This window comes from Clostridium sp. CTA-5, assembly GCF_054768135.1.
In genome coordinates, this window is sequence record NZ_BAAAAT010000001.1 from 865,073 (window position 1) to 922,743 (window position 57,671).

Consider the following 57,671-nt stretch of genomic DNA (forward strand, 5'->3'; position numbering starts at 1 on the left):
TAATAGATATATTTATGGACAAGTTATTGATGGTAACATAGCTTCAAAAAACCTTCAAAAAAAACTAGGTTTTATATTTTCAAAAGATAAGATTTATTGGTTATTTAGATAAAAAATAAAAGGTGATATTATTTTTATCTCACCTTTTATTCTCACAATTATTATTTTAAATAAACTTTCATATAATATGTAAAGATTCTTTTTAATTTTAATTATTATGTATATGAATTATGTTTTATTTTTTATATCTATTAGTTTATAGAACTGTTATAATCTGATATCATACGATCTAAGTAATAACTTAAATCATCAACTGGTGAAGGTTCTGATTCAGCATATACAATTCCCGGTGTATGAACAATTCCTGCACTTAAATCTTGTTTATCTACTACTTCAAGTATTCTGTTGGCACTTCTAACAAAAGAATCAGAATCTTTCTGTAAAGCTTCTAAATGAATAGAATTCTTTTTATCCTTTGAGTAAACTTTATATTTATCATAAGTTTCATTTAAAGTATTTAATAAATTTTTATATTGTGTTAAATCACTTGAGAGTACGTTTGTATCATCAATTTTATTGTCTTTCATATAATTCTTAAGCGCTTCACTATCAATTAATAGTTTTAATGTATAATATTCAAAATCTTGTCCATTTTTTTTATATGTATTTAAATCTTTACTCATTATTTTAATAGCCATAGGCCCTAATTTTTCTGAAAACTGCATATATTTATAATACCATACTTCTATTTGGTCCATATATCTATCATGAAGTTCCTGTGCTCTTGATAGATTATCATTTTTATATTCTTTATCATTATAATATTTACAAACTTCATTAATAATATCATATGTCTTTTTTGTTTCATCAGCTAATGCTATAGCATTTTCATCAACATCTGTTTTAGGCTTTTTAGTCGCTGTCTTTTTTACTTTATCTAAATCACTAAAAAATCCTTCGACTACTGGTGTAATTCCTGAAATTTCATTTTTAGGAATTATAATCTTATCATCATTCCCAAATTGCTCTACATAAGGAGTAACTGAAGCATCAAATCTCCATAATATATCATTATTTAACTTTACATATTCTTGATATTTTTCTTCTTCTCCAGCTGGGTTTGTACCTTCCTTATTTCCAATAAATATAATAACAGGGATTGATATTATAAAAAGTACTGCTAAAAATAGTGCATATCTTTTTTTTGCAGTTTTAGTTTTTTGAGTTTCAGTTTCTACAAAGTTTTGTATATTAAATCCTCTTGATTGCATGTATTCATTATATTCTGAATTTAATTGCATATATAATTCTACATTCTCAGGATTTTGCTTTCCCATAGATATTGCAAACTTCAAATCTTTTTTAATTTTTTTTTCAAAATCAATTGTTCCTAATTGTTCAGCTTTTTTACTTAAAAATAATCCTAAAATAAAACATACAATAGTAACAACTATAAATATTATTTTATCTGAAAATTCCATATTACTTGAAGCACTATCTATAAAAAATACTCCAATACTTCCTATAAAAAATGTTAAAGCTATTGCTTTAAAAATCCCACTTAATACCGAGAGTACAGTAGCACGTGTACTTCCACTATAAATTTTGTAACTTATTCGCATAATTGTTCCCCTTTCATTTTTCAATGCAAATTTAGCTAGTATTAATCTTACAATTGATCTAAACTATGTAAAAATATAATTCAATAAGTAAAATTAATCTAATAAATAAAAAATAATCCATATTATTATCGGTAAATATGGATTATTCTTTACTTATTACTAAATATCTTTAAATTTGTATAATAATTTATTAGTAGCATTCTCAATAATAATTGCTACTTTTTCTCCCTCTATGCCTAATTTTTTAAGTTTAAAAATTATATTATCTTGATAGTTCTTAATTTTTAATAATGTATTTTCTAAGTTTTCTTTAGAATTGCTTTCCTCTATTTTGATAAAATCATTCCAAAATATAAGTGGGAATGTAATACTTAAAAGTAAATTATACGCTATAGAAAATTCATTTTTTAATTCATAATGTTTTGTATAATCAAATAATAATAATGTTCCTTTTACTATTTCTAGTATATTTTTATTTATGCTATTTCCACATAAAAATAACTCTACTATTACAGTTAAACTATTTATAACAAAGCTTTTATGTGGTTCTGGTAATTCTGAAATTACATAAGTTGAAAAATCATTTATAATATTTGAAAAAAAACATTGCCCTGTCTCTTCTCTTAAATTTCCATTACCATCTAGCATTATACCTGCTTTGTGATAGTAAAATGGATTTTTTTGAAATTCTGTATCTATATATAACTTTCTTTCACTAACTGGATTAAGAAGGCAATTAACATAATCATATTTTGCACTAATGGATGTTATTTTATTTTTGTTCTTTTCTATTTTATTTTCATATTTATTAATAAATTCATTAGAAAAGCCTTGACCATCAAAGGAAATACACTTACTAACTTTATCAGATAAAAGTGTTACATATTTAGCTTTATTTCCACCTTTTGAATGCCCTGTAACTACTATATTCTTATATGGAATATTATTTATATAATTTAATGCTCTAATTTGTTCAGAGGTATCTATTTTATAAGCTCCCTGTCCATTATCTCCCCATTCATATAAAGTTTTTGTACCTCTAAAGACTACAGTTATACTATCTTTATAAATAAAAGTAGCAGTCTTTACTCCATTAGTATCTGTTTCTATATATTCAATTTTTAGTTTCATTAAATTAGAATTGCTATGAATTTGTTTTATAATTGATATCCATTCACTTTTTTTTACTACCTCTTTACATTCACCATTTGTTAATATAGCTTGATTAAGTTTACCTTTATATAAGATATCATTTATTATTTTTTTTACACTTTTTTCTTTAAAAGTATCCAAATTTAAATATATAAAATTTGATAATAATAATAGTTCACTATCACTTAAAATAAGCATAAAATACTCCTTAAAATAAAATACTTCATTAATATAAATGTATTTATATTTTAAGGAGTTGTTCATATTAGATTAATGTAAATTTATCTATATTATCTTTTAATTGATTAGCTATATCTTGTAGAACATTAGCGTACTCCGTTAATTCATCCATTGTTCTAGTAACTTCTTCTGATGAAGCTGTAACTTCTTCTGATATTGAAGCTGTTTCTTCTGAAACCGCAGATATACTTTCAACTTGATCTTTAACCTTTTCCTTATCAGTCTTCATTTCTTCGTTTAAATTTTTTATATGTTTAATACCTGCTGTTAAATTTGTTATAGAGTCTACTATATTATTAAATATTTGTTTAGTTTCTTCTACAGATTCGTCTTGCTCTTTAAGCATTTTAGTACTTTCCATCATAGCATCACTAGCAGCAACTGCTTTATTATTTATTTGATTAATAATAGATTTTATTTGATCAGTAGAATTTTTAGATTCTTCAGCTAATTTTCTAATCTCTTCAGCAACTACTGCAAAGCCTTTTCCAGCCTCTCCAGCCCTAGCAGCTTCTATACTTGCATTTAATGCTAAAAGATTTGTCTGTTCAGTTATGCCTGCTATAACATTTGAAATATAATTAATACTTTCAATACTTTCTGTCACTTCATTTACAATTCCTGTAGACTTAAGAGAATTTTCAGTTGTTTTTTTAGATTTAGTTACTAATTCATTTAATATTTTTAATCCTTCGCAACTTAAATTTTCAGCTTTGTTAGATAAAACACTTATAGTATTAGTACGACTATCCACTTCGTCTATTTTTATATCTAATTTATCAACACTTTCAGAAACTGTTTGAGCTGCTTGTGCTTGACTAGTAGCGCCTGCAGAAACTTCTTCTATTGCACTTGAAACTTCTGAAACTGAAGAGGTTGTTTCTTCAGACATATTAAATATGTTAGAAGAGGCACTTAATAGATTAGATGATGTACTTTCAACATCTTTCATAAGATCACATACTGTATTTAACATGAAATTGAAGTTATCTCCGAGTTCTCCAAGTTCATTATTCATAGTAACATTTATTCTTTCTGTAAAATCTCCTTTTGCCACTTTTCCTATAGATGTATTTAATTTTTTAATTTCATTAAGTAAAATGTTTATAAGAAAAATTGATGATATACTTCCTAAAACTATACACAGTAACACTGTAATAAATATTGTTGTTTTTATTATCCTTGTATGTTGTAGTATTTCTTCATTATCTATCAATCCAACAAGTTTCCATCCAGTATTTTCATTGCTTTGATGCGTAATATAAACAGTTTTTCCACCATTTTTATATTCATAATTTCCTTTTTCTTCTGAAGATATACTATTCCAAATTGTTAATTCACTAAGTTTTTCTTTAATAACATTATTCTTATCATTATTTACTATTATATTTCCATCTTGATCAACCAATATAACATATCCGGTTTTTAATAGTCCTATATCTTTAACATATTCTTCCAAATTGTCTACTGTTATATCAAAAGCGACTACCCCTATAAATTCGCCGTTATATCCTTTAGCTGCTTGAGCTATTGTAAAAACTAATTTTCCTGTTACACTATCTTTAAATGGTTCTAAATAAACAGTTTTACCATCAGCCTCCTTAGCCTTTGTATACCACTCTTTTGACTTATAATCTAAGTCATTTATATTAACTACAGCTCTATCTGAAACTAATTCACCGTATTCTCCTGCAAAATATGCATTTAAAACTTCTGGAGCTGTTGTTTTTACTGAGTTTAATAAAGCTTGTACATATTCAGCTATATCTTCATGAGTATCTCCCTCACGTGCATTTTCTAAAGAACTTAGATCTTTTATGTCATCATTATATGTAATCATAACTAACTGGTTAGTAAGTACATTCATATATTTAGAGAATCCTTTATCTACTTCATTAAGAGTTTGAGAACTCGTTATATTTAAGTTTTGCTTTAATATGTTTTGTGATTTTTGAATAGAAATTATTCCAACAATACACACAGGTATCATAATCATTAGTATAATAATTGGTATAAGTTTTTTTGAAAGTTTACTATTTTTCTTGTTTTTCATTTAATTATCCCCCCAATGTAAATCAATCTATATTTTAATATGAAAATTATAGTGTAATATATATGCACTAAACCTTTTATAGGTTATTAAAAGTACAAAATTTAAAAATAAAAAATACTTGTTAAGTAGAATAATCGCTCAACAAGTATAATCATTATAGTTCATTAAAAAATTTTATAATCTTATAATTATATGCTTATAATTTTAAAATTGATTTATTAGCAACATCTGTAACTCTTAACATTATACAAATAAGTATAATAATAAGAGTTATAGACAGAAAACTTTTATAAATTAATTAAAATTTACTTTACAATTTATAAACTTACTTAAATTAAATGATAGCTATTATATTACACCTTGTTCTTTTAAATATACTGCATATTCTCTATCAGATATCATAATATGAGTACTAATCCATTGAGATAAAAAGTCTATGATTTCTAGTATAACTTTTCTTTGATTATCATCTATATCTTCTCTAGAAGCCACTTGATCTATTTTATATACATAGAATGCATGTTCCTCTTCTTGACTATGAATATGTTTATAATCATATTTTTTTAACATTTTTTCTTCATATTCAAAATGATATTTTGTATATTCTAAAAGTTCATCAATTATTGTTAATATTTCGTCATATCTATCATAACCATCGTCTATTACAGCAATTTCATAAGCTTTTTTCCCTATATCCATAAGCTTTCTATGTTGCTTATCAATTTCATCGATATTTAGTTTATATCTTTCTTTCCATTCAAATGCCATTTTAAAATCCCCCTTTAATTAAAATTATAATTTTTGCAAATTAAAATACAGTCCTAGTTTAGTAATGTTTTCTATATATTTATCGTATATATTATAAAAATATTAACAACTTTTTAAATAAATATTAACAAAAAAGTCTTATAAAAACAAGTTAACTTATTTATTCTAATTTAAAATTTAAAAATTATTCTATAATATCTCATTGATATTATTAACTTTGATTAGATTATTATATTAATTTTTCATAAAAAAAGGACTAAGTTTTTTCTTAATCCTTCATTTTAATAAAACTTTATTAAATTTTTCAGAATTTAGTTAGAATTTTTGAAGTTTGAATTCTTAAGACAATTCATCTAAAAAATTCTTTAATATTCCTGCTGTGATTCCCCAGATAACATAGTCTTTATATTTATAAAACAAATACCTATATTGTCCTTCTTTAAATTTATAATTTTCTCCATTTACAATTAAATCATAAGGGAAATCATCTCCCCTTTCAACAATTAGCTTTCCAATAGTCTCCAATGGCTTATTATTAAAGAAATAATCAACTGGAATATAAAAAACATGATCAACTTCATATTTATTTATATTTATACTTTGTATATCTTTAACTATTGATAAAAAAGGATGAATTATCATACCATCATATCTAACTACTGTGTCTAATTCTTTTATTATTTCAACACATTTTAATCCTAACTCTTCATAAATTTCTCTTAGTGCTGCCTGTTTTGGAGTTTCTCCCAAATCTATCTTTCCACCTGGAAAGCATATATCACCAGGCTGACTATTTAATTTTTTTGCTCTTACTTCAAATAAAACATAGACTTCATCATTTATTTCTATTAAAGGTACTATTACTGAAGCACGCTTTGCTTTTTTCCATCCATTTATATAAGGCTTTGTTTCTTTTATTTTATTTTTAACATTACTCAAATTCATATGCTTTTATCTCACTTTAATTAAATTAATCTTTTTATAGATAGTTATATATTTAGTTTACTTATGTTATTAAAAATATATGCAAGCTGATTATCAAATCGTATTATATATATCTAGTATTTCTAAATGTATGAGATGGAAATCTAATAAGAAAATATCCTTAAATTAAATTGTAATTTAATTTATTTGCAATTAAACTAAACTCTATCTTAGTACATTATACTATAAAAATAGAGTTTAGTTTTTTAACTTATTATAACCTTAGTATCTCTAGGAATATTATCCCATATCCATTTAGCATTTATTTTTGCTAACCTTACACATCCATCAGATAATGCCATCCCAAGCCTTCCATCCCTAACAGAACCATCTAGATTATATATTATTGAATGGAATAAATAGTTTCCTTTAAATTGTGTATAATACCAACATCTATATCCTTTATTTTCTCCAAATGACAATCCTTTTATTCCAATTGTAAAGTTTCCTTTAGGAGTAGGTGTAGATTTTTTCCCAATTGTACACAGATAACTTTTTAATAGTTTCCAATTACTATTACTTCCATTAAAAATATTAACCTTGAAATTTTTAAGATCAACCCATATAAGATATTCAGTTTTACTCGAAAAATTATTAGAATTTACATAATTTTTAGCATTAGTATTATAATCACCTTTATTTTGTCGTACATTATTAAACTTATTTCTAAATAACTTTTTAAAAAATTCCATGCATATACAACCTTAAAATAATTAATATCACAATTAATATATGAAATTTTTTTAATATTTGACTCTGCTTAACTAAAAACTAAAAATCTTATTTAAACTAAATATTTATATTTCAAACAAAATTTAATTATTTTTATTTGCTTCTCTTTCTTCTTTTTTCTTTCTTTTTATATAATTTTTAGTTATTTTAGATGTATATACTTTTAACTTAAGACACTTTGATATTTTTATTTCATAAGCTTTATTTTTAATATTTTCTTTTAAATCTTTTATTGTATAAAACTCATTTTTAAAGCAAGTTTTTACAGTTCCAAGTTGAACTGGATAATGGCTATCACTTCCTGTTACATATGGTATATTAAGAGTTTTAGATAATTCATTTACTTCTCTTTCAACTATATCCAAACCTCTTTTATATATGTCTTTTGTATTCAGATCTAAAGCATCTAGTCTTTTTAGTAGTTTCTCTGGTTGAAGATATAATTTATGATTTTCTCTATAAGGGTGGCTACCAATCATTAAACATTTATGCTTCTCTCCTAAATCCAACAATCTTTCAAAAAAAATAAAATTATCTTTTTTGGTATGAGATTCTAATTCTTCTCTAATTTTTAATATAGCTTCTCTATTTCCACTTACAATAACGTGTCCACCATATCGTATATCTACTTCCATTCCTATAAATATTGAAAAACCATTTACTATATATCTATCTCCTTCATAAATATAATTATCTTTCAGATAGGAATAAACAGATTTTAAGTCAATTGCATTAAAATGTTCACATAAAATGAGTCCATCTAATCCATTTTCTTTTGCATATTCTATACCTTGCAAAAACAACTTCGGATCAAACTCTAATTTTTTACTTAGTATTCCATGTACATGAAAATCAATATTCATATTTCCTCCTAAATTATTATCTAATTAATCCGTTTAATTTATACTATTCTCATGTACTTATAAAATTCCGATAAATTAACAATATATTTTTTAAGATTCGTTTATAGTTTTAATTATTTTCCATTGTTCTAGTTTTTTTTCAAAAGAAATTGCATGTGCAGGACTTGTAGAACATAATTTATGAAAACTTACTCTTTCAAAATGAAATCCTACTTTCTTTTTAAAGCTATCATAAGCTTTAAAACCATTAAAGAACACATGTTCTATACTTGGGAATTTTTCAAATAAAGTATTAAAATCATTTATTTCTTCAAATTTAATATCTGAATCTAAACTTCCTTCCCTCTCACAAGTATGTAGCACATCCCATAAGCCTATATTATGTCTTTTTAAAAATGATTTTTTATGTTCATAATCTTCATTATATTCTTCATTATATAAAGTATATAATATTCTCCAAAACGCATTTCTAGGATGAGCATAATATTGCTGCCTATTAAGTGATTCAACGCCTGGCATAGAACCTAAAATTAGTATCTTACTATTATTATCTATTAAATAAGGAAATGATTTTATCATATTTTTACCCCTTCTTTCTAAAAAATAATATATTTTATAAATATCTAAGTGTGTATAATCCATTAATCTATTTAATTTTCTCTATTCTATGACCTATTTCTTTATTAGCTAATCTATAGCCCTCTTTTATCATTTCTTGTTCATTAATATCATTGCTAAGTAAACTGTCTATAGTAATTTGTGCTCTATCATAAAAATACTTATTTAAAAGGTTTTCTTCTATATCATCTTGATTTGCAATAGAATAATCATCTAATATATGTTTTACATTAAATCCATTATCTCTTAATGCTTTTCCTACAAGTATGCTCCTATGGCATCTTATAGGATCTTGCATTGCTCCTAGCAACGCTATTTTGTATCCTTTTTCACAGCCCCTTTTTAATCTTTCAATCCCTTTTAAAAAATCAGATTCTCTTATAACTTTCTTAAAGTCAGCATATCCTTCTTCATTATAAGATGTTTTGATGCTTCTGTTTGCTGCAAACTCTTTAGCCATATAGATATATATATAACCTTTATCGGTTAAAGTTTTCTGTAATACCTCTTTATTAAATTGAACATTATATTTAGAATAGGGAATCCCTCTTATATCAACAACACAATTAATATTATAATGTCTTAACATATCAATCAACTTCTCTGTAGAATAATTAGAATGTCCTATCGTGTATATTTCCATATAACTCCTCCTAGTCGTTTAGTTATATAAAGATTTATATATTTTTTAACCTAGGTTTCTAATATTTGATTTTTTTAAAATTGTAATTTAAATTTTTATATAAAATGATGTTTTATATGTGATTTTACTTTAACATTTTTATATTATTTATTATGTGCAATAAATAATGTATTTACTTTATTTAAATTTAAATCAGAGTTTTAATATAATAAATAAAAAATAAAGTAGTTAGTAAGATTTTTACTACTACTTTATTTTTAAAGCAAATGTTTTTACAAAAATACTCTAATATCCTTTATTTTTAAGTTCTGATACAATTTCTATGTATTTTTCTATAACATCAAATCCTTTATAATCATCTCTTCTTAAATCTATAATATCTCCATGAGAGATTCCTCGTCTATACTTATTTTTCAATATACCTTTAAATTCTCCCCATTTAGCAGAATCAACTGCTACTAATCCGTCATTAGCGCCTTCTGTTAATTTTACTAAAATGTAAGGAATTGCTACAACATAATCACTAAATATATTTCTTACTACAGTTGCATAACTTTGATAATAAACTTTTGGTACATCTTTTACTTCATCATTAAATATTCTACTATGACTAGTTGAAAATTGTCTGCTTGCTGCATAAAAATCAGGGTTTTTATCTCCTAACATTCTATAATATCTATCAAATAATTTTGCAATAACCTTATAAATTTTATCAGGTATCTTACAAGCAATATCAACAAATTTACATCCTCTATGTGGTGATGAAATCATTGTTAATGATGCAACATAATCACCCATTTCTAATTTACTAATCATATAACGTGCATCTAGTCCACCCTTTGAGTGTGCAATAATATTTACTTTTTCAGCTCCTGTTTCTTTTAAGACATCAAAAATTTTACTTTTAATATCTTGTGCATTATAAGCAACTGTCCCCCACGCTTCTTGATTGCCATAATAAACTGTTGCACCATTATGAATTAATTCTTTAGGTATTCTTCCCCAATAATTAATATATTTTAAATCTCTAAATCCAACACCGTGTACTAACACAATAGGATATTTTGTTTTACATATTTGTGAATCAATACGAGTATCATTTCTAATTACTTTATAACATTCATGATCATATTCTATTTTTGCAATATGACATATATAAATCATTATAAAGACATTTATAATTGGAACAAAAACCCAAAAAGCTATTATAAATCTTTTTAATATCTTTAATCTTCTTGAAGTACATAAAACTCTCAATATTCCATTTATAAGTAACGTAACAACATTTAATCCTGTAATAATACTATCTATTATAAAAATATTATTAGGAATATTTATGTCTTTTATTGCCTTAAAAAGAATTGTGTATATTATAGTTTGAATAAACCCTACATATAACCCATAAAAAACAAGACTTCTTCCATTTAACATTATTCTTAGTCTAATATTTATGTCTTTTCTTTTATCATTAGTAATTATGTTTAGTTTTAGCCAAATATAAAAAATAAAAAAAATTATTTCAATTAAAATAATCCATTTACATATAAATTTATCTTGTCCAAATTTAGTATGTTCACTAAAAAGATATCCTAAAAAAACAATATGTGGTGCAAAAATTAAATATATTGTTATTAAAGCTTTATGTAATAAACATATTTTTTTGATAAGATCTAAGAATACGATGCTAAGTATTATTATCGTTACAATAAGGGTTATTATAAATCCTGTCATTATTTCAATCAATCCTTTTATTCTTTAGTTATTAAAAAATACAAATTTAAATAAACATATTATTTAAATTATTATTATATTCTATACAAACATATCCTATTATAGCATATTATTCTACATTAAATAATTCTCTTTATATATGATAGATGATTTATATTAATAGTAAAATTAATAGTAAATCTAATTCTATTTGTGATAAACATATCAATTTCAATAATAATTACAAATAATATTAACGCATATGAAACATATATGTAAATAAATTTAGACTGTTACAAAATGTAACAGTCTTTTAATATATATTAGAATTTATAAATGCTTTTAACTATTATAAAGTGTGAATCTTATATTCTTTTGATTACTCACAGCTATTATTGTTCCATTCAAATCTGTTCTAAATATTTTAACTTCTCTTTTATTTAATTTATCTAAAGTTTCCTTATGTGGATGTCCATAATCATTATCTTTGCCACAGCTTACTATTGCATATTTAGGATTAACTTTATCTAAAAATGCCTGACTTGTAGATGAACGACTTCCATGATGTCCTAATTTAAGCACATCCCCACTTATATCTAATTGTTTAGCTAATATTTCACCTTCTGACAAGCTTTCTGCATCACCCATAAATATAAAAGAAGTATTACCATATTTTAATTTACATGCTATAGAATAATTATTTAAATTATTATATTTAATATTATTAGGAGCCAAAAACTGTAATGTTGCATTACCTAACTTTAAACTATCTCCTGAAGTAGGAGTTTTAATTTTTATTTTTTTATTTTGAAGAGCTCTTACCATATTTTCAAAAGTTTTAGTTGTATGAGTTATATTGGGCGCATAAAATTCTCCAATAGTAAAGTTATTTATTATAGTCGTCATTCCGCCTATATGATCCTCATGTGGATGTGTAGCTATTATATAATCTAATCTAGTAATTCCAATCGATTTTAAATAATTTAAGGCTTTGTTATCGTTACATCCAGCATCAATTAAAATGTTTTTTCCATCAACTTGTATAAGTTCAGAATCCCCTTGCCCTACATCAAGATAATGTACGTTCATGTCTGTTAAAGACTTTTGAGTTTTTACATTACTATTTCCAATAGCTTTTATAGGATTTCTATAGGATATTAAAAAAATAGATATCATGAGAATTAATAGTAAATTAATTATTTTTTTTATTGAATTCATTATCTATCCCTTGTTTTATTACTTACAATTTTATAGTATTTATAAAATTGTAAAATGTTCTATAAACAATGAATTTTACAAAAAAAGAACCTATTAAAATAGTCTTTTTTAATGTCTATTTTATAGGTTCAATTTTAATTATTTTTTTATTCTATTATTAATTATTCCAGCTCCAGTTATAATTTCCACCATCTTCTGGAACAGTATATGAATGATTATCTCCACTCTCCCAAGTTACATTTCCACTTTTATCTTTCTTTATTGCTTTAAATTCATAATTTTGTCCTTCTCCAAGATATACAGTTATTGTAGCTTTTCCATCTTTACAAGTGAATTCTGAAGGATATAATCCTGTAGTCCAGTTAGCCATTTCCCAATTACTACCTGTTAAATATAATTTTTCTCCATTATTTAAATTAACATTGTCTATTGTAAAAGTTACTGGTACTGGTTTTCTTACTAAAGTATCTATAAAAGGTTTAAAATCTGAAGTAAATTCTCCATTACTTGATAAAAGATTATTTATTCTTAAAAGTGTAAATCCTGAAAGGTCATAATTAAATAATGCTTCAGCTGAATTTTGATATCCTTGATTATTATTTACAATAGCTAATGCATTTTCACCACACATTGTTATACCTTTCGATTTTGCAAGATTTGCAATCTCTATAACAAGACTTTTTGGTGCTGAATAATAATTATCCTTATAAGCATCTGAATCATTCATTTCAAGACATGTAAAAGTTAAATCTAAGTCTGATTTTTTAAATTGATCAAGTAAATCACTATAGTTATAAAGACCTGCACAATACTCTGCAGCATGTGGCATTGTAGGACTATTCATTAACCAGTGTATACCTGCTACTTTTGCACCAATTCTAACATTAAAAACTGAATCAAAATTTTCATGTGCTTTAGATGCCATTTTAGCTAAATGTTTTTCAAGCGTTTCTTGATACCAAGTCAAAAAATCGTTTCCATAAGTTGTTTTATAACCATTTATAAAGAAATTATCACCATCAGTTGGAGGTTGTATTTGTGTAAAATCCGCTAAATTTGTTTCCCATTTATCATTAACTTCAGAAATAGTACCATATTTATCTTTCATAGCATCTTGGAAATCTTTTACAGCACCTTCACTATAACAATATAATTGTCCACGTTCAGGATAAGTCCAACCCGCTATATTTGTATTATAAGAAGGATATCTTAATTCTCCTGATGGACCAGCTGAAAGATATATTTTAGCTATAATATCTTTATATTCACTAAAATTTTCTGCAAATGAAGCATAAAGTTCATCATATTGTTGTTCAATACCTGACCACCAAGGGCTAAGATATTCATCAATATATTGTCCTTCTTCATTTTTAAATTGCATATTTTCTTTACTATCCTTTGTCCATAACCAGCTTGGTAATGGAACTGTTGTTTCTCCATTTCCAACATTTCCGCCGCATTGATGAGTTGATAAAATAGGAACCCATTTTAATCCAGAAGAACGAACAACATCAGCATACTTTTTATAATAACTCCAATCAAACTGATTATCTCCATTTTCTTCTACATAACCCCACCAAATATCTGTTGTAATTGCATATACACCATTATTTTTAAGTGTTATTAATTTTTCTTTAAATACATCCCAGTTATTATCTTTTATTTTTTCAAGTGGAGCCATAACATAAGTTTTGTAATCCTTTTTTATAGTTGACGCAAAAGTTGTAATGCTAGAAGATAGCATTATAGCAAAAGTTAATATCAACGATAATGCAACTTTTGCATATTTCTTAAATAAATTATTATATTTCATAATTTTTATCCCCCTTAAATTTCTATTGTTTAGTTAAAACATCCCTTGATAATATTGGCTTTAATAAAATCCCCCCTTTTATAGATTTAATTGTATTAATTATCTTTATAATTTATCTTTTAGTAAATTGTTTATCTAAATTTGAATATAAATCTTTATTTTTCAGAAACCATTTACAATCAAACGCAATCGTTTGCATTAAATTGTAAAAAAATAATATTTTATTATTTTTCTTGAAATTTAATAAATACGTATATAAAAAACGATTACAAATAAGCTAAAAAGATAAATTAAGTTAAAATAATCTTATAATCCATAAATATAATTTCATATAAAAATATAACTTGGACATTCATACCATTATTTAACTTTAAATTAATAATATATTAAAATTTAACATTTTTCAATATAAAATATAAAATTTAATTTTAAAAATAATAAATTTCTTAACTAAATATTCTCGCAAAAGTAATATCTAGTTAAGAATATCAATATAGTTTTAAAGGATAATATAAGCTTAAAATTAAATTTTTATAAATATACTCTTTTTATTTTTCTAGGATATCCTCAAATACTTTATTATGCTCTATATCTTTACCTAATGCTTGAATAACTCTTATAATTTGTTTATCTGTTATGTTTTTATTAGAGTTTACAGAAATCCCAATAACATATGCTTTAATTAATCTATAAATATTAATTAATAAATTAATACTTTTAATTAAACTTTCTCCTTTATTAAAAGGAATTAAATCCTTAAAAATTTGATTTACTATATAATTTTCAAATATATAATCATATTCTTTTATATTATTAAAGTATTTAGAATTCTCATTTAAATATTTACATATGTCTTTCTTATTTAGAATACCTTCTCTATATTCATTAACACATTGTTTTAATCTTAAGCTTCTTATATTTTTTACAAGTTTCTCATCACAAATCTTTATGTAAAATTCGTTATTTTCATTAAATTCTAGTCCTTTAAATAAATCATAATCTATTAATTCATCATTAAAATTTTCTAAAATTTCTTCTATATCATCAAATTTATATTTATTGTATGATTTTTCAATTTGCTCATAAAAGTTTTTAAGAATAGATAATCTCTCTTCTATAGAGAACCTTCTTAATTGCATAATATTTATAGAAATTACTCTTATATCCCAGAAATATTGAAGAAGACTTTCAGTACCTTCAAATGCTTCACTGTCAATAATTCTTCTTATTTCAATATTATTTTCTTCTAAATCCTCTTCAATTTCAATAAATTCCATTTTATCTTTATTTAAAAATGCTCTCAAACATATTTCTTCGCATGAAGATAAACCGCTTTTTTCATATATATTATCCACAAGGTTAAATACTCTAGGATAGCTTTTGCAAGTTATACAAAGATGTTCTTCTCCTATTTCTCCATGTATATCACAAAGCATATTACAATTTAAAAATGGACATCTACTTTCATCTTTAAGTATCATAAACCCCTGATTAAATGATTCATGTTCATCAGTATTTTTAATAAATTTTCCATCTACTAAAGCTTTAAGTTTTCCATTGCTATTAATGTACTTATTATATGTAGCTTCATCTATGTTAATATCCCACCCTGCACAACATGTATCAGTACATTTTGAGCTTATACATTTAAAATCTACCATATACTTAGGAATAAAAATATTTACTTTCATAATTAACTCCAATCTATTTTACCAAACAAAAAAGTAGAAGCTGTATAATTAAAGCTTCTACTTCTTTTCAATATATTAATCAAACCATTACTATCTTCACATTAAGCTTATTTATTATCTTTCCAAGAACTTATTATACTTTTAATTTTTTCTAAAGTCCAATTAAATTTTATATATTTATTAAAGTATTGTTTATATTTTATATAAGGTTAAAGTATAATTTAAATTGCTTTTAAGTATTAAAAACTAATTTTAATCTAATTCACAGCATATATTTTAACTTTTAACTTATAAAAACTCTTTAAGTTCATTAATATCATTTACTGGAGTTAGGCATGATTTACCCTCACATAAGTAATAACTTGATTTATTGTTTATTAAATTATAATCTTCTATAAATGGCATTATCTCTTCTAATTCTTTTTTATTTTGCTCAGTTTTAACTACTATAGTTAAATTAAAATCATATTTTTTCTTCAAAAAATTCGTCAAATTATCTATTTCAGATTCATCTTTAATAATACATATTAATTCTTTTGATGAATTTAATGCAAAAGAAGCTGCTATTAAATAAAATGAATGATTTATTTCTCCACTAAATAAAGCCCCTGTTATAAAATTAAGTTGTTTTTCTGACATATCTTCTAACTTTGGATCCCCAGTTATTCTAGCAAGTCTTATTAGATTATATGCAGCAACAGAATTTCCAGATGGTATTGCTCCATCAAATAATTCTTTAGGTCTAGCTATTAAATTTTCTCCATCTTCTCCATAAAGAAAAAATCCATTTTGTTCTTTATCATAAAAAAGATCAATCATCTCATTAGTAAGTTTAATAGCTTTTTTTAGATAATCAGTATCAAAAGTACTTTGATAAAGTTCTATTAGACCAAAGCATAAAAAAGCATAATCATCTAAATATGCCTTATGTAATGCTTCACCTTCTCTATATCTTGCAAGTAATCTTCCATCATTATCAATTAAATTATTAAATATAAATTCTTCTGATTTTTTAGCATAAGCTAAATATTTTTCATCTTCAAATACCATATATGCTTTTCCGAGTGCTGCTAGCATAAGCCCATTCCATGAAGTTAAAATTTTATCATCTTTATGAAGCTTCATTCTAGAAGATCTATAACTTAATAGTTTTTTATTTAAATCATTAATTCTAATATTTTCATAGTTAAAATTATTGTTTTTTAATAAATTAGGAATGCTGTTACCTTCAAAATTACCACTAGGTGTTATATTAAAATATTCATTAAAATACTTTCCATCCTCTTTTCCTAAAACTTCAATAATTTCTGATGGATTAAATACATAAAACTTACCTTCTTCACCTTCACTGTCCGCATCTTCTGCACAATAAAACCCACCATGTTCATTAGTTAATTCTCTAAACACATAATCTAAAGATTTTTTAGCTACATCTTTATATAATTCTTTCTTTGTAACTTGATAAGCTTCTAAATATGTAATTATAAGAAGTGCATTATCATAAAGCATTTTTTCAAAATGTGGAACTAACCATTTATTATCTGTAGAATATCTTGAAAAACCATATCCTATATGATCAAATATTCCTCCTCTATACATACAATCTAATGTTTTTTCCACCATATATAAAGCTTCTTTATCATTTTTTAATTTATGATATCTAAGTAAAAACATTATTTTATGTGGTGTTGGAAACTTAGGTGCTGACCCAAATCCACCATAAAGTTCATCAAAACTATTTAAAAGTTGATCATATCCACTATCTAAATTCTTAAAACTTACTTTAGAAGCATCAGTTTTACTAACGAAATATCTATCGAGTTCAGAGAGTATGCTTTCACTTGAAGATACTATTTTTTCTCTATTTTTTTCCCATTCAGTAGATACAGCTGTTAAAATATCCATAAGTCCGGGCATATTATATCTCGAATGTTTAGGAAAGTAAGTTCCTGCATAAAATGGTTTCTGATCTGGAGTCATTAAAATAGTTAAAGGCCATCCACCACTACCATTAAGTGCTTGACATACAGTCATATAAACACTATCAACATCTGGTCTTTCTTCTCTATCTACTTTAATTGCTATAAAATTTTCATTCATATATTTTGCAACTTCGGTATCCTCAAAAGACTCTTTTTCCATTACATGACACCAATGGCAAGTGCTATATCCTATACTTAAAAAAATAGGTTTATTTTCTTTTTTAGCTTTATAAAAAGCCTCTTCATTCCATGCATACCAATTAATTGGATTGTAAGCATGTTGAAGAAGATATGGACTTTTCTCTTTTATCAAATTATTTGATTTTCTATTATTGATAAAATCACCTCATTAATTTTATTTTCTTATTATATAGTTTTATCTTAAATTTAATTTATTATGTAAAAGATAACCTTACAAAAGTTAATTAGAGTTATTTAAATATAATATATAGTTTTTTCTTAACTCACATAAGTTCTCTTTACGAATAAATAACATATTTATAACCAATCATAATGATTATTATAAATATGTTATTTGAGGTGTTTACTTATGAAAAAATTAATTAAAGTTTATCTATCTATATTTTTAATAATAATTTTCTTTTTTGAAAACAATTATTGTATCTTCTTAAATGCTCTTTATAATAATTATAATGACTATTCTTGTTTTAAAAATGATATATATAATACTGATTCATATATCAAAAACCCTATTGTACCAAAACATTTATATGTAATTTCAGAAAGTGACATGAATAAAGAAGAACAAACTATGATTTCTACTCTTCAAGGAATAATATCTACTAAATCCGATATTCAAATTTATATACTAACATTAAATGAACCCGATTATAATATTTGGCTTAATGATTTAAATAAAAATTATCATGTCAAATATAAAAGAATTAGGAGTCCTTGGAAATTATTAAATAAGTTTAAATCATATATAAAAGGTTACATATTATATAATAATTCAAAAAGTTCATCTATAAATAATGCTTGTTCATTAGCTGCATTAAAAGATTCAATAGTCATTGATGAATCTTTAGAATATAAGATTAAAAGTTATGGAATAACAAAGTTAATTCAAGATTGTAGAGATACTGATAAATATTGGGCCTATAATAATCTTTGGAATCTAGGATTAAACCACTCTACTGTAATAGAATTATCACCTGATAAATCTATGGCCTTAAGAGATTATGCAATAATGTCAAATTCATTAATATTTTATGAAGATGATGTAAATGATACTTCTTTAAGAGAAAGCATATTTAAATCTATGGATAATACTGCACATTGCTTGGGATGGGGACCTGATGAACATATTAATGTAAGTATAGCTTCTAAATTTGGTGTAGATATTATCGCTGCTGATTGGTCTTATAATTTATCTACGTTAAGTGCCTATCCTTGTCGTGTTGAAAATCAAATATTTGAAAATGAATTCAAGGAAGAGGATGATGTTCATTATATAACTTTCATTGCCTCTGATGGCGATAATCAACAATGGTTTCTTGGAAATAATTACAGTTCAAAAGAATGGTATGGTTCACAATATAGAGGAGATTTTAACTTAGGTTGGTCTATAAGCCCTGCTCTTTATTATTTAGCACCTACAGTTTTTAATCAATATTATCAAAGTGCTAGCTCTTTAAAATATAATGATTACTTTTTAGTGCCACCATCTGGAAATGGATATATGTATCCAAGTAAATTTCCTATAAACAAACTAGATAGTTATACTAAAAGATTAAGTAATTATATGAAAAAAGTTGATCAAAGTTATGTACTAATACTCGATGATGATGCATTTTATAAAAAAGATTTATGGAATAAGTATACATGTCATGATAATGTAAATGGACTTTTTTATCTAAATTATAAAAAACATGATGATTATAATGGAAAACTAATTTGGTCAAACAGTAAACCAGTTGTATCTTGTCGCGATTTACTTTGGAATGATCTTGAAGATGAAGATAAATTAGTTGAAAACATTAATAATAGAATTGATTTAGGTTACACAAATATAAAAAACCCCAATGCTTATACTTTTGTTTATGTTCATGTCTGGAGTAAAACTATGAGTGATCTTGAAGATGTAATTACTAAATTAAATAAAAATCCTAGAGTAAGAATTGTTACTCCTGATATATTTATAAAATTAATTAAAACTAATATACTTCCGATCAATTAATATGAATAAAATAGATGTATTTTAATTTTTTAACTACATCTATTTTAATTATCTTTTATTTGTTTCATCAAAAATTAATATTTAAGTGCCACAACAACTAGTTAACTCTTTCTCCACAATTGGGACAATATTTAAAATTATATTGTAATTTTGTACCACAATTAGAGCATATTTGGGGTTCATAATAAGCATTATCATAATATTTATTGTTTATTTTATTAATGTCCCAATAAGTTAATTCTATATTTTCTCCATTTTCAATAGCTTTACCTTTATCTTTTGGAATGCTATATATAGAATTACATCTAGTACATACTACATAATAACTCTCATTCCATTTAAAAAGAGGAAGAAAAAAGAAATGAAAATAATCAAAATTTTTTATTAATCTACCCATAACATTTGTATTGCACTTTTCACAACTTATATTATTTAAAACTTTTATTTCATTTTCTTTATTTTCTATTCCAAATATCCCTATGAAAAACATATTATCACTATCCTTATTTGTATGTTGTATTTATAACTTTCCACTTCTTCAAGTTGAATTTTATTGTATACGATTTATATTATAACATATGGAGTATTTATGCATATACTATTTTATAATTAATTATTTAGGAGATAAATATAAATGTTAAACGAAAATTATAATACTTATGAGGATAATGATGAACCTTTAAACTACGAATTTTCTTCTATTCCATATGAATATTTTAGTAATCAAAGATCTCCATTTCCACCTCCAGGCGGTAAATCTCCAGGAGGTGGAAATATGCCCCCGGGAATGCCACAATCACCACCTCCAAATTATATTCCTACTAAAAAGGATTCAGGGGTTCAACAACTAAGTAAAACTCAAGGAGGACCACAGACTAAAGCTGTTAGTCAAAATTCAATAAGATTTTGCCTTTTTAAATACACTTATATTTGGGAAACAAACGGTAGAAGCTATTGGAGCTTTTTATTGAATGTTGATAAACGCTCTGTATCTGGATTTAGATGGCTAGGTAGACATTGGGTTTATTTTGGATTGGACTTAAGAAGAATTGATTCATTTATATGCTACAGATCTGATTTAATATCTAATTGTGAAAATTGCAGAAATTCGATAAATAATGATATGAAATTTAAAAATAATAAACAAGAATATTCTTTAAATGGAATTAGAGAGATATATACTAATACTTTAGCTTCTATCGATGTTCCTGAAGTTAAAGAAGATTTTACAACCCAAACTATAGGTTATATAGATGATAACCCAGTTACTACAGAAGTACCATGTGTAAAATTTAGAAACATTAGTTATAGAATTAGCTTAGAGTTATCATACCCTAGTAATTATGATAAAGATTTAAAAAGTAAAATAAATTTATTAGCTAATGAAGCAAGTAATGATGCTTATAAAGCAATTACTTCAATTAGATACAATGATGAAAGTTCTAATCCACTTGAAATATTCAATTCATCTTTAGGACTAATTCCTGATGCTCTTAAAGCTTTTTCTGATTCATTTGATTATAAATTTAGAGAATTAAATGAATCTAAAGGTGATTATAAAGAAATCTCCTATTCTATTAGAGAAGAAAAAATTAGTGACACTTGGAAACCTTATTATTATAAAAATCCCTTATTTTAATAAAATTTATTAAAAACTAAAATCGAAAATCTCATGTTGATTTAAACAGAATATCACGTGAGATTTTTGATTTAAGTACACTTTAAAGAGTACTTTTCTAAAAATTATATCAATAAAAATAATTAAAATAATATACCTAAGTAAATTTTTAACTTTATTAAACTAAATTATAATTTAGAGTTGTTAAAAGTAATGTTTAAAATAACAAATTACTTTAATTATGTATTTTATATCATTAAGTACAGAGTATTAAAATATAATAATATAACTATATTTTAAAATAAATATGGATATTACATATTAAAATAAGACTTTTTTATGGTTAAATATCAACATTATTTTAAACTATTATAAATAATTTTTAGGAGTTAAATATGAATAATATGCGTGATTGTAATTTATACTATGATCCGACTCCAGCTAACTACTTAATTGAATATAGAGGGAATTTTAAAGAAAAAATAGATAAAATTCCTTATGCTTGTGGAGATATAATTAATCAAAATATGGCAGTTATAGCGGTAAATCCTATTGATTTGTCTAGACTTTTAAAAGATGTACCTGAAATTATATTTGTTGATTTTAGAGGAATGTTTGTACTTCAAGATATTTCTCCAAGTGCTGTTGATAATATAAGTACTATTAAAGTTAACCCTTATTTAAATTTGACAGGTAAAGGTGTATTAGTTGGAATAGTTGATACTGGGATTGATTATTTAAATGAAGAATTTATTAAAGAAGATGGTACTTCAAGAATAGTTGGAATTTGGGATCAAACTATTAGAAATACTTCTAAAAATGTTGTTCCTTTATATATTGGTACAGAATATTCAAATGAACAAATAAACAATGCAATTAATGCCCGTAAAAATAATCAAGATCCGTATCAGATTGTCCCTTCAAAAGATGAAATTGGTCATGGAACCAAAGTTGCAGGAATTATTGGTGCTAGAGGATATAACACTCAATTTCAAGGGATAGCTAATGATTGTGAATTTGTTGTTGTAAAACTATTTGAATCAACAAATTTTAAACAAACTCTAATTGAAAATAGACTTAAACCTATTCCTGTATATAATCCTTCAGAAGTTTTAGCAGGAATAGAATATATAAAAAACTTTGCTATAAAAACTAAAAGGCCACTTGTGATATATTTGGGAGTAGGAAGCACTGAGGGTAGTCATGATGGTATGAATATGATTTCTAGATATGTTTCCTCTATCGCAAGTATAAGAGGAATAGCTTTAATAACTGGTGTAGGAAATGAAGGTGATTCTCAAGGACATGCTACTGGACATATCAAAAATGTAAATGATGTAAAAACAGTTGAATTAAAAATATCTAAAGAACTTAAATATTTCTCATTTAATATTTGGATAAGAAGCCCCAATAGAGCCTCTTTGACTGTAACATCCCCGACTGGAGAATCATCTAAGTTAATTGAATCCAAAATAGATAAAGTTCAAACATTTAATTTCGTTTTTGTAAGTACTAGTATGACTGTTAGATACTATACACCTGAATATTATACAGGGCATGAAGTTGTAAATGTTACTTTTAATAATATAAAACCAGGAATATGGAAATTTGAGTTATTGGGAGATTATATAACCGATGGAAGATTTGACATTTGGCTCCCACCTAAAAACACTTTACCAGAAAATACAGTATTTCTTGAACCAAATGCCTTTAATACATTAACTATACCATCAACAGCTTTTAATACTGTTACTGTCTCCTATTATGGCAATGATAATTCTTTAATTGCTGCTTCTGGAAAAGGATTTAATACTAATGATAATATTACAATTAACCCTGATGTTGCTACTATAGGAATAAATATTTTAACAACTCAAGTTTCAGGAGGGGTTTCATTAATTTCTGGAAGCTCTGCAGCTACTGCAATAGTAGTAGGCTCTTGTGCTCTTTTATTTGAATGGGCAATTGTAAATGGAAATGATCCTTCTATGTATTCAAAAAAAGTTAGAAGTTATTTAATGCATGGAGCTTATAGAAATAAATTATTTACTTTTCCAAATGAAGAAACTGGCTATGGAGATTTTGATTTATTAGGAATATTTGATTTTATTAGTAGGTCGTATAGAGATTACAATAGGTATAGAAGTACATATGATAAATTTATTGAATATTATAAAGGTAAATTATTTATAAGAATTCCAAAAAACATTATGGAGGGGGTTTATGAAAAGAGACGTTAATGTTCCAAGAGATATTTTAAGTAATCCAAATTTTGATAATTACATTGTTCAATATGAAGGTGATATTATTAAAGAAGTTTCAAAAGAACCTAACTATTATGTAGTCGTAGTTAATGATAAATATGCAATAATATCTGTACCTAAAGACGTAGAACCAACTGAAATATTGGTGAAATTTTCTTCTATTGTATATGTAAAAGCTGCTGAAATGTATACTCTTCAAGAAATTTCACCACTTGAAGCTTCTCAAGCTAACTTTTTACAGTTACAATTACCTTTAAATTTAACTGGAAAAGGTGTTAATGTAGGAATTATAGATACTGGAATCGATTATCTATCTGAAGAATTTATGAATTCAAATGGAAAAACAAGGATTGAATATATTTGGGATCAAACCATAAACGATCATGTTGATGATGCTAAAGTACCTTTTGGTAGTGTTTATACAAAAGATAAAATAGATGAAGCAATACAAGCATATAGAAATGGGAAATCACCATATGATATAGTTCCAACAAAAGATGAAATTGGTCATGGAACAAATATGGCTGGAATAATAGGTAGCACTGGGAAAAATCCTAATTTAAAGGGGGTTGTTCCAGAGTGTAATTTTATAGTTATAAAGTTAATACAAGATATTTCATTTAAAAAACAATTTAACGTAGATATACCTGTATTTAATATAACATCTATTTTTGCAGCATTAGAATTCCTATATCGATATTATTTACGTGTTAATAAACCGTTGGTTATATACTTTCCTCTTGGAAGCAATTTAGGAAGTCATACTGGAAATGATATTTTAGAAAAGTATTTAGAAACAATTTCATCTAATAGTGGAATTGTTATTGTAACTGGAGCTGGAAATGAAAGAAATAAAAGAGGTCATGCTTCAGGTATAATTCCTACTAATGATGGATTAAGCATAATGGAAGTAGATGTGGATCCTAAAGAAAAAAATTTGTGGCTTGAAATTTGGATTCCCTCTCCAAATGTAATGTCTGTAGATATAATCTCTCCTTCTGGAGAAAATAGTGGAACAATGACTGCTTTAATTAATTCCACTGAAGTTTATACATTTATATTTGAAAAAACATCAATAAGAGTTAATTATTATTTACCAGAAGAATTTACTGGTGATGAGTTAATACGTATTAGATTTTATAACATACAATCTGGAATATGGAAAATTAGATTAAAAGGAAATTATGTTTTAGATGGGAATTTTAATGCCTGGTTATTTCAAGGAGGTATTAAACAAGAAAATACCGGATTTGGCGGAGCAGATCCTTATAACACAATTACTAATCCTGGTAATTCTGAATATGTACTTACTGCTGCATCTTACAATCAGAATAACAATAATATAGTAAATTATTCTGGTATGGCACCTATAATTAATTTTATAGATAAAATTAATGTCGCTGCTGGTGGCGTAAATGCTTTAACTGTAGCACCAGATAATAAGATTGCAACCGTTAATGGGACAAGTGTATCTGCTGCAATATTGGCTGGAGCTTGTGCTATGTTATTTGAATGGGGAATTGTTAATGGTAATTATCCTTATATGTATTCGCAAAGTATAAAGACTTTCCTAGCTAGAGGAACTAGCAAAAGAATAGGTGATATATATCCTAATCAACAGTGGGGATATGGAATTTTAAATATATTAACCATGTTTGAAAATATGACATAATAGTTTCTTTAAGGAATTGTCTCAAATATTGTATTTTGAGACAATTCCTTTTTTAATTATATAAATTAATTATATAAATTAATTTTTATTTTAACTTTGTATTTTCTTTAAATTGTATAAATTTATTTAAAATATCTTTATTATTTTCCAAAAACATATTTAATAAGTTTATATTTTCAACAGTTTCAAATCCTATTACATGTTCTATTAATTCAGTCTCTATAAGTACTTCTTCTTTCCCACCTAAGAAGGTTAGAAAATCTTCTATAATTTTATGTCTATCTAAAAGATATTTTCCTAAGCTTGCTCCATCCTTTGTAAGCTCTATAGCACCATATTTTTCATAGTTTATAAGTGATAAATCTCCAAGTTTTTTCATCATTTTAGATGCTGATGAATCTCTTACATTTAACATTTCAGCTATTTTCTTTAATCTTATAGTTTTGTCTTCTATACTACATCTATATATCATTTCTAGATAATCTTCCATTGCTGGAGTAAGCAATTTTCTTGTTAAATTTATGTTTTCATATCCTCTTACTGTGTGAAAATCATGTTGCATTCTATCACCGCCAATATTTTTATATTTATTTTAATTTATGAGTGTCACTTCTTAATTATTTCTCATATGTTAGTTTAGAGAAAGATTTTTTTCTTTAAACTAACTCTTTATGATATTAAAAATTTAGTCATAATTTTTCTTGAAATGTTGGCTTAGAGAAAGATTGTTTCCTTAAACTAAATTTTTAAGCTTAATATAATTTTTTATTTAAGAAGGAGGTAATTATCATGAATGATAATTCTTTAAATAATATAATTCCACTTAACTCTCTTCCTATAGGAGAAAGATGTAAAGTAAATCATCTTGTTGCTAATGGAATAATTAGAAGAAGATTTTTAGACCTTGGATTAATAAATGGTACAGAAGTAGAATCCCTAGGTCAAAGTCCATCCGGAGATCCTATAGCTTATTTAATTAGAGGTGCTGTTATTGCTATAAGATCTGAAGATGCTTCAAAAATTCTTGTTGAAACAATTTAGTTATATATCTAATAACTATTTAAAGTTTTTTTATAAAATAACTAAATTTAATAATAAATTTAATCAATACTATAAAGGAGTTTTTTAATGGGTTTAACTAATCAATCTACTGGTACTAATGCTTTAGATAAAGAACTTAATCTTGATAGAACTTCTAAAGATAATAAAGTAATTGCACTTGCTGGAAACCCTAACGTTGGTAAAAGTACAGTTTTTAATAATTTAACAGGATTAAATCAACATACTGGAAATTGGCCTGGTAAAACAGTAACTAATGCAACTGGTAAATATGTTTATAATAAGAAAGACTTTACTTTAGTAGATATTCCCGGAACATATTCACTTATGGCTAATTCAGTAGAAGAAGAGGTTGCCAGAGATTTTATATGTTTTGGAAACCCTGATGCTACAGTAGTTATTGTTGATGCTACTTGTCTTGAAAGAAATTTAAATCTTGTTTTACAAACACTTGAGATTACAAATGATGTTATTGTTTGTGTAAATTTAATGAATGAAGCTAAAAGAAAAGGTGTTATTATAAATATACAAAATTTGTCTTCATTATTAGGAGTTCCAGTGGTTGCCACAAGTGCAAATATTGGTGAAGGTTTAGATGAACTTAAAAAATCAATTTATGATTTAACTTTTAACAAAGTAACTAAAGCTCCAATAAAAATTAAATACAGTGATACTATAGAAAAAGCTATTTATTTAATAGAAGATAAACTACATCCAATATTACAAGATAAAATAAATACTAGATGGGTTTCTTTAAAATTATTAGAAAATGAGGAGAACTTATTAAACTCTATAAATAATTATATAGGATTTAATATATCTAAAAATGAAGAGATTTTAAAATCTATTTCTAATGCAAAAGAAATTTTAAAATCTAATGGGTTAGATAATCAAGCATTTAGAGATGAAATAGTAACAACACTAATAACTAAAGCTGAAAACATAAGTAAAAATGTAGTATCATTTACTTTAGAAAAATATAATGATTCTGATAGAAAAATAGATAAAATATTAACTTCAAAAAAGTTTGGAATTCCTATAATGATATTACTGTTAGCAGTTGTATTTTGGATAACAATAGAAGGAGCAAATGTTCCATCAGAAATTTTGGCTAATTTTTTATTTGCAATACAGGATAGATTAACAGAATTTTTTATTTCAATTGGTGCTCCCGTTTGGGTAGAAGGTGTAATAGTTCAAGGAATGTATAGAACACTTGCCTGGGTCATATCTGTTATGCTTCCTCCAATGGCCATATTCTTTCCTCTTTTTACATTGCTTGAGGATTTGGGATATTTACCTAGAGTTGCTTATAATTTAGATAATTTTTTCAAGAAATCTTGTGCTTGTGGAAAACAAGCCCTTACAATGTGTATGGGATTTGGATGTAATGCCGCTGGAATAATAGGTTGTAGAATTATAGATTCTCCTAGAGAAAGACTTATTGCAATAATCACCAATAATTTTGTTCCTTGTAATGGTAGATTTCCTACCCTTATTGCAATAATTACAATGTTTTTTGCTGGAATGTTTATTGGACCTTTTCAATCAGTAGCATCTACTATAATATTAACTTGTGTAATTATTTTAGGAGTATTTATGACTCTCACTGTATCAAAGATATTATCAAAAACTATTCTAAAAGGTATTCCTTCATCATTTACTCTAGAATTACCACCTTATAGAAAACCCCAAGTTGGTAAAATTATAGTTAGATCAATATTTGATAGGACTTTATTTGTTCTTGGTAGAGCTATAGTTGTTGCTGCCCCTGCTGGAATTGTTATATGGATAATGGCAAACATAACTATAAATGATATTAGTATTTTAACTCATTGTGCAACATTTCTTAATCCTTTTGCACATCTTATTGGTTTAGACGGATATATATTGATGGCATTTATATTAGGATTTCCTGCAAATGAAATAGTAATTCCAATAATTATTATGAGTTATATGGCTACAGGTAGTATGCTAGAGTTAGAAAGTACATCTGAACTTTATAATTTACTTACTGCTAATGGATGGACATGGCTTACTGCAGTATGTGTTATGCTTTTTTCTCTCATGCATTGGCCTTGTAGCACTACATGTCTAACAATAAAGAAAGAAACTCAAAGTTTAAAATGGACTGCAATATCTTTTTTAGTCCCTACGATTACTGGTATAGTTATTTGTTTTATATTCACTACTACTGTCCGATTACTTGGACTTGCTTAATAAAGTAAATATATATGTTGCAAATTTAAGTACTCAACAAAAGGCTATACATTTCTTTAATTTATTGAATAATTATTATTACAACATATATATAATTTTATTATTTAAGAAATCTTTATATATGTCAAAAAATCCAATGTGAAAAATTCCACTTTGGATTTTTTGATGTTTAAATATGCATTAATTTAAAACATAGTCTTATATCTTATTTTACTAACAGAATCCCTAATATATATAGTATGTAAACATGTAAAGGGTAATATAAATAAAATAAGTACTTCATTCCTCTGCCCTTTTGATTATTATATAATAACATAAATGGTAATGCTCCTATCATAATCCATTGATAATTTGATAAAAAGCTATTACTTAAGCTATAATCGCCATGAGCATTAGCTACATATATAAATAATGTAAATAATGTATATGCTATGGTTAAAGCTATTTTTTTATCTCTACATAGATATAAAATTACCCCTAGAGCAACCCATGCTATGCCACCTTCAACTAAAAATGGTGTAGGAATTAATAAGAAAACTACTTGAACTATACTTGGTGGTAAAACAAATAATGTAAATAATACTATTATTCCTAATAACGATGGAATAATAATTAATGATAATCCTAAAACGATATGTTTAGAAGTTTTTTCAGACTTAAATCTTTTTATAAATTCTATACCTTGTAAATAAAGCGTAGTTAAAAATAATGTAGCAAACATATTATTAATTATAGGCATCCCAGTTGGATGAGGTACAATTTTTTGCACTAACGAATTTCCTAATCCCATAATTATAGACCATATATATAATCTTATAATATATTTCTTTCTATTACGTGTATGGTAAAATCCTTCTACAACCATAAATATAAATAAAGGTGCTACTATTCTTCCTATCCAGTGAAACCATATTGGAACATTCATTGTATTTGGCATAAAGTATGCAATATGGTCAAATGTCATTAATATAAGAGCTAATATTTTGATGGTAAATCCATCAAACCCTTCTTTAAAAAGTTTCATAATAATTCCCCTAACATCTTCAATTTCTATTTATCGTTATAGTGTTATAGTAATTTGAGTTCCTCTTCCTAATTCACTTTTAATTTCAATATCTCCATCATGATTATTTATTATCTCTTTTGATATAGCCATTCCTAAACCTGAACCTTTATGAGCTTCTCCAGTATTCGTTCCTCTATAATATCTATCAAAAATATGATTTAAATCTTTCTTACTAATTCCATTTCCATTATCTTTTATTGCAATTGTTATTTTATCTATTTTTGTTAATTCTATTTTTATAGAAACATCTTCTTTGTTATGAACTATTGCATTAAAAATTAAGTTAGTCAAAGCTCTTTTTAGGAGTATGGTATCTACTTCTTTCTCTATAACATCTATATTAGTTGTAAATTCTATGTCCCTATTTTCATATCTACTATCATTTAGTATATCAATTATTATTTCTCTAACTAATGCTACTAAATTAGTATTTTGTTTATTTAAAATTACAGCATTATTTTTCAATCTTGTTGATAAATTAAGTTCATCTACAAGCTCTTTTATATATTTAGATTTACTATATATTATTTCTGTATAATCTTGAATTTCCTCTTTTGAAAATTCATAATCTTTGTCACTAATAATTTCTGAATACCCTTGAATAGACGCTAATGGTGTTTTTATATCATGTGTTATATTAGCTAGCCATTCTTCTCTCATTGCTTCAAGTTCTTTTCTTTCTATTTCATTTCTTCTTAATGTATCAGATAAATCATTTATATTTTCAAATACTTCTTTATATATGCCGTTATTTTTTGTATATAAATTATAATTTCCCTTTGATAATATATCTATATTTCCGATTATTTCTGATATAGGTTTAGTTAATTTTCTGCTAAATAAATATCCAAATATTAAAGCAATTAAAGCATCTATGATGAGTGTTACAATTACTATTATTTTTATTTGATATATAGCTGCATTTAAAGAATAATTTATTGTTACCCTATCTGCATATGAACTAGGTAAAGCCAATATTATATTTACATGACTATTAGTTAAATTTTTTTCTAAAACAAAATTTACATATGGTCTCTCTTTATATTTATAGGTATTAACTATATCAAAAGGAGTGTACTTCTTAGGTACTTCTTCTGGCATATTTATACTATATATTTCTTCACCATAATCATTTAGTATTTGTATCCAAGCGCCTAACTTTTCTAATAAATTAATTCCATCTTCTGATACAATTAATTTTCCATCTTTTTCATACATATATTGCTCAAAATCTCTTGAAAAATTCTCTGGACTATTTAAGTTTTTATTATTTTTTATATTTTGAAAACCAGATAAATAAAGGCCTAATATAGTCATAATATTTAGTATTACTACTAATATAACAACTGTAACAATAGTTAATATGAATTTCCAAGTTACCTTCCACTTCATTTTTAGCCTTCCTTTACAGATAGTTTATATCCTAACCCTTTAACAGTAACAATATATTTTGGCTTAGAAGGGTCATCTTCTATCTTTTCTCTTATCTTTCTTATATGTACCATTATAGTATTATCAAAACCAATATAATCTTCTCCCCATACTTTATCGCACAATTTTTCTTTACTTATAATTTGATTTTGATTATGTGCTAATAAAGATAATATTTTAAATTCCTTAGCTGTTAATTCTATTGTTTTTTCACCTTTTGTTATTTCTGCTCTATTTTCATTTAATATATAAGGACCAAATTTTATTGTTTTTTCCTTGCTTTCTATATTATTACCTTCATTAGTATAATTTGCTCTCCTTAAATGAGCCTTTATTCTAAAAGCCACTTCTTTAGGACTAAATGGTTTAGTTATATAATCATCTCCACCGATAGCAAATCCTAATATTTTATCTAGTTCCTCTGTTTTAGCTGATAAAAATAATATAGGTACATTAGAATTATTTCTTATATTTTTACATATTTCATAACCTTCTCCATCTGGAAGCATTATGTCTAATATGACTAAATCAGGTTTTACTCTTTCAAATTCAGCTATCCCTTCTTTCATGGTCTTGGCTGTATATATTTCACTAAAACCCTCTTTTTTCAATACCGTTTCTAATAATTTTAAAATTTCAATTTCATCATCTACTATTAATATTTTCTTATCCATATTTAACTCCTGTTCTTTATTTATCTGATTTATAATATTACTTATATTTTTTATAGGTAATATTATAATATCGGATAAACTCTTTTATTTCTTAAATTAATAAAGTATTTATTTAATTTAAACTCTAATTAACTTTAAAAATTAATTAATACTATGTAAACTATTCTCATTTTACACTAATAGTAGATATTATAAAATGCGTTTATAATTAAATTCTCTTACTATTTGTAAAATTTTTATAAGCTATTAAAGGCAATATAATTATTAATATTATTGATATAATAATTGATAATATTCTATACATAAATGGAATTTGATTACTAACCATTAATTGACTCATCATAGACCAATTAGGAGTTAATGCTATAAAGTTTAATAATGATTTTGATGCCCATCCTTGAATAAAGAATGGAACTGCCATAATTGCTCCTCCTAGTATAAAAGGTATTACTGATGATTTAAATGCTGATGATAAAGTTAATCCTATTTGTGCAAATAAGAATGAACCTAGTATTATAGATGCTATAACAATTAAATACATTTGTAATATTGTAATATCTGATCCACTATTTTTAAAATACCATAGATTTTTAATTGGCTCATTTAAATTTTTAAATCCTTCAAGTACAAATGCTCTTAAACCTACAATTAATGCAAATGAAGTATTAATTAATGATAAAGCTATTCCACCTGCTATAGCTTTTGCTATAGCTATATATTTTTTACCATTCTTTGTTGTATTTATTAAACCAACCATATTAGATTCATATTCTTTTGTATAGTTTCCTGATATAACTATAAACATTACTAATCCAATAAGTGGAATTGATCCCTCTATCTTATAGAATATATCTGCATAAGTTTCTAATATTTCAAATTTTCTTATTAAAATAAATCCAAAAGCTAATAAAAATCCCCAAAGTATTAAAACACTTTTTTTGCTTAATATTTTTCTCAATTCTGTTTTTACTAAATTTGTCATATATTACACCTCTTTTGCATTTTCTAAATCAAAATAAAACATATAAACATCTTCAAATCTTGCACATGTTGGCTCTACATTTTTTTCATTTGGCGTTGTATCTGATACCACTCTTAATATAGTTGAATTAATATCTCTTTGAATGCTTACAACCTTATATTTATCTTGAATTCTATTAAGTTCGTTCTCATCATTAACAATTATGTTATAAACCTTATTATTCATATCTGATAATATTTCTCTATGAGTACCTTTCATAAGAAGTTCACCTTTTTTTATCATTATAGTTTCTTTTGCTACTGATTCTATATCTGATATTATATGAGTTGAAAGTATTATTATTTTATCTCTTGATATCTTAGCTATTAGATTTCTAAACCTAGTTCTTTCTTGTGGATCTAATCCTGCTGTTGGTTCATCCAAAACTATTATTTTAGGATCATTTAATAAAACTTGTGCTATACCAACTCTTCTTTTCATTCCACCTGAAAATTTACCAATAGCCTTATTTCTTACATCATAAAGACCAACTAATTCTAATAATTCATCTACCCTACTATTTAAATTTCTTCCACTTATTCCTTTTAATGCACCAACATATTTTAAAAACTGTTTTGCTGTAAAATTTTTATATACTCCAAATTCTTGTGGCAAATACCCAATAATGTCTCTATATTTATCATCTAGTTCAAATATATCCTTACCGTTATAACATATTTCCCCTTTATCTGGTTTTATAAGAGTTGTTATTTGTTTCATTAAAGTTGTCTTACCTGCACCATTTGGTCCTAATAATCCATAAACTCCATTTTCTAATGTTACTGTTATACCATCATTAGCTCTTTTTTTTCCGTATACTTTTGTTAAATCTTTTATTTCTAATTTATTCATAATCAATTCCTCCAATTATCTATTTATATATTTTGTTCTGCTTATTCCAAAGCATAATGTAGTTGAAACTATAAAAATCACTATTAATACAATTATTATTAGATTTATAATACTAATTCCATGACCAAGTACACTAATTTCTCCCATATAGCTTCCAATTATATTGTTAAAACTAAATATCAAATCATAATAGTTACCATATGAAAATACTGAAAGTATTATTGATGGCATAAATTTTATCGTTGTTATCACCTTTCCTAAAACAATAAACAATCCAAAAATACTTATTGAGCTTATAGATGATATACTTATGAATGAACAGAACATTGATACCATAGCCCATCCCTCAAACATTAAAAATGCTATTATAATATTTTTTAATACATACTGATTTATTGTTGGATTTCCATTTAGCATTGCTATATTATCAACTATTCTAAATGCTTCTAAATTTCCATTAATAGGTGAACCATACTCAATATAAGTTATAATAAATGCTACCGATAAGTATATGCTATAAATTACTATAGGAATTAAAAATGAAACTATTATCTTAGAATTTAATGCTTTCTTTTTTTGTTTTGATGAAAGTATAATATCTTTTACTGATGATATTATTTCATCAGTATATAGGTTAGATATAATTATCATTATAATAACAAGCATTGCTATATTTATAAGTGGGTTTGTTGCTCTATAGTTAAACACTTGCCAGAATCCTACATCTTCATATTTTGAACTTTTTAAATTATCAATTTTTTCTTTAGCGATTGAGGTTAATGTTTTTGAAAATTTATCTCCATTATTTTCTTGATTAACCATTCCATCTAAAACTGATAATTTAATATCAAATTTTTCATTAGCTATTTCTAACTTGTCCCTATTATCTTGAATATATCCTTTTTGTTCATCTATATAAGAATTTGCTGTTTCTAATGTTGGTTTTATAAATGACATTATTAATAATGTAAAAGCTAATATTGTTAATGAAATTATCATTCCTTTAGATTTAATTAATTTTTTAATTTCCCATCCTATCATTTTTTGTCCTCCATTTCTGTTTTGCTTTCCTGTCGATATTTATATATTAATATCTCAAGCTTATATAAATATAACCTTAACCTTAAATCATCCTTAATTAGTAATTAATCATATATTATTGGGTACAAAATTTCTATAATCTTAGATTTTATCAAACTTTTAGGATTTAAAAATTCTATAATTTATTAGAAAAAAATCGAGTAGAAGGTAGATAAAATAATTATCTACCACTACTCGATTAAGCATAGTGCTAATTGTTTTTAAATTTTTACATATTCATTAAATTGAAAAATTCATATATAATCCTTCTACTTTTCCCCAATCAATTACATTCCAAATATTTTTAACATAATCTGCTCTTAAATTTTGATATTTTAAGTAGTAAGCATGTTCCCAAACATCAATACATAATATAGGGATAAGGCCGTTGCTTAAAGGATTGTTTTGATTTAATACACTTGTTACAGATAATTTTCCATCTTTATCTTTAACTAAAAATCCGTATCCTGATCCAAATTGTCCTATTGCAGCATTGCTTATTTCAGTTTTTAAATTTTCTAAATTTCCAAAAGTTTTGTTTATTTCATCTAATAATTTTCCTTCTGGGGCTTTTTTAGGTGTTGGAGAAAGAACAGAAAAATATAAATTATGATTAAATACTCCTCCGCCTTGATTTATTACTCCTTGTCTAATTCCTTCAGGTATAGATTCTGTATCTGATAATATTTTTCCTAATGATTTTCCGTTCGTAAATTCTTCATGACCTTCTAAAAGCTTATTTAAATTAGTTACATATGTTTGAAGATGTTTATTATAATGTATATTTATTGTTTCCTTATCTATATATGGTTCTAAAGCATCATAAGCATATGGTAAATCAATTTTATTAAACATAAATATCTCTCCTTCAATTAAAATATTTTATTTCTTTTTAATATAGTATGGATAAATACCCTCTCTTTTATAATATAGTACTGTTTATTTTTTATTTATAGGATAATTATAGCATAAACTTGTATTAATTAATAGTATTTATTAATTAATTTTAATTGTTTATTGATAAATATAATATGATTATATTTTAATATAAAATATATAAATAAATATAAATAAGTTTTATAATGTAAATTAAGGTTAGCTTAAAAATAAAAGCGTAGAGTAACTAATATTAAACTATATTAGTTACTCTACACCGTTATTTAATAGTATTTAATTATTCTAATCATATTGTTTTACTACTTTGTTGTCTTTAATTAATTTTGCTATACTTCCTTATCCTACATTACTTGAAGCTCTATATACATTCCTAGTCTTAATTCCGCTAAAACACAATCTGATTCAATATAAAACCCATAAATTTCTTCTGATATAGCATAATATCTTTTAATACATATCTTTAATTTTTTTATTAAATTTATTATAAAGTTTTATCATATCTGGCTCATTAGAATAAAGATGTATTTCATTTATAGGAATCCATTTAACTCCACTATTTTCATCTTCTTTAACAATAAGTTCTTCACTTTCATCACATTCTAAAAGATAAGCGATAGATAAATGTAAGTGAGCTGAAACATAGTTTCCATTTTTAAAGTGTCCTACAACAGGCAAAACATCTAAAGATAATATATCAGAAGTAACTGGTCTGACCTTTTTAACTCCAGTTTCTTCTTTAGCTTCCTTTATTGCAACATAAAGTAAATCATTATCACCATCAGCATGTCCACCAGTCCAAGCCCAAGTTTTATAAATGTTATGATGAATCATTAATACCTTATCTCTATTTTTATTTACTATATATCCAGAACTTGTAATATGTGCTAGAGGATTTTCTCTTGTAAGTATATTATTATATGTTTTAATACACTGTAAAATTAATTCTTTATCTTTTAATTCTTGTTCATTATATGGTATATAACTTTCTATTTGTTTAACCCAATTCATAAATGCTCTCCTTATATATTGTATCTTAGTATTATAATTAATCCTTTATTAATACTTCTTAATATTAATTATAAAAAATAATCATTGCCGCACCATTATTCCTGTACTACGTTTTGAAAGGGTGTATGGCTAAAAAAATCCATGCTCCACAGTCGCTTAGCGATTGTTTTATTTAAATATTTAATGAGTTCTCTTTAGAAGATATTTTCATAATAAATAATCAACTATAAATGTTTAAATTATAGTTTCCCAATTAATATATTTATTAAGTATATTAACTGCAGTTTCTAAATATTTTTGTTCTATTTCTGTAAATCTTTCAAATTCATCACTATCTAAGTCTAAAACTCCATATAGTTTTTCATTTTTTATTATAGGTATAACTATTTCAGAATTTGAAGCTGCATCACATGCTATATGTCCATCAAACTCGTGAACATTTTTTATAAGTAATGTTTTTTTATTTAATGCAGCTGTCCCACATACCCCTTTCCCTATCTCAATACTTGTACATGCTGGCATTCCTTGAAATGGTCCTAAAATTAATTTATTTTCTTTAACTAAATAAAATCCACACCAATTTACTCTTCCAATTAATGCATTAATGAGTGCTGATGCATTACAAAGCTTGGTTAAATCCAAATCATCCCCTTCAATTAACCCTTCCAACATTATAATCATATTATCAAGTTTACTTTCAATACTTAAATTCTCAAATGATTTTATATCAAACATATTTTCACTCCTTTATAGTTATACAAAATACTTATATTCATTAATAATACAACTTAATCTTTTATATTTAAATAGTACTATACTATTTAAATATAAAAACTACAATAAATTCTACCAAATATAACAAATAAAAGTTATAATATTATTTATTATAACTTTAGGAGGTAAAGTTTATGGCACAAGTAGTGCAAAGAGGTTTTGTTTCTTCAGATAAAATTGAATTTAATGATAAAAATTTAGAACTTTTAAAAAAAGCACAAACTGATATATGTTTTTTATTAAATCGTGGATATGGATTAGATAAAACAATTGAATTTATAGGTAATCATTTTCTATTTTCAGCAAGGCAAAGATTAGCATTAAAAAGAGTTATATCTTCACAAGAAAATATTAAAGTAAGAGAAAAAAATGAAGTTAAAAACTCATATAAAGATAGTACAGTACATATTGATGGATTAAATCTAATTATAACATTAGAAGTTGCTTTATCTAATTCTATTCTCTTTCGTTCTATGGATGGAACAATAAAAGATTTAGCTGGGCTTCGTGGAACTTATAAGTTAATTGATAAAACAGATATTGCTATTAAATTAATTGGTGAAAAATTAAATCAAATGAAAATTAAAAAGGCTATATTTTATCTAGATTCTCCTGTTTCTAATACTGGTAGATTAAAAATGAGAATACTAGAATTACTTTCTAATTTTAACTTTGATTTGGAGGTTTTTCTTGTACCTAATGCAGATGTTATATTGAGTAAATTAGATTATGTTATAACTAGTGATGCAATTATATTAAATACATGTAAAAGTTGGATTAACTTATGTTATAAAATCATAAGTGAAGATTTATGTAATGTTTCATATATTGATTTTTATAGATAAAAATAGACTATCTCAAAGACATAAAAAGTTTTTTGAGATAGTCCTTAACTAATTTTTATGCTGCTGTTTTAGTTGCTAATGTATTTGATATATTATTTATTCTTGAAATATTTGCATTTGGTATTGTGTTTTTATTATTATTCTTATTATTTTCTTTACACCAATCTATAAATGAATCTCTTACAATAATATGAGTATCATTTGCTGGATCTGATCCTCCACAATTTTTAAATGCTAAAAATCCATCTCCACCTGTAGCTAGGAAATCTGGCACAGCTGCTGTTAAAACTTCAGTATCACTTATTGCAGTTCCATCTTCTTTAGTTATATTAGTAATTCTATTTCCAGATGGTAATTTAGAATCATAAGTAAACTTAATTCCTGACACTTGTATACCTTTACCACCATCGCAAACTGCTTGTTCTAAAACTGCCTTTAAATCAGATTTTTTCATATTTAATTTATAAATTGTATTATCAAAAGGCATAAACTTCCACATAGTTCCTACTGTAATATCACCAGTTGGAATATCTATTCTTAATCCACCATTATTTTGAAACCCTACTTGTGCATTAACAGCTTCTCTAGTAACATCAGTTGACCAATTTCCTAATACAGATGATCCGTATGGAGAAGTTTGTTGTACTCTAATAAGATCTTTATCAGTATTTCTTCCAATAACTTCATTAGTTATTGGAGCTGTTTTTTCATTAGAATCTTTTACCATCTTGTCTATATCATTATCAATATTTGGATTTTTGCTCTTATATCCATTTTCATTATCTAAAGCAACATATGATTTTTCATAAGATGGTGTTTCAAACTTAACTTTTTTATCGTTAGTTACTGTTAATTTAGCATTTACATAACCTTTTCCATAAGAATTAGCTATATAAACTGGTATATTAGTCTTTGTAGCAACTGCAGATACTTTTGAGTGAGTATGTCCTCCAAATACTGCATCTACATTTTTAAGGTTATTAGCCATGTCAAATACTGGTCCTGTAGCATTGTCCCTATTATCGCCTTCATGGACTAATACTAAAGTTACATCTGCTAGCTTCTTTTCTTTAATTTCTTGTGCAACTGAATTTATTTCAGTTGTAAGATCTTTAAATTCATAATTTTTTACAAAGTCAGGTAAGACAATTGATGGAGTTTCTGTTGTAATACCACCTATAACTGCAATTTTAATTTTATCTTTAGTTATAATTTTATATGGTTCAAATACTCTTTTCCCTGTTGTTTTATCATAAAGATTGCTACAAACTATTGAGTATCCTGCACCTTTCATTGTAGTATTGATTATAGTATCTAGTCCCCAATCAAATTCATGATTTCCAAGAGTAGTTACTTCCATTCCTATTTTAGTCATAACTTCTTGAACTGGAACCCCTTTCATAATGTTAGATGTAGCAGACCCTTGATATAAATCTCCACCTCCAAGAATTAATGTTCTATCTGGATTAGATTTTTTTATATTGTTTAATCTCTCAGCTAAAACTGCTGCTGCTGGATTTCCAGATGAATCTGTTAATGCACCATGAAAATCTGTTATTTCAACAATGTCAAAATTCTTTACATTATCTTGAGCATATGTTATTAATGGAAATCCTGTTAGTAATGTAATTGATAAAGATAATGTAGTTAAAAATGAAATTACTTTTTTAGATTTTAGTAAATTTTTCAAAATAAAATCCCCCTTTTACGTATATTTTGTATTTTTACATAATAATCCATCAAAGTAATTATATCCTATTTTGCCCTTGTTTTCCATTAATAAATGTTTAACCAAAACATAGATTTTTTAATTTTATATTTATCTTGTTACTTTAATTAAACATATCATTATTAATAACTCAACAAATAACCATTTCACTAGTAATAGGCTTTATTTATTGTGAATTTATTATTTGTATATGTTTTCTTGTAATCTTTTAATATCTTTTTTCATTATTTAACATATTATTTAATACTTATGCTTATGTAAATTTATTCCAGTCTATTTTTAACCTTTTCCAAATAATTCTTTTGCTCTACTATATTTTCTTCAAAATTTTCTACTGCATTTTTAGTGAAATTTCCTACTCGTGACATATTTAAAAGTTTTTCTTCATTAGTCTTTTTACTCATAATAAATACCTCCTATTTAAATTAGTTAATTTTAGTTAAGTTTTAGTCAATTATTAATATTTAGAACTTAACCTATTTCAAATATTATTATTCCAAAATATATAAAAATTTATTTCTATATATTTTAAATTTTCAACTTAAATATAGAATATAAATTTTTTAGATAAATATAAAACTCCCTCAAAATACAAAGATATTTTGAGGAAGCCATTTTATTTTAATTATTGGTTTAATGGGCACCTATATTACATTTTAGTCCTATATTTTCTACTATTTTTTTTAATTCTAACATAGTCTCTTCACTTGGTGTATTAATATCATCTCTTACCATATAATTTCTTCCTAAACATTCATATTTATTTAAACCAAACCTATGATAAGGTAATAGATGAATTTCTTTTATATTATTTAAACTTTTAGTAAATTTAGCTATATTTTCTATACTTTTAATATCACAATTAAACTCTGGAATAATAGGAACTCTAACTATAATATTAGCTCCTAAATCAGACATTAATTTTGCATTTTCTAAAATTAGTTTATTACTTGCACCTATATATTTTAAATGCTTATTTTCATCAGTTGTTTTAATGTCTAATAGTATCAAATCAACCCAAGGCATTACTTTTTCTACTATATTTTTATTTATATAGCCAGTAGTTTCTATAGCAGTGTTAATGCCTCTACTTTTGCATCCTTTTAATATCTCTAAAGCAAATTCATCTTGAAGAAGTGGTTCTCCACCCGAAAGGGTTACTCCTCCATTTGATCTTCTAAATTGAACAGACTCCTTATTTAATTCATCTAAAACCTCTTTAACACTCATTTCTTTTCCTGAAATAACAAGTGCTCCCGGATAGCAACTCTCTACGCATTCTCCACAATTAATACACTTATCTCTATTTATTCTATTATCATTATTAAAGTTAATAGCATTCATCTTACATATAGTTTCGCATTTATGACATCCTGTGCAATTTTTTATATTAAAAAGTAATTCCTTATTTTTATTTTGAGATTCTGGATTGCTACACCAAGCACAAGATAATGGACATCCTTTTAAAAATACTATAGTACGTATACCTGGTCCATCATTAACTGAAAATCTTTGTATATTAAAAACTGTTCCTACCTTATTTAAATCCACTTCATTTTTTAGCATAGCTTTTTCCTTTCATAAAAGTATTTTAAAAATATATAAGTTCCAATAAAGTTTATTCACTAATTAACTAGTATAGTTAAGAACTTATATAGAAAATTTATTATATTGTGGTTCTGTTTTAAAGAAAATTTAAATTATATTTTTTAAGCTATTTAAAAATTTATTGAATTAGGTGAAAATAAAATTATTTATAAATGTAATTGTGAAAAGTATTATTCTTCCTTAAACTTTCTAACAAAACAGAACCATATTTATTTAAAATTATTTATATAGGCAATTATAAATTTTGTTCTGTCCTCTTTATAATATCCTCTTGTACACCTTTATCTAAACAAATAAACTGAGCACTATATCCAGCAACACGAACTATTAAATCTCTATATTGTTCTGGATGTTTTTGAGCTTCAAGAAGAACTTTTTTATCCACTACATTGAACTGTATATGCATACCTTTTTTATCAAAATAGCTTCTTATTAAAGACCCTAAATTTTTCAACCCATTGTCTCCTTGTAAAGAGCCTGGATTAAATTTTTGATTAAATAATGTTCCACTTGGTGCTGAAAAATGTTCTAACTTCGCTACAGAATTTGCAGCAGCAGTTGGCCCATTTAGGTCTGCACCTCTTGTAGGAGATACCCCATCTGCTAATGGCTCATATGCATTTCTACCATCTGGAGTTGCACCAACTAAGCTTCCTAAATATACATTATTTGAAACTGGATATAAACCTGGTATAAATTTTCCACCACGTTGATTTGTATATTTTTCTACTTCCTTACAGTAAATAAGTGCTCCTTCACGTGTAAATTCATCTACTTCATCTATATCATTTCCAAACTTAGGAGCTCTATTTAAAACTAATTGTTTTATATCTTCATATTCAGATTTTTTAACTGAATCACTTTCATTTTCTCCAAAATTACTATCAACAGCTTCTTTTAATTTTGACAATGTAATCTTATGCTCATCAAATATAAGCTTTTTGATAGCCATAAATGAATCACCTACATTTGCAATTCCAACACCTAATGGACCTGAGAAACGATAATGTCCTCCACCATCTTGAATTGATTTACCTTTTCCTATACAATCATCAAGCATAGATGATAAAAATGGTAATGGTGCTCTTTCTGCATGCGCAATATCAACACAGTTATCCGCTGCAACCATATGAAATACAAAATATTCAGTTTGTTTTTTATAAGCTTCTATAAAATCATCTACATTAGTAAATGAAGTGAATTCTCCTGTTCGAGGACCAACTTGTTTTCCGTTAAGTCTTCCATTATTTAAAGAAAGTTCTAATACTTTTGCTAAATTAAAGAATGCCGCATCATACCATCCATCAGTTTTTCCTGGTTTTTGTGGTTCAACACAACCTACAATTGCATAATCTCTAGCATCTTCTATAGTTAAACCTTGATTAATTAAAGTAGGAATTATAACCTCATCATTATAAAACGCTGGAAGTCCAGTTCCTAAACGAGTTAATTCACAAGTTCTAATTAAAAATTCTTCTGGAGTGTTACTCCAAATTCTAACTGAAAGTGATGGTTGAGGTAACTTTAAGCTGCCTGTAGCTTCAAGACACATGTAAGATAATTCATTTGTTGCATCTTTTCCTTCTGGTGTTTGTCCTCCAACAATTAAATTTTGAAACATTGAATATCCACTAAAAGCTTTAGTAGTTGTTTCATCACGGACTTTAGTAAGATCATTAAACTTAACCCACAAGCAATGAAGAATTTCTGTATTTTCTTCTTTAGTTGCAACTTTGTTATTTATATCATTTTTATAATAAGGATACATGTATTGATCAAAACGAGCTGGAGATATAGCATGTCCATTTGATTCTAAACTAATAATAGCTTGTACAAGCCAAAAAGATTGACATGCTTCATAAAACGTTTCTGCAGGATTTTCTGGAACTTTATCACATATTTTTGATATGTTTAATAATTCATTTTTTCTGTGAATATCTGTTGTTTCCTCTGCCAGTTTTTTAGCTAGCTTTGAATATCTTTTTCCATAATTTATTGCTGCATTACAAGAAATTATTACTGAATCCCAAAATGCTTTCTTTTTAACATATTCAGGGTTACTTTTATCTGCATTATTTATAGCATCTTCAGTCTCTTTAATGATTCCTAAAAAACCTTTTTCTAATACTTTAGCATAATCTACAGATATATGACCTAAACCATTGAAATGATAATTTGCAACTGTAAACACTTTTGTGTTCATTGCATTAATAGTTTCGTTAGACATATAAGAAGATGCTAATTCACTAACAGTTTTACCGTGCCAATATTCAAACACTTCTTTAAGCTTAGATTTTGTTTCTTCTGGAATTTTAAAAAAATCTGATGTTCTTTTTTCAAGTTTGTCAAACTCATCAACTAACCATTGATTTGAAAATTCAGGGAAAACTTGACATGATCTAGGATTTTTAGTTAAGCTACCTACAATAAGTTCTCCATCTCTAATCACTATAGGAATTTCATTTAAAATCTTTTCAAGTGCTTTAGCTTTTCTAATAATTATAGGTTCATTTTCTGTTTCCTTAAAAGACTCAGTTAATATTATTGCTCTTTCTGGTTCTATACATGGAACAGCTGAAAGTATTTCTTCTTTTAATTTTTCCACTCTTTTAGTCGGTTTAATAAATCCTTTTGATAAAATATCCATTTTTCTCCCCCTTTATTAAAGCATATTTTAGCATTAGTATGTTTTAAATAGATGCTAACACTTTAGTTAAATATTAGTACTATTTTTAAACATATAATTATGTAGGTTATTTTATAGAATACGTTTACTTAATTAAGTAACTACCTACTTCTTATATACTATAATACAGGTTAATTGAAATATTTTTTAATACTTATATGTCCATTATTATTATAATTTTTTTCCAAACATTATAATAATCAGTATTTTTATGATTTATTATGGTATTTTTTTAACCACCAACTATACTTTTATGCTATATTTATCTCTATATTCTGAAGGTGTAATTCCTGCTATTTTTTTAAACACTTTACAAAAGTAGTTTGGTTCATTATATCCAAGATTAAATGCTAAATCATTTATACTAACATTAGTTTTCTTTAATACACTTTTTGCTTCTTTCATTCTTAAATCAGTTAGGTATTTATTGAAATTAACACCTACATATTTCTTAAAGCTCTTACTAAAATATGTAGTGCTATAATTCATATAATCTGCTACATTTTTTAAAGTTATATCTGTTTTAAAATTTTTTTCTATATAAATTAAAGCTAGTTTTAATTTATCCTCATTAGATAAATTTTCATCTAAGGATTGTTTTTCATTATTCTTAATATACTCACTTAATATTTCTATAACTTTTTCTGGCTTTAGGGGTTTTAATAAATAATCATCAGCTTTTATTTGTAAAGCCTTTTGTAAAAATTCAAAATTATCATAAACACTCATTAATATAATCTTTATATCTTTATTCTTTTGTTTTATTATCTTAGTTGCTTCAAATCCATCTATGCCAGGCATTAAAGTATCCATAAAAATTATATCTGGATTTAAATCATCATTCATTTTAACAACTTCATCTCCATTATGCGCTAAACCAATAATATTAATATTTTCAATTTTTTTGTATATGATTATTTTTAAAGCTTCAAGTTCTAGAGCCTCATCAGAAGCTAGTAATACCTTACACATAATAGTTTTCTCCTCTCATTAATCAAATTACAAGTTAATAAATATCTAAGCTAATGGTAATTTAAAGCTTACTGTAGTACCTACATTAACTTCACTTTTTATTATAGCCTTATACTCTTCCCCATAATATTCAATTAATACATTATTGGCGTTATATAAATTTGATTCTAAAGAACCATTAATACATTTTCCATTTAAGATTGAAAATAATTCATCTTCTTGAATACCAATACCATTATCTTTAATAAAAATAACTGCATCTTTTTCATCATAATATCCTTTAATTTCAATTAATCCTCCCTCTTTTTTAGGACATAATCCATTTAATATAGAGTATTCTATAAAAGGTAATAAAATCATAGTTGGTATTTTTACTTTATTAATTCTTTCATCTATATCAATTTCATATTTTATTCTTTCACCAAATCTTGTTGATTGTATTTTTAAATATATTCTAATATTTTCTATAGCTTTTTCTAATGAAACTAAAGTTCCAATATTTTTAGAATTATATCTAAATAATTCTGACAATGAATAAATCATATCCTGAGTTTTAGGAGCATCTTCTATCAATGCAAGACTTGATATTGTACTTAAAGTATTGAGCATAAAATCAAGACTTATAGGCATTTGCAATGAATTCAATTCATAAAGTTTAATCTTTTCTTCTAATCTTTTCTTTTCTTCTCTCTCTTTAAGTAATTTAATATTATTAAAACTTAATTCTTCTTGTACTGATATTAACTCTGATTTTTCAACTAATAAATTTACTATTATCTCAACTAAAGAATAAATTGATTTTATCTTAGAATAATCAATATATTTTGTCTTGTTAAAATCCTGTAATAATTCGGAATTATTCTTACACATTTTAGAATGATAGTTTGATTTTTTAATTGGATCTACTTTATCTTCATTAGTTCTAACTTGTCCAAAAAAAATTGCACCAAGATAATTATTATTTACAATAATAGGGGTAGCAACATCTACTAATCCTGCTGGACATTTAAATACATATGGTTGTTGTCTTATGGCAGCTTCTAATCCCGCATGTGCATTTGTCTGATAACATATTTTCATCCCTTCTTGAGTACTCCTAACTTTACTACAAAAATCACAAAAATTTGAATAGTTATTAATAGGATTTCCTTTAAAATCAACTATGTTATAAGCAAGCCCTGTAATTTCTGCTAGCCTATCTTGTATAGATTGTAATAAACTGATATCTATTATCTCATTTAAATTTCTACTATTAAGCACTGAAAAATCAACTACTTTCTTTATCTCTATATTATGTAAAATTCTAATAATATTATCCCATACTACCAATACATGTCAAGTTACTCTTATTTTCCTTTTTGTGTTTTTTTATTCTTTTAGTTTTTTCTTTTATTTTATTGTGTTGTTTATTGTTAAAGGTATGTTACACTAACGTTATATTAATTACTTATAAAAAATAAGCTACCCTAATATTAAGCTGATTAATAAACATAAAAAATGTTATTTACTTAATTCTAGAATAGCTTATATTTAAATTTTATACTGCTTTTAAAAATTTTTTCATCTTGTCTATTTGCTTACTTTTTACTTTTTTTATATTTGTTGCTGCATCTTCCACTTCTTTATTGTTTGTATATTTTAATATATTATCACACATTTTAATTACGCTTTCATTATGTACAATAAAGCTTTTTAAAAACGACTTATTAATATTTTTCTTATCTTTATACTTTTCCATTTCATTTTTAGCTTTAATATAAATTTCATTGTTAAGCTTATTGTAATTCTCTTGTTTATCTAAATCAAAAATAGAATCCTCACCTAAATTAGCTGTAATATATTCAATCCTCTCATTAGATAAAAGCTCTTCCTTCAGTGATGATTTTGCAAAATTCTTAATATCAGAATTCTTTCCAAATTTTATCATATTTTCTAACATTGATACAGATACCTTATTATGTATTATCATTGTATATAAAAAATCACTATTTAAATCATTAGATTTACTTAAATTGTTAATATCTTCTTTCATAGTTTCAATAATCTTCTCATAAGATTTAGAATAAGTTGATTCATTTGTTTCTGCTAATGTATGTATACTTATAAATGATACAAATGTAACAAATGATAGTAATACAATAAAAATATTTTTAATTAGTTTTTTCATATTTTCCTCCTAAGATAGTAGATTATATTTTATTATTAGAATAATTTGTTGTTTTTATGCAAAAAAAGAGAAATAAATTAACATTATTTTCTTAATGCTAATTTATTTCTTTTAATTATATCTATATATTCTATTTATGACCTTGAGAATAAATAATATCAGGATTAGATCCACACCTAAGTTTTTCATTTAATTCATTAATTCTCTTCATGTCTTCATTTGTTAATTCAAAATCAAATATATCTGCATTTTCCTTTATTCTAGATGGTTTTATTGATTTTGGAATAGTAACTACTCCCATTTGTAAATCCCATCTTAACACAATTTGAGAAATGGTTTTTTTATATTTTTTTGATAATTCATCTAGAAGTTTAATTTTAAAAATACCACCCCTCATTAGTGGTGACCAAGCTTCTATTTGTATATTGTTTTTATTACAAAAATCCATTAACTCAGATTGAATTAGTTTTGGATGAAATTCTATTTGATTTACCATTGGAGAAATCTCTGAGTCTTTTAATAAATCCTTTAAATGATTTACAGTGTAATTACTTACTCCTATAGCTTTAACTCTGCCTTCATTATAAAGCTTCTCTAAAGCTTTCCATGTCTCTTTGTGTAATGGTTGAGGCCAATGAATTAAAAATAAATCTAAGTAATCTGTTCCTAACCTTTTTAATGAATCTTCAAACGATTTTATAGTCTTTTCATAACCTTGTTCAGTATTCCAAACCTTACTTACTAAAAATATATCTTCTCTTTTAATACCACTTTCTTTTATAGCAATACCAACACCTTCTTCATTCCCATAAAAAGCAGCCGTGTCTATATGTCTATATCCAATCTTTAAAGCTTCTTTTACAGAATTAATTACACTTTCTCCAGACTCCACCTTATAAGTACCAAAACCAAGTAAAGGCATTTTAATTCCATTACTTAGTTGAACACAACTTGTTATATCCATAATTTAAAATTTTCCTTTCTAATAATGTATTTACCCAATAGCTTGTTTATAGAATTACTATATAAATGTAAGCATATAAATCAAACTTTTAAGATAACGTTTTCTAATAATTAATAATGATTCTTTATTTATATCTTTATTATACAATATCATTAATAAAATTTCCTTATATAAGTTAAAAATGTATTTAACACAAAAGAAACTATAGATATGACTATCCATTTAATCAATCATATCTATAGTTTCTTTATTATTCTATTTCTATTCTACTTCCTGAATCTATAATTTTATTGATTTTTGGTAATGTTACATATAACTCACCATTTTCAAATTTAGCTCTAATTAAATTTCTATCAATATTATCTACATAAAAACTCCTTGAAACTTCTCCATAATGACGTTCTCTTCTAATATAATTATTGTTATCTTCATTTATTACTTCATTTCTTTTTGCAGATATAGTTAAATAATTATTTCTATATTCTATATTTATATCTTCCTTATTTACACCTGGTAAATCAGCTTGTAATATATATTCGTTTGAGGTTTCTTTAATATCAGCTGTAAAATTACCTATTGCAGTTGTTTTACTAAAGAAATCATCATTGAAAAATCCTGTTATAAAATCTTCAAATGAATCTCCTGTAGATTTTACTCCATATTTTTTAAATGGTATTAATCCAAACATACTAAAGTCCTCCTTTTAGATATTTAATATTTATTTTCTTTACAACTTTATTATATATCTAAGGTCAAAGAAGGTCAAAGTTAGTTTCTTTTTATTATTTTATATTATATTTAATTTAGGGTTAAATAATAAAAATATCTGCATTTTTATACAGATTTCTTTAAATTACTTATTTTATAACAATCCCCAAATTAAAACATATTTTATGTTTTAATTTGAGGATTAAACATTATATAAGATTTATTTATAACTTAATTCTATAAATCTTTCTATATCATCTTGAACAATCTTCAAAGAATTCTTCCAAAATTCCTTATCATGAATATCAATTCCCATAATTTTTGTTACATCGGCAATTTTATTTTTTCCAGTAATTGAAAGAAGTTTCTCATAATCCTTAGAGAAAGATTTTCCTCTTTTTATATATTCAGCATATAAACCTTTAGCAAATAATAATCCAAATGCATAAGGGAAATTATAAAAGTTACTGTCTGCGTAATAATAATGTGGTTTCCAAGTCCACATATATGGATGTAAATAATTAGGATCTAATCCATCTCCATAAGCTTCCCTTTGGGCATTTAACATAAGTTCTTTAATTTCCTCTACACTTAAAGCACTTTCTTTTCTTGCTTCAAAAAATGCCTTCTCAAATAAAAATCTAGAATATATATCAACAATTACTTGAGTACAATCACTTATTTCTGTTTCTAATATTGATAATGCTTCTTCTTCTGTAGCCTCATTAATTGCAGCTTTTTTTATTATTGTTTCACAAAAAGTTGATGCTGTCTCAGCTATTGGCATTGGATAATCTGAATTTAATATAGTTTCATTCTTCAGACATTCACCATGAAATCCATGGCCTAATTCATGGGCAAGTGTTACAACATCACCAAAACTATCCCCATAATTAAGTAAAAATCTGCTTTCTCCAATAAAGTGAAGATTTTCGCAGAATGCTCCCCCAACTTTTCCTGATTTAGGTTTAACATCTATCCATGAATTATCAATAGCTTTCTTTGCAAAATCTGCTAAATTATCACTAAACGTTCTAAAGTTCTTTTCAACAAATTTAGTTGCATCTTCATAAGAAAATTTCATATCTGCATTATTAATTGGAGCATATAAATCATAAAATGGTAAACCATTTTTATGTCCTAACATTTCACCTTTTCTTCTTAAATACTTTCTAAATATAGGAAGACTTTCTTTCATTGCAGAAATCATAGAATTTAATGATTCTTCATCCATTCTTGATTCTAAAATTGTTTGTTCAAGTGGAGATTTATAACCTCTTAAATCACAAACTGTTAATACTTCCCCTTTTATTCCATTAAGTGCTGCCGCTACCCCATCTTCTACCTTAGAATAAGATTTTATTTCAGCTTCATATGCTTTCTTTCTTATCTTCTCTTCTTTATCATAAGCCATATTTAAAACAACAGTTAATGGTAATTCTTTATTTTCTCCATCTTGATCTATATCTACTTTTAGTGTAGATATTAAATTGTCCTTAAGTTTAAGCCAAGCATTAGATCCAGTGTTCTTCATACTAGCTAATATGGTTTCCTCTTTATCACTAAGTAAATACTTACTTGATTCCACTAAACTTTTTAATACAAATTCATGTTCTTTAAGTAAATTTGATTTTTTTATAACACCATCTATATCCTCTATTTTACTTATCCATCTTTGAAGTTTAGTTGAAGGTTCTACAATTACTGTTAACTTATTTTCTATTATGTCAGAATACTTTAATGCATCTTTGTCCTTTGTATTTACACTTAAACTAAGATTTATATATATAGAAAGTTTATTCGCTAATTCTGTGAAACTTGTAAAATAATTTATATATTCTTCAAGCTTAGACACTAGATTTTCATTATTACTTATAACTTTTTCTGTCCAAAACTTAATATCTTCTATTGTTTTAGTAAGTTTTTCAACATCGTCCTTAAACTCCTTACTATTAAATGATGTATATATTTCTTTTAAGCTCCAATTTAATTCCATTATTACTTCCTCCTCATACTTTACTTTCATATATTTATGCTATATTTTATACAACATAAATACTGCTTTAAAAATACAGTTATATTATACCATTAATACTTAATTTTAATTATATAGTAATTAAATTAAATATTTAGTAATTATTTTTTTATTATTATTGCTTATAAAAACAAAATTAACTATAATCTATAATGAAACTTTTTTAACATTTACTGTGCATAAGCATACTATAAACAAATTTAAAATTCAAATAAATTTATACGAATTACTTAATATTTATATATTCTAAATAGCATATAAATTTATTTCTATTAAAAATAAAAAAGGGGGAAGATTTTATTGAATTCTTATAAAGGCATATTATACGCAATTTTATCATCTGCAGCATTTGGACTTTTGCCTATATTTGCATCAGTATCTTATAATAATGGCTCTAATCCAACAACAGTGTTAATATTTAGATTTTTATTATCAGCACTAATTCTATTTATATATCTTTTTTATAAAAAAGTAAAACTCACTCTAGAAAGAAAGCAACTTTTACTTTTATTATTAATTGGAATTATAGGTTATACTGTTATAACTCAAGCTTTATTTATTTCTTATAAATATTTAGGTGGTGGACTAGCTACTACTCTTCATTTTATATATCCAACAGCTGTTTGCATTTTTGGATTTATATTTTTCAAAGAAAAAATCAGTAAAAAAAAGGTTTTATCATTGTTACTTTCAGGTATTGGTGTTTATTCACTTATTGCATTTGAAAATCAAACATTAAATGCATTTGGAGTATTTTTAGCATTATTTTCTGGAGTAGCATATGCAGGTAATGTTATTATCTTAGGTCTTGATTGTATAAAATCAATAGATAATAAAATTTCAACTATGTATATGTGTATAGGTGCCACTTTAGGCATGACTGTATATGGACTATTTACAAAATCTATAGTATTAGAATTTAACTCAAAGATAATTGGTTCATATCTAGGGATATCAGTTATTTCAACAATAATATCTGTAATATTATTTCTTAAAGCTATAGAATTAATTGGTACATCATCTACATCTATATTAGGTACTTTTGAACCTATAGTTAGTATAATACTAGGAGTAATATTTTTAAGTGAAAAATTATCTATTGAATTACTCATGGGTACTGCACTAATATTAGCTGCCACTATTATATTAGCTAAAGATACGGAAACAGTTTCAAAAGAAGTTATTTCAAAAGAACCTGTTTCTCAATAAATACACTTATCTTAAAATATTATTTCTACTTATGTACAAAGAATAGTAAAAGACTATCTCAAATAAATTTGAGATAGTCTTTTACTATTCTAATAAATTTTCTATATAAGTTCCTCACTTTATTAGTTAATTAATGAGTAAACCTTATTTCTATTTATATAATTAATTTATATTTACCTCTGCCATTAAAGGATAGTGATCTGATGGATACTTTCCATCAATATTATATTTTATTATTTCTACATCAACTATTTCAAATTCCTCTGATACAAAAATATAATCAATATGTGTTCCATTTTCCTTTCCTTTAAAATGTCCCATTGTTGCCTTATTATATAAATCCTTGTTCACTTCTTGTACGGCTACAAGTCTTTTATTGCAAATTTTATTACTTGTAAAATTCTTAATTAATTTACTATTAGGATTAGAATTAAAATCACCCATGATTATTAATGGAAGTTCTTCTATTTCTTGCTCTTTTTTAATGAACTCTACAAGTTTATTTAATTCATAAGTTCTTGCCTTAGGAAAAAAACAATCTAAATGAGAATTACAAACCCTAATTTTTTTGCCATTTTTTAATTCCAATATAGCTGTTGTGCATATTCTTGGGAAAACTGAGTACCATTTAGAACTTCCTACTTTTTCTGGCGTTTCTGATAACCAAAAAGTTTTATAATCTATAATTTTATTCTCTTTAGATATTAACAGATCATTTCTTTCTGAAAATAATTTTTTACTTCTAGGATTACCAATAATATTATATTCAGAAATATTATTGGATATATCCTCAAACATTTTATTTGTAGCCTCTTGAGTGCCAATAATATCACAATCATAATTATGTATTATATCAAAAACTAAGTTTTTCCTTATATCCCACCTGTTATTAAAATCTAGAAAAAAATCACATCTTAGATTGAATGTCATTATTTTCATATAATATCCTCTTTCTAAACTTCTTTTTAAAACTTTTCTTTTAAAGCATTTATACCCTCTTGTAATCCTAGTTCAGCAGCTCTTTTATACCAATGATATGCTTTTTTATAATCTTGATTAACACCCTTACCTCTATAGTACATTCCTGCTAAATTATATTGTGCATAAGGATAATCTTGATACGATGCTTCCTCATACAATTTTACTGCCTCTTTATAATTTTGTTCTACTCCAATACCCTCTTCATACATATATCCTAATATATTTTGTGCTTTTACATAACCTTGTTTAGCACATTGTTCATATAAATCAAATGCTTCTTTATAATTATTATCTACACCTTTGCCATACATATACATGTTTCCTAAGTTATACTGTGCATAAAAATCATTTTGATCAGCTGCTTTTTTATACCATTTAATTGCAGCTTTATAATCAATATCAACACCTTGTCCTTCTTCATACATGCATCCTAAATTACATTGAGCATTAGAATTACCTTGCTTAGCTGCTTTTTTAAACCATTTAATAGTTTGGTTATAATCTTGCTCTATTCCGTAGCCATTATAGTACATATCTCCAAGATTGTATTGTGCTACATCATATCCCTGATTAGCTGATTTTTTATACCATTTAACAGCTTCTTCATAATTTTGTTTTATATCATCTCCATTATAATATCTATCTCCTAAAGCATTTTCAGCTTTTTTGTTACCTCTTTCTGCATATTTTTTTAAAGTTTCTAAACTCATATTTTCAAAATCTATGTCAGCATTTTTATAATTTTCTATTATTTTATTAATAGGTACTACTACTCCATTCAATTATATATTCCCCCATCAAAATTAATTTAATTATATTTTTTGTTTCTAAAGCAAGTAATCTTATTTAAAAGTAACTAATTTTTAATTTTATTTCCACTAAAATATAAACTTTATTAAAAACATATTATGTTACCTTTATATCATAAATATATGTTAATTAGAAATGTTTTATTTCTACCAATTTTAAAATTAACTTTTCTTCTTTTCATTTCTTACCTAATATTTATATATTTTTTGACTAAAGATAGATAATTAACTTTATAAATGTGCAGTTAGGATATACATATATATCAATTTTTTAATTTTTACATAACTTATTTATACATAATAAAAAAAGATACTTCTCTATAAACTGTCCTTAACAAAAAGTACAGTTTACTAAATTGTATCTCTTTTTATTATTTTAGTTCTAATATAATTAATTTTATTATAGTTTTCTATTTTCTCCCATAAAGAACACTGCAACTGTTCCTGGACCAGAATGTGATCCAATAATAGGACCTATATTGTTAATTAAAAATGTTTCAAACCCAAATCTCTCTTTAATTTTATCAGCTACAATTTCAGCTTCTTCTTTTGCATCACCATGACTTATAAATACTATGTCATTTTCAGATTTATAATTTCCCATTAATTTTTCCATACTATCAAGTAATTTATTTAAAGATTGCTTACGTCCTCTTGTTTTTGATATAGGAACAAGTTTTCCTTCATCATTTACATGAATAATTGGCTTTATACCAATAGCAGTTCCAAGAATTGCTGTAGTTTTTGACACACGTCCACCTCTATATAAATGATTAAGATCATCTACAGTAAAGTATTGACATACATTAAGCTTATTTTTCTCTAACCAATTAAATGTTTCTTCAATACTTTTACCTTCTTTTTTTAATTGTACCGCTTTATTAACTAAAAGGCCTTCACCTAATGAAACACTTAAAGAATCTACAACTATAACTTTGTTATCTTTATATTCTTCCTCTAATTCAATAGCTGCAAGCCTAGTATTGTTATAACTTCCACTAAGTGCTGAAGAAAATGAAATATGTAAAACATCATATCCTTCTTTTAAATATCCCTCAAATTTTCTTCTTGCTTGTTCAGGATTAACTTGAGCTGTTGTTGGCATTAGTCCTGAACGCATTTTATCATAAAAATCTTTTATATCTAAATCTTCATCTCCTGAGTATTCCTTACCTTCCATTTGAAAAGACATTGCTAATAGTCCTATATTATTCTCTTGTAAATAGCTCTTCGGTAAATCTGCTGTTGTATCAGTTGTTATAATAAATTTATTCATATATCATACATCCTTACTGTTTTTTTATTTAATATAATGCCTTGGTATTTATTAATAAAATAAATCTCTAACAAAAATATTTCCTATAAAACTATATATTAATAAAATTAACTACATATAGCTTTATAGGAAATATTATAACCATGTCAATTATATCACAATTTTACTAAATTTTAAAGTTTAGCTTAATTCTTTTCTAAAATATCTTTTATACTTATTATAGTTGGCTTTTCATATAACAAAATTTAAGTACACCTCGTGTTAATGTTAATCCTTTTTTGTGGTGATATTTGTCTTTTAAATATTATATTTAAATACATCTCATGTTAATGTTAATCCATTGAAAATAAGCCATTCTTAAAATGTCAAAATTTCTCTAATACAGTAATACTAACACATTACAAAAATTTTACCAAGTGATTTCAAAATATTGACTAAATTGTTTTAAAACTCAACTAAACCGTTTATTCATCTAGTTTTAGAGTACTTCTATTGAATTAATCACCTGGTAAAAATATATTATTTTATATATTTAAGCTTTCATTTGATATCTTTTTAATATTTACTCTTATTTTTTCTCCCTTTCCTTTATTATTTATATCCTCATTAGGTATAGGTAACTTTCTTGCTAAGACTACTGCAAATATTGGCATTATTATTAAAGCACTTAACGCAGTATGTATTCCATAATTATCTGAAACCCATCCAAGTATTGGAGATACAATTCCACCCATTGTTACTCCTAACCCCATTGTTACTCCTGAAGCTAGTCCAACATGATTTGGAAGATACTTTTGTCCAAGTGCTACCATAGGACTATATGGCATATATAAGAAAAATCCTAATGGAATTAAGATAATACTGACTATTATAGGGTTTTTAATATTTAAAAATGCTATTAATAATGGAAATAATCCAGAATATCCAAGAATTATTATTTTCTTATTTCCAACTTTATCAGCAAGTTTTCCTGAGAATAATGTTCCAACCGCACCTACAACAATTAATGTAGATAATGCTATACTTCCATATACTTCTGATTGCTTTAACACATGTACAAAATAAAGAGCTAAAAATGTGTTAATTCCAAAGAATACTGTAGATCTGCAAAGAAGTGTAACTGTAAGCCTTCCAAATCCTCTCCAATCATCAACTTTTGCTTCTTTTTTATAATTTATAGAATTATCTTCACTAACTTTTTCATGTTCACCATATGAAAAGTGTCTTGATTGATATAAAAGAATTATTCCCATAATTATTGCTGGAATGCATAATATTATTGTTCCATTTAAACCACAAAATGATAAAACAATTGTTGTTATTATTGGACCTAATGCAAATCCAATATTTCCTCCTGCTGCAAATTCACTAACAGCTGTCGTTTTATTTTCTCCTGAAAATTTATTTGTAAGTCTTGCACCTTCAGGATGATATAGTGCTATTCCTATTCCACTTAAAGCTACTAAAGCAAATATTACATTATAACTACTGATAATTCCTGACAATCCAATTCCAATGCCTCCTAACAATACTCCTGTTCCTAGTGCCCATGGAAGTGAAATTTTATCTGCATAAATTCCAAATAAAGGCTGTATTATTGATGAACTTGCATTAGCTGCAAAAATCAAAAAAGCAGCTGCTGCATAACTTAGATTTTTTTCTGATATTAAAAATGGTAACATTGCTGGTAATGCTCCTTGATAAATGTCTGTTACTAAATGTCCAGCTGCAAATAGCCTTATAAATTTTTTGTTCAT

The 57,671-nt window shown here is 25.2% G+C and carries 48 protein-coding genes (1 of these 48 cut by a window edge); 9 read left to right on the plus strand and 39 right to left on the minus strand.

The window, feature by feature from the left end; translation table 11 throughout:
- A protein-coding gene (locus ACYUET_RS04035; protein WP_460277957.1) for a GNAT family N-acetyltransferase crosses the window boundary here: on the plus strand, window positions 1-112 show its 3' end. The gene continues 545 nt to the left of window position 1, outside the view; only the last 112 of its 657 coding nucleotides appear in the window; its start codon lies off the left edge, out of view; its stop codon occupies window positions 110-112.
- 139 nt (window positions 113-251) lie between these two features.
- Here the strand turns inward: ACYUET_RS04035 and ACYUET_RS04040 are convergent, their stop codons facing one another.
- The 14 genes from ACYUET_RS04040 to ACYUET_RS04105 form a co-directional block, all read right to left on the minus strand.
- The gene (locus ACYUET_RS04040) at window positions 252-1,622 is read right to left on the minus strand and encodes a DUF3829 domain-containing protein (protein ID WP_460277958.1); all 1,371 of its coding nucleotides are present in this window, start codon (window positions 1,620-1,622) and stop codon (window positions 252-254) included.
- A gap of 159 nt (window positions 1,623-1,781) precedes the next feature.
- Entirely contained in the window at window positions 1,782-2,972 is a 1,191-nt protein-coding gene (locus ACYUET_RS04045; protein ID WP_460277959.1) for an Mbeg1-like protein, read from the minus strand.
- A gap of 67 nt (window positions 2,973-3,039) precedes the next feature.
- A complete protein-coding gene (locus ACYUET_RS04050) occupies window positions 3,040-5,067 on the minus strand; it encodes a methyl-accepting chemotaxis protein (RefSeq protein WP_460277960.1) in 2,028 nt (675 codons plus the stop codon).
- A 348-nt stretch (window positions 5,068-5,415) separates the two neighbouring features.
- Window positions 5,416-5,835 (minus strand): bacteriohemerythrin, encoded by a 420-nt coding sequence (locus tag ACYUET_RS04055; protein WP_460277961.1) that lies wholly within the window; start codon window positions 5,833-5,835, stop codon window positions 5,416-5,418.
- Window positions 5,836-6,174: 339 nt separating this feature from the next.
- Entirely contained in the window at window positions 6,175-6,780 is a 606-nt protein-coding gene (locus ACYUET_RS04060; RefSeq protein ID WP_460277962.1) for an NUDIX hydrolase, read from the minus strand.
- A gap of 245 nt (window positions 6,781-7,025) precedes the next feature.
- Window positions 7,026-7,511: a L,D-transpeptidase gene (locus tag ACYUET_RS04065; RefSeq protein ID WP_460277963.1), complete on the minus strand. Its 486-nt coding sequence runs from the start codon at window positions 7,509-7,511 to the stop codon at window positions 7,026-7,028.
- 123 nt (window positions 7,512-7,634) lie between these two features.
- The gene (locus ACYUET_RS04070) at window positions 7,635-8,414 is read right to left on the minus strand and encodes a PHP-associated domain-containing protein (protein WP_460277964.1); all 780 of its coding nucleotides are present in this window, start codon (window positions 8,412-8,414) and stop codon (window positions 7,635-7,637) included.
- A 90-nt stretch (window positions 8,415-8,504) separates the two neighbouring features.
- Window positions 8,505-8,993 carry a DNA-deoxyinosine glycosylase gene (locus ACYUET_RS04075; RefSeq protein ID WP_460277965.1) on the minus strand — a complete coding sequence of 163 codons (489 nt, stop codon included), beginning with the start codon at window positions 8,991-8,993 and terminating at the stop codon, window positions 8,505-8,507.
- 67 nt (window positions 8,994-9,060) lie between these two features.
- The gene (locus tag ACYUET_RS04080) at window positions 9,061-9,675 is read right to left on the minus strand and encodes a DUF488 domain-containing protein (RefSeq protein ID WP_460277966.1); all 615 of its coding nucleotides are present in this window, start codon (window positions 9,673-9,675) and stop codon (window positions 9,061-9,063) included.
- Between the two features lie 285 nt (window positions 9,676-9,960).
- A complete protein-coding gene (locus ACYUET_RS04085; protein ID WP_460277967.1) occupies window positions 9,961-11,406 on the minus strand; it encodes an esterase/lipase family protein in 1,446 nt (481 codons plus the stop codon).
- Window positions 11,407-11,727: 321 nt separating this feature from the next.
- Window positions 11,728-12,603: a ComEC/Rec2 family competence protein gene (locus tag ACYUET_RS04090; RefSeq protein ID WP_460277968.1), complete on the minus strand. Its 876-nt coding sequence runs from the start codon at window positions 12,601-12,603 to the stop codon at window positions 11,728-11,730.
- Window positions 12,604-12,760: 157 nt separating this feature from the next.
- Window positions 12,761-14,416: a family 14 glycosylhydrolase gene (locus ACYUET_RS04095; protein WP_460277969.1), complete on the minus strand. Its 1,656-nt coding sequence runs from the start codon at window positions 14,414-14,416 to the stop codon at window positions 12,761-12,763.
- Between the two features lie 548 nt (window positions 14,417-14,964).
- Window positions 14,965-16,107, minus strand: a complete 1,143-nt coding sequence (gene fliB / locus ACYUET_RS04100; protein WP_460277970.1) for a flagellin lysine-N-methylase — start codon at window positions 16,105-16,107, stop codon at window positions 14,965-14,967.
- Between the two features lie 288 nt (window positions 16,108-16,395).
- On the minus strand, window positions 16,396-18,402 hold the full coding sequence (locus ACYUET_RS04105) for a thioredoxin domain-containing protein (RefSeq protein ID WP_460277971.1): 2,007 nt from the start codon (window positions 18,400-18,402) through the stop codon (window positions 16,396-16,398).
- A 237-nt stretch (window positions 18,403-18,639) separates the two neighbouring features.
- Here ACYUET_RS04105 and ACYUET_RS04110 point away from each other — a divergent pair, with 237 nt between their 5' ends.
- The gene (locus ACYUET_RS04110; protein ID WP_460277972.1) at window positions 18,640-20,289 is read left to right on the plus strand and encodes a GxGYxYP domain-containing protein; all 1,650 of its coding nucleotides are present in this window, start codon (window positions 18,640-18,642) and stop codon (window positions 20,287-20,289) included.
- Window positions 20,290-20,386: 97 nt separating this feature from the next.
- On the opposite strand, the gene ACYUET_RS04115 is transcribed toward ACYUET_RS04110, so the two are convergent.
- Complete coding sequence (locus ACYUET_RS04115) at window positions 20,387-20,779, minus strand: zinc ribbon domain-containing protein (protein WP_460277973.1); 393 nt, start codon at window positions 20,777-20,779, stop codon at window positions 20,387-20,389.
- Window positions 20,780-20,923: 144 nt separating this feature from the next.
- Here ACYUET_RS04115 and ACYUET_RS04120 point away from each other — a divergent pair, with 144 nt between their 5' ends.
- From ACYUET_RS04120 to ACYUET_RS04130, 3 genes are all read left to right on the plus strand, one after another.
- Complete coding sequence (locus ACYUET_RS04120; protein ID WP_460277974.1) at window positions 20,924-21,928, plus strand: hypothetical protein; 1,005 nt, start codon at window positions 20,924-20,926, stop codon at window positions 21,926-21,928.
- 374 nt (window positions 21,929-22,302) lie between these two features.
- Window positions 22,303-24,147, plus strand: a complete 1,845-nt coding sequence (locus tag ACYUET_RS04125) for a S8 family peptidase (RefSeq protein ID WP_460277975.1) — start codon at window positions 22,303-22,305, stop codon at window positions 24,145-24,147.
- Window positions 24,131-25,843, plus strand: a complete 1,713-nt coding sequence (locus tag ACYUET_RS04130) for a S8 family peptidase (RefSeq protein WP_460277976.1) — start codon at window positions 24,131-24,133, stop codon at window positions 25,841-25,843. The genes ACYUET_RS04125 and ACYUET_RS04130 overlap by 17 nt, the downstream gene beginning before the upstream one ends.
- 85 nt (window positions 25,844-25,928) lie before the next feature.
- Here the strand turns inward: ACYUET_RS04130 and ACYUET_RS04135 are convergent, their stop codons facing one another.
- Window positions 25,929-26,405, minus strand: coding sequence for a metal-dependent transcriptional regulator (locus ACYUET_RS04135; protein WP_460277977.1), 477 nt, complete (start codon window positions 26,403-26,405; stop codon window positions 25,929-25,931).
- 227 nt (window positions 26,406-26,632) lie between these two features.
- Between ACYUET_RS04135 and ACYUET_RS04140 the strand changes: the two genes are divergently transcribed.
- Window positions 26,633-26,884: a FeoA family protein gene (locus ACYUET_RS04140; protein ID WP_460277978.1), complete on the plus strand. Its 252-nt coding sequence runs from the start codon at window positions 26,633-26,635 to the stop codon at window positions 26,882-26,884.
- Window positions 26,885-26,971: 87 nt separating this feature from the next.
- The gene (gene feoB, locus ACYUET_RS04145) at window positions 26,972-29,122 is read left to right on the plus strand and encodes a ferrous iron transport protein B (protein WP_460277979.1); all 2,151 of its coding nucleotides are present in this window, start codon (window positions 26,972-26,974) and stop codon (window positions 29,120-29,122) included.
- Between the two features lie 205 nt (window positions 29,123-29,327).
- On the opposite strand, the gene ACYUET_RS04150 is transcribed toward feoB, so the two are convergent.
- The 9 genes from ACYUET_RS04150 to ACYUET_RS04190 all read right to left on the minus strand — a co-directional run bounded on the left by ACYUET_RS04150 (window position 29,328) and on the right by ACYUET_RS04190 (window position 37,886).
- A complete protein-coding gene (locus tag ACYUET_RS04150; RefSeq protein ID WP_460277980.1) occupies window positions 29,328-30,146 on the minus strand; it encodes a TraX family protein in 819 nt (272 codons plus the stop codon).
- A gap of 36 nt (window positions 30,147-30,182) precedes the next feature.
- Complete coding sequence (locus tag ACYUET_RS04155) at window positions 30,183-31,580, minus strand: sensor histidine kinase (protein WP_460277981.1); 1,398 nt, start codon at window positions 31,578-31,580, stop codon at window positions 30,183-30,185.
- A gap of 2 nt (window positions 31,581-31,582) precedes the next feature.
- Window positions 31,583-32,293, minus strand: coding sequence for a response regulator transcription factor (locus tag ACYUET_RS04160; protein ID WP_460277982.1), 711 nt, complete (start codon window positions 32,291-32,293; stop codon window positions 31,583-31,585).
- Window positions 32,294-32,501: 208 nt separating this feature from the next.
- Window positions 32,502-33,275: an ABC transporter permease gene (locus tag ACYUET_RS04165; RefSeq protein ID WP_460277983.1), complete on the minus strand. Its 774-nt coding sequence runs from the start codon at window positions 33,273-33,275 to the stop codon at window positions 32,502-32,504.
- 3 nt (window positions 33,276-33,278) lie between these two features.
- Window positions 33,279-34,166, minus strand: coding sequence for an ABC transporter ATP-binding protein (locus ACYUET_RS04170; RefSeq protein WP_460277984.1), 888 nt, complete (start codon window positions 34,164-34,166; stop codon window positions 33,279-33,281).
- Between the two features lie 15 nt (window positions 34,167-34,181).
- Entirely contained in the window at window positions 34,182-35,207 is a 1,026-nt protein-coding gene (locus ACYUET_RS04175; RefSeq protein WP_460277985.1) for a hypothetical protein, read from the minus strand.
- A gap of 279 nt (window positions 35,208-35,486) precedes the next feature.
- On the minus strand, window positions 35,487-36,101 hold the full coding sequence (locus tag ACYUET_RS04180; RefSeq protein ID WP_460277986.1) for a superoxide dismutase: 615 nt from the start codon (window positions 36,099-36,101) through the stop codon (window positions 35,487-35,489).
- 489 nt (window positions 36,102-36,590) lie between these two features.
- On the minus strand, window positions 36,591-37,151 hold the full coding sequence (locus tag ACYUET_RS04185) for an NUDIX hydrolase (RefSeq protein ID WP_460277987.1): 561 nt from the start codon (window positions 37,149-37,151) through the stop codon (window positions 36,591-36,593).
- Window positions 37,152-37,385: 234 nt separating this feature from the next.
- Complete coding sequence (locus tag ACYUET_RS04190) at window positions 37,386-37,886, minus strand: GAF domain-containing protein (RefSeq protein WP_460277988.1); 501 nt, start codon at window positions 37,884-37,886, stop codon at window positions 37,386-37,388.
- Window positions 37,887-38,059: 173 nt separating this feature from the next.
- On the opposite strand from ACYUET_RS04190, the gene ACYUET_RS04195 reads away from it, so the two are divergent.
- Window positions 38,060-38,770 (plus strand): DUF434 domain-containing protein, encoded by a 711-nt coding sequence (locus ACYUET_RS04195; RefSeq protein ID WP_460277989.1) that lies wholly within the window; start codon window positions 38,060-38,062, stop codon window positions 38,768-38,770.
- Between the two features lie 55 nt (window positions 38,771-38,825).
- On the opposite strand, the gene ACYUET_RS04200 is transcribed toward ACYUET_RS04195, so the two are convergent.
- From ACYUET_RS04200 to ACYUET_RS04245, 10 genes are all read right to left on the minus strand, one after another.
- Window positions 38,826-40,460 (minus strand): bifunctional metallophosphatase/5'-nucleotidase, encoded by a 1,635-nt coding sequence (locus ACYUET_RS04200; RefSeq protein ID WP_460277990.1) that lies wholly within the window; start codon window positions 40,458-40,460, stop codon window positions 38,826-38,828.
- Between the two features lie 302 nt (window positions 40,461-40,762).
- The gene (locus tag ACYUET_RS04205; RefSeq protein WP_460278242.1) at window positions 40,763-40,903 is read right to left on the minus strand and encodes a hypothetical protein; all 141 of its coding nucleotides are present in this window, start codon (window positions 40,901-40,903) and stop codon (window positions 40,763-40,765) included.
- Between the two features lie 229 nt (window positions 40,904-41,132).
- On the minus strand, window positions 41,133-42,065 hold the full coding sequence (locus tag ACYUET_RS04210; RefSeq protein ID WP_460277991.1) for a glycyl-radical enzyme activating protein: 933 nt from the start codon (window positions 42,063-42,065) through the stop codon (window positions 41,133-41,135).
- 277 nt (window positions 42,066-42,342) lie between these two features.
- Complete coding sequence (locus ACYUET_RS04215; protein ID WP_460277992.1) at window positions 42,343-44,754, minus strand: glycyl radical protein; 2,412 nt, start codon at window positions 44,752-44,754, stop codon at window positions 42,343-42,345.
- A gap of 282 nt (window positions 44,755-45,036) precedes the next feature.
- Window positions 45,037-45,765: a response regulator transcription factor gene (locus tag ACYUET_RS04220; protein WP_460277993.1), complete on the minus strand. Its 729-nt coding sequence runs from the start codon at window positions 45,763-45,765 to the stop codon at window positions 45,037-45,039.
- Window positions 45,766-45,810: 45 nt separating this feature from the next.
- Entirely contained in the window at window positions 45,811-47,094 is a 1,284-nt protein-coding gene (locus ACYUET_RS04225) for a PocR ligand-binding domain-containing protein (protein WP_460277994.1), read from the minus strand.
- A 208-nt stretch (window positions 47,095-47,302) separates the two neighbouring features.
- Window positions 47,303-47,932, minus strand: a complete 630-nt coding sequence (locus tag ACYUET_RS04230) for a DUF305 domain-containing protein (RefSeq protein ID WP_460277995.1) — start codon at window positions 47,930-47,932, stop codon at window positions 47,303-47,305.
- 130 nt (window positions 47,933-48,062) lie between these two features.
- Window positions 48,063-48,899: an aldo/keto reductase gene (locus ACYUET_RS04235; protein ID WP_460278239.1), complete on the minus strand. Its 837-nt coding sequence runs from the start codon at window positions 48,897-48,899 to the stop codon at window positions 48,063-48,065.
- Between the two features lie 247 nt (window positions 48,900-49,146).
- Window positions 49,147-49,584 (minus strand): Hsp20/alpha crystallin family protein, encoded by a 438-nt coding sequence (locus ACYUET_RS04240; RefSeq protein ID WP_460277996.1) that lies wholly within the window; start codon window positions 49,582-49,584, stop codon window positions 49,147-49,149.
- 240 nt (window positions 49,585-49,824) lie between these two features.
- The gene (locus tag ACYUET_RS04245; RefSeq protein WP_460277997.1) at window positions 49,825-51,600 is read right to left on the minus strand and encodes a M3 family oligoendopeptidase; all 1,776 of its coding nucleotides are present in this window, start codon (window positions 51,598-51,600) and stop codon (window positions 49,825-49,827) included.
- Between the two features lie 339 nt (window positions 51,601-51,939).
- On the opposite strand from ACYUET_RS04245, the gene ACYUET_RS04250 reads away from it, so the two are divergent.
- The gene (locus ACYUET_RS04250) at window positions 51,940-52,848 is read left to right on the plus strand and encodes a DMT family transporter (protein WP_460277998.1); all 909 of its coding nucleotides are present in this window, start codon (window positions 51,940-51,942) and stop codon (window positions 52,846-52,848) included.
- Between the two features lie 162 nt (window positions 52,849-53,010).
- Here ACYUET_RS04250 and ACYUET_RS04255 read toward each other — a convergent pair whose 3' ends face one another.
- The 4 genes from ACYUET_RS04255 to ACYUET_RS04270 all read right to left on the minus strand — a co-directional run bounded on the left by ACYUET_RS04255 (window position 53,011) and on the right by ACYUET_RS04270 (window position 57,671).
- Window positions 53,011-53,787, minus strand: coding sequence for an endonuclease/exonuclease/phosphatase family protein (locus tag ACYUET_RS04255; RefSeq protein ID WP_460277999.1), 777 nt, complete (start codon window positions 53,785-53,787; stop codon window positions 53,011-53,013).
- Between the two features lie 26 nt (window positions 53,788-53,813).
- Window positions 53,814-54,611, minus strand: a complete 798-nt coding sequence (locus ACYUET_RS04260) for a tetratricopeptide repeat protein (protein ID WP_460278000.1) — start codon at window positions 54,609-54,611, stop codon at window positions 53,814-53,816.
- Window positions 54,612-55,038: 427 nt separating this feature from the next.
- A complete protein-coding gene (locus tag ACYUET_RS04265) occupies window positions 55,039-55,914 on the minus strand; it encodes a DegV family protein (protein WP_460278001.1) in 876 nt (291 codons plus the stop codon).
- A 524-nt stretch (window positions 55,915-56,438) separates the two neighbouring features.
- On the minus strand, window positions 56,439-57,671 hold the full coding sequence (locus ACYUET_RS04270) for an MFS transporter (protein ID WP_460278002.1): 1,233 nt from the start codon (window positions 57,669-57,671) through the stop codon (window positions 56,439-56,441).

Coding starts and splice junctions, on each gene's coding strand:
- ACYUET_RS04085 (WP_460277967.1), bottom strand. CDS start 11,406: ATGACAGGATTTATAATAACCCTTATTGTAACGATAATAATACTTAGC.
- ACYUET_RS04135 (WP_460277977.1), bottom strand. CDS start 26,405: ATGCAACATGATTTTCACACAGTAAGAGGATATGAAAACATAAATTTA.
- ACYUET_RS04060 (WP_460277962.1), bottom strand. CDS start 6,780: ATGAATTTGAGTAATGTTAAAAATAAAATAAAAGAAACAAAGCCTTAT.
- ACYUET_RS04080 (WP_460277966.1), bottom strand. CDS start 9,675: ATGGAAATATACACGATAGGACATTCTAATTATTCTACAGAGAAGTTG.
- ACYUET_RS04045 (WP_460277959.1), bottom strand. CDS start 2,972: ATGCTTATTTTAAGTGATAGTGAACTATTATTATTATCAAATTTTATA.
- ACYUET_RS04050 (WP_460277960.1), bottom strand. CDS start 5,067: ATGAAAAACAAGAAAAATAGTAAACTTTCAAAAAAACTTATACCAATT.
- ACYUET_RS04115 (WP_460277973.1), bottom strand. CDS start 20,779: ATGTTTTTCATAGGGATATTTGGAATAGAAAATAAAGAAAATGAAATA.
- fliB (WP_460277970.1), bottom strand. CDS start 16,107: ATGAAAGTAAATATTTTTATTCCTAAGTATATGGTAGATTTTAAATGT.
- ACYUET_RS04070 (WP_460277964.1), bottom strand. CDS start 8,414: ATGAATATTGATTTTCATGTACATGGAATACTAAGTAAAAAATTAGAG.
- ACYUET_RS04065 (WP_460277963.1), bottom strand. CDS start 7,511: ATGGAATTTTTTAAAAAGTTATTTAGAAATAAGTTTAATAATGTACGA.
- ACYUET_RS04210 (WP_460277991.1), bottom strand. CDS start 42,065: ATGCTAAAAAATGAAGTGGATTTAAATAAGGTAGGAACAGTTTTTAAT.
- ACYUET_RS04110 (WP_460277972.1), top strand. CDS start 18,640: ATGAAAAAATTAATTAAAGTTTATCTATCTATATTTTTAATAATAATT.
- ACYUET_RS04165 (WP_460277983.1), bottom strand. CDS start 33,275: ATGACAAATTTAGTAAAAACAGAATTGAGAAAAATATTAAGCAAAAAA.
- ACYUET_RS04255 (WP_460277999.1), bottom strand. CDS start 53,787: ATGAAAATAATGACATTCAATCTAAGATGTGATTTTTTTCTAGATTTT.
- ACYUET_RS04180 (WP_460277986.1), bottom strand. CDS start 36,101: ATGTTTAATAAAATTGATTTACCATATGCTTATGATGCTTTAGAACCA.
- ACYUET_RS04040 (WP_460277958.1), bottom strand. CDS start 1,622: ATGCGAATAAGTTACAAAATTTATAGTGGAAGTACACGTGCTACTGTA.
- ACYUET_RS04265 (WP_460278001.1), bottom strand. CDS start 55,914: ATGAATAAATTTATTATAACAACTGATACAACAGCAGATTTACCGAAG.
- ACYUET_RS04240 (WP_460277996.1), bottom strand. CDS start 49,584: ATGTTTGGATTAATACCATTTAAAAAATATGGAGTAAAATCTACAGGA.
- ACYUET_RS04130 (WP_460277976.1), top strand. CDS start 24,131: ATGAAAAGAGACGTTAATGTTCCAAGAGATATTTTAAGTAATCCAAAT.
- ACYUET_RS04155 (WP_460277981.1), bottom strand. CDS start 31,580: ATGAAGTGGAAGGTAACTTGGAAATTCATATTAACTATTGTTACAGTT.
- ACYUET_RS04215 (WP_460277992.1), bottom strand. CDS start 44,754: ATGGATATTTTATCAAAAGGATTTATTAAACCGACTAAAAGAGTGGAA.
- ACYUET_RS04175 (WP_460277985.1), bottom strand. CDS start 35,207: ATGATAGGATGGGAAATTAAAAAATTAATTAAATCTAAAGGAATGATA.
- feoB (WP_460277979.1), top strand. CDS start 26,972: ATGGGTTTAACTAATCAATCTACTGGTACTAATGCTTTAGATAAAGAA.
- ACYUET_RS04140 (WP_460277978.1), top strand. CDS start 26,633: ATGAATGATAATTCTTTAAATAATATAATTCCACTTAACTCTCTTCCT.
- ACYUET_RS04220 (WP_460277993.1), bottom strand. CDS start 45,765: ATGTGTAAGGTATTACTAGCTTCTGATGAGGCTCTAGAACTTGAAGCT.
- ACYUET_RS04270 (WP_460278002.1), bottom strand. CDS start 57,671: ATGAACAAAAAATTTATAAGGCTATTTGCAGCTGGACATTTAGTAACA.
- ACYUET_RS04190 (WP_460277988.1), bottom strand. CDS start 37,886: ATGTTTGATATAAAATCATTTGAGAATTTAAGTATTGAAAGTAAACTT.
- ACYUET_RS04150 (WP_460277980.1), bottom strand. CDS start 30,146: ATGAAACTTTTTAAAGAAGGGTTTGATGGATTTACCATCAAAATATTA.
- ACYUET_RS04170 (WP_460277984.1), bottom strand. CDS start 34,166: ATGAATAAATTAGAAATAAAAGATTTAACAAAAGTATACGGAAAAAAA.
- ACYUET_RS04125 (WP_460277975.1), top strand. CDS start 22,303: ATGAATAATATGCGTGATTGTAATTTATACTATGATCCGACTCCAGCT.
- ACYUET_RS04160 (WP_460277982.1), bottom strand. CDS start 32,293: ATGGATAAGAAAATATTAATAGTAGATGATGAAATTGAAATTTTAAAA.
- ACYUET_RS04195 (WP_460277989.1), top strand. CDS start 38,060: ATGGCACAAGTAGTGCAAAGAGGTTTTGTTTCTTCAGATAAAATTGAA.
- ACYUET_RS04120 (WP_460277974.1), top strand. CDS start 20,924: ATGTTAAACGAAAATTATAATACTTATGAGGATAATGATGAACCTTTA.
- ACYUET_RS04055 (WP_460277961.1), bottom strand. CDS start 5,835: ATGGCATTTGAATGGAAAGAAAGATATAAACTAAATATCGATGAAATT.
- ACYUET_RS04185 (WP_460277987.1), bottom strand. CDS start 37,151: ATGAATTGGGTTAAACAAATAGAAAGTTATATACCATATAATGAACAA.
- ACYUET_RS04245 (WP_460277997.1), bottom strand. CDS start 51,600: ATGGAATTAAATTGGAGCTTAAAAGAAATATATACATCATTTAATAGT.
- ACYUET_RS04230 (WP_460277995.1), bottom strand. CDS start 47,932: ATGAAAAAACTAATTAAAAATATTTTTATTGTATTACTATCATTTGTT.
- ACYUET_RS04075 (WP_460277965.1), bottom strand. CDS start 8,993: ATGATAAAATCATTTCCTTATTTAATAGATAATAATAGTAAGATACTA.
- ACYUET_RS04090 (WP_460277968.1), bottom strand. CDS start 12,603: ATGAATTCAATAAAAAAAATAATTAATTTACTATTAATTCTCATGATA.
- ACYUET_RS04095 (WP_460277969.1), bottom strand. CDS start 14,416: ATGAAATATAATAATTTATTTAAGAAATATGCAAAAGTTGCATTATCG.
- ACYUET_RS04205 (WP_460278242.1), bottom strand. CDS start 40,903: ATGAGTAAAAAGACTAATGAAGAAAAACTTTTAAATATGTCACGAGTA.